Origin of the sequence: Halomonas alimentaria (assembly GCF_009902005.1) — a bacterium.
Lineage (GTDB): Bacteria > Pseudomonadota > Gammaproteobacteria > Pseudomonadales > Halomonadaceae > Halomonas > Halomonas alimentaria.
The window spans coordinates 3,025,198-3,070,730 of the sequence record NZ_WUTT01000001.1; the positions used below are offsets into that span (position 1 = coordinate 3,025,198).

Consider the following 45,533-nt stretch of genomic DNA (forward strand, 5'->3'; position numbering starts at 1 on the left):
GACCGATCGCGCCATCGAGGCCGCTCATGCGGCCCTGCCTGCCTGGAAGGGGCTGAGCGCCCTGGAGCGTGCCGACATCCTGATGAAGTGGTACGAGCTGATGCTCGAGCATCAGGATGACCTGGCGATGATCATGACCTTCGAGCAGGGCAAGCCGCTCAAGGAAGCCGCCGGGGAGATCGCCTACGCGGCGAGTTTCCTGCGCTGGTTCGCCGAGGAGGCACGGCGTGTCTACGGTGATACCGTTCCCGCCGCCAAGGCCAATCAGCGCATCGTGGTGACCAAGCAGCCGGTGGGCGTGGTCGGGGCCATCACCCCCTGGAACTTCCCTGCTGCCATGATCACCCGCAAGGCCGGGGCGGCCCTGGCCGCTGGCTGTACCATCGTCTGCAAGCCGGCCAGCCAGACGCCGTTCTCGGCCACCGCCCTGGCCCTGCTGGCCGAGCGCGCCGGCGTGCCACGCGGCGTGTTCAACGTGGTACCCGGGCGTGCCAGCGAGATCGCCGCGGCCATGACCGAGTCGCCGCTGGTGCGCAAGATCACCTTCACCGGCTCCACCGAGGTCGGGCGTGAGCTGATGGCCAACGCCGCGCAGCATATCCAGAAGATCTCTCTGGAGCTGGGCGGCAACGCGCCTTTCATCGTCTTCGAGGATGCCGACCTGGACGCCGCGGTGGAGGGTGCCATGGCGGCGAAGTTCCGCAATGCCGGGCAGACCTGTGTCTGCACCAACCGCTTCCTGGTGCAGTCCAGCGTGGTCAACGCCTTCTGCGAGAAGCTCGCCGTGGCCATGCACAGCGAGCTCAGGGTGGGCGACGGCACCCAGCCTGATATCAACATCGGCCCGCTGATCGATGACAAGGCGGTGGCCAAGGTGAGCGAGCACGTACAGGATGCCGTGGACAAGGGCGCCGAGCTGCTGCTTGGCGGCCACCCGCACCCGCTGGGCGGTAACTTCTTCACGCCGACCCTGATCAGCTTCGCCACCGACCAGATGAAGGTGGCCCGGGAGGAGACCTTCGGCCCGCTGGCCGCGGTGTTCCCCTTCGATGACGAGGAGAGCGCGGTGGCGATGGCCAACGATACCGAGTACGGCCTCGCCGCCTACTTCTACTCCCGTGACCTGGGCCGTGTGTGGCGCGTCGCCGATGCCCTGGAGTACGGCATGGTCGGCATCAACACCGGCCTGATCTCCAACGCCGCCGCCCCCTTCGGTGGGGTCAAGGCGTCCGGCCTGGGTCGCGAGGGCGGCCACCAGGGGCTGGAGGAGTTCCTGGAGACCAAGTACCTCTGCATCGATCTGGGGTGACCGGGCTTCGCCCGGAGCTGTAAGTCCCCGGCTCCGCCGGGAGCTGGAAGAACGCCCGCTTCGCGGGCTTAAGCTGGAAGAAAAATCGCCTCCATGGCCTGGCCATGGAGGCGATTCACATTAGGGTGCTTTCCAGCTTCCAGCTTCCAGCTTCCAGCTTCCAGCTCGCCGCAGGCGTCAGTGCCTGAAGTGGCGCATGCCGGTGAACACCATGGCGATGCCGGCCTCGTTGGCGGCGTCGATCACCTCCTGGTCGCGCATGGAGCCGCCGGGCTGGATCACCGCGGCGATGCCGGCGGCGGCGGCGGCGTCGATGCCATCGCGGAAGGGGAAGAAGGCGTCACTGGCCATCACCGAGCCCGGCACCGAGAGGCCCTCGTCGGCGGCCTTGATGCCGGCGATCTTGGCGGAGTAGACGCGGCTCATCTGACCGGCGCCCACGCCGATGGTCTGGCCATCCTTGGCGTAGACGATGGCGTTGGACTTGACGTACTTGGCCACCTTCCAGGCGAAGGCCAGGTCGCGCAGCTCCTGCTCGGTGGGCACGCGCTCGCTGACCACGGTGAGCTCGTCGCGGCCGACCATGCCCAGGTCGCGGTCCTGGACCAGCAACCCGCCGGTGACCCGCTTGAAGTCGTGGGCATGGCCACGGCTGCCGGGCCAGTGGGCACCGACGTCGAGCAGGCGCACGTTCTGCTTCTCGGCGACGATCTCGGCGGCCTCGGCTTCTACGCCGGGGGCGATGATCACCTCGACGAACTGGCGGTCGATGATGGCGCGGGCGGTGTCGGCATCCAGCGGCACGTTGAAGGCGATGATGCCGCCGAAGGCGCTGGTGGGGTCGGTGGCGAAGGCCTTGTCGTAGGCCTCCAGTGCGCTGGCGCCCACCGCCACGCCGCAGGGGTTGGCGTGCTTGACGATCACGCAGGCGGTATCGCTGAAGGCCTTGACGCACTCGAAGGCGGCATCAGTGTCGGCGACATTGTTGAAGGAGAGCGCCTTGCCGTTGAGCTGTACGGCGGTCGCCACGCTGGGCTCGCTGGCATCGGCCTCCACGTAGAAGGCGGCGTTCTGGTGCGGGTTCTCGCCGTAGCGCATGGCCTGCTTCTTCTCGAACTGCAGGTTGTAGGTGCGCGGGAAGCCGTCTTCGCCGCCGGGGACGCGCTGGCCGAGATAGTCGGCGATGGCGGCGTCGTAGCCGGCGGTGTGTTCGAAGGCCTTCACCGCCAGGTCGAAGCGAGTGGCGTCACTCACCGCGCCGTCCTGGGCGGCGATCTCGCCCAGCACCCGGGCATAGTCGCCGGCGTCCACCACGATGGTGGTGTGGGCGTGGTTCTTGGCGCAGGCGCGCACCATGGTGGGACCGCCGATATCGATATTCTCGATGGCGTCTCCCAGGGTGCAGTCCGGCTTCGCCACGGTCTGGGCGAAGGGGTAGAGGTTGACCACCACCATGTCGATAGGGGCGATATCGTGCTCCGCCATCACCGCATCGTCCTCGCCGCGGCGACCCAGGATACCGCCGTGGATCTTCGGATGCAGGGTCTTGACCCGGCCGTCCATGATCTCGGGGAAACCGGTGTGCTCGGAGACCTCGGTCACCGCTATGGCGTTCTCCTGGAGCAGACGGAAGGTGCCTCCGGTGGAGAGCAGCTCTACGCCTTGCTCGGACAGGCCGCGGGCGAAGTCGACGATGCCGGTCTTGTCGGAGACGCTGATCAGGGCGCGGCGAACCGGGGTGGGGGAGGCTTGGGCCATGGGGACACTCTCTTGACGTCTGGGGCGATGGATGGATAAGCAGAAAGTCGCGGTGGCGGGTCGTGAGTGACGCGCCGAAGGGAGCCGGGGACTCCCTTCGTCATATCAGGTCATACTGCTTGAGTTTCTTGCGCAGGGTGCCGCGATTGAGGCCGAGCATCTCGGCGGCGCGGGTCTGGTTGCCCTGGGTATGCTCGAGCACCGAGGCGAGCAGCGGGGCCTCGACCTCGGCCATTACCATGGCGTAGAGCCCGGTGACTTCACCGCCATCGAGATGGGCAAAGTAGCGGCGCATGGAGAGGTCCACCGCTTCGCGAAGCGGCTGCTGGCCACCTTCCTGCACTGAGAGATCAGGCGTGGCATCGTCCAGTTGGCGGCCTGTCGAAAGCTCTGGGTCGGATGGAAGGGCTTGGCTGTTCATGCGGCTCGTGTTCCTTTCGCGGTCGCACCCGACTCGTCAGGCGCGGTGGCCGACGAATGGGCATGACCAAAGAGGTCATCGATGAAACGGTGCTGGTCGGCAGTGCTCTCGAGGCGGTTGAAGCACCCCCTCAGCTCGCGCCGCTGGGCCTCATGGAAGCGATCGTCGGCGGCCAGGTACCAGCCGACGTGCTTGCGTGCGATACGCACGCCCATGAAGTCACCGTAGAAATCGTGGAGCGAGTCCAGGTGGTCGCGCAGCACGCCGGCACGCTCGCTGTCACTCGGCGGCAACAGGGGTTCGCCATGGCGCAGATAGTGGTTGATCTCGCGGAAGATCCAGGGATTGCCCTGGGCGCCACGCCCGACCATCACCGCATCCGCTCCAGTATAGTCGAGGACCTCGGCGGCCTTCTCGGGTGAGTCGATATCGCCGTTGGCGAACACCGGAATCTTCACCGCCGCCTTGATGGCGGCGATGGTGTCGTACTCGGCGTGTCCGGCGTAGCGCTGCTGGCGGTGACGACCGTGCACCGCCAGGGCCTGGATACCGGCGTCTTCGGCCAGGCGTGCCACGCGCAGGCCATTGTTGCTCTCGGCGCACCAGCCGGTGCGGATCTTCAGGGTCACCGGCACGTCGACTGCTGCCACCACCGCCTCGAGGATCTCGGCCACCAGCGCCTCGTCGCGCAGCAGCGCGGAGCCGGCCGCCTTGTTGCAGACCTTCTTGGCCGGGCAGCCCATGTTGATGTCGATGATCTCGGCGCCCTGGTCGGCGTTGAGGCGGGCGGCCTCGGCCAGCATTGCAGCGTCGCCCCCAGCAATCTGCACGCTGCGCGGCCCGGGCTCGCCGCGGTGGTCCATGCGCAGCCGCGACTTGCGGGTGTGCCACAGGTTGGGATCCGAGGTGACCATCTCGCCAACCACCAGCCCGGCACCCAGGCGGCGACACAGCTGCCGGAAGGGGCGATCGGTGACACCGGCCATCGGCGCCAGGATGGCCCGGTTGGGCAGGGTATGGTCACCGATGCGGGGCAGTGGCTGGCTGGAGTCGGACATGGCTCGGGGCAGTGGCGGCAAGAGGGGGCATATCATACGCCCCCCGCCGGACAGGGTGAAGTGGCAGTCGGGGCGTGGCTAGCTCGGGCGACGACCGGTGAGGCGGACCCAACCCTCGCGGGTGACCGGCTCGTCCATGCGCAGGCCCTGTTCGCGATAGGCCTGGAGTACCTCCTCGGCCTGGGCCGCGAGGATGCCGGAGAGCGCCAGGCGTCCGCCGGGGGCGATGTGTCCGGCGATCATCGGCGCCATCTCGACCAGCGGCCCGGCGAGAATGTTGGCCACCACGACCGGAAAGGCCTCGCCGTCGTCGAGCTGCTCGGGGTAGCTGAGGCGCAGTGCGTCCTCGGCCACCTCGTTGCGTTCGGCGTTGTCGCGGCTCGCGGTGAGTGCCTGGGGGTCGATATCGGTGCCCGTCGCGCTGGCGGCCCCGAGCTTGAGGGCGGCGATGGCGAGTATCCCCGAGCCGGTGCCTATGTCGAGGATCGCCTGGCCCTCGAGGGCCTCGCTTATCGCCAGGCCGTCGAGCCAGGCCAGGCAGAGTGCGGTGGTGGGGTGGGTGCCGGTACCGAAGGCCAGCCCAGGGTCGAGGTGCAGGTTGACTGCGCCCGGCTCCGGGGGCTCGTGCCAGCTGGGCACGATCCACAGGCGTTCACCCATCTGCAGCGGCGTGAAGTCATCCATCCACTCGCGCTCCCAGTCGCGGTCGGCGAGCAGCTCCACTTCGATCTCGGGGCAGGGCTCCTCGGGCTGCTCGGCAGCCCAGGCCTGATGCACCCGTTCGAGCATGGCATCGACCCCCTCGAGGTCGTCGTAGAGCCCGGTGAGCACCGTCTCATGCCACAGCGGAGTGCTACCGCGCTCGGGCTCGAATACAGGGTCATCATGGGCGTCCTGAAGGGTGATGGCGGTGGCCCCCTCGGCGAGCAGCAGCTCCTCGAGGGTCTCGGCCTGCTCCGGGGCGATATGGGCCTTGAGTTGCAGCCAGGGCATAAAGGTTCCCGTGGTGGCTCAGAAATGAAAAGGCCGCACTGCGGTGTCGATGCGGCCTGGAATAATGGCTTGGCTCGGCGGCGAGGGGCGCCGGGGGCAGGCTTGGAGGGGGTCCTACGCCAGGGATGGCGTCGGTAGCGCCCAGGGAGGGGTTCACAGCGCCCCCGAACAAGCCTGCCGCCGGATCAGCCCCGAGCCATGTGGCACTCGGGGCCGACGGGGCCGGGGATCAAGGAGTTACAGCCCCAGCTTCTTCTCCAGGTAGTGGATATTGACGCCACCTTGCCGGAAGTAGCCGTCGCGCACCAGATCCTTGTGCAGATCGGTGTTGGTCTTGATGCCCTCCACCAGCAACTCATCCAGCGCGACCCGCATGCGGGTCAGGGCCGTTTCACGGTCGGCACCCCAGGTGATCAGCTTGCCGATCAGCGAGTCGTAGTGGGGCGGCACGGTGTAGCCGGTGTAGAGGTGGGAGTCCATGCGCACGCCCAGGCCGCCCGGCGGGTGATAGAGGCTGACCTTGCCCGGAGAGGGCATGAAGGTGCGCGGGTCCTCGGCATTGATGCGGCACTCGAAGGCGTGGCCGCTGAGCTCCACATCCTCCTGGCGGATGGAGAGCGGCAGACCGGAGGCGATGCGCAGCTGCTCCCGGACGATATCCACGCCGGTGACCATCTCGGTGACCGGGTGCTCCACCTGCACGCGGGTGTTCATCTCGATGAAGAAGAACTGGCCATCCTCGTAGAGGAACTCGAAGGTGCCGGCGCCGCGATAGCCGATGGTGATGCAGGCCTGGCGACACGCCTCGAGCACTTCGGCGCGGGCCTCGGGATCGAGCATCGGCGCGGGGGCCTCCTCGATCACCTTCTGATGGCGGCGCTGTAGCGAGCAGTCGCGGTCATAGAGGTGGATGGCATTGCCTTGGCCATCGGCGAGTACCTGCACCTCCACGTGACGCGGATTCTCGAGGAACTTCTCCATGTAGACGGTGCCGTCGCCGAATGAGGTGTGGGCCTCGGTGCGGGTCACATTCACGGCGGAGAGCAGGTGCGCCTCGGTGTGTACCACGCGCATGCCGCGTCCGCCACCACCGGCGGCGGCCTTGATGATCACCGGATAGCCGATGCGGCGTGCGGTGGCCAGGATCTCGGCTTCCTCACCTTCACCTTCGGGCAGCGGGCCGTCGGAGCCCGGCACCGTGGGTACGCCGGCCTTCTTCATCGACTCGATGGCACTGACCTTGTCGCCCATCAGGCGGATGGTCTCGGCCTTGGGCCCGATGAAGGTAAACCCGGAGCGCTCCACCTGCTCGGCGAAGTTGGCGTTCTCGGAGAGGAAGCCGTAGCCGGGGTGGATGGCGCTGCTGTCGGTGACCTCGGCGGCACTGATCAGCGCCGGGATGTTGAGGTAGGACTGGGCCGAGGGGGCCGGCCCGATGCATACGGCCTCGTCGGCCAGGCGCACGTGCATCAGCTCGCGGTCGGCCTTGGAGTGGACCGCCACTGTCCTGATGCCCAGCTCCTTGCAGGCGCGCAGGATGCGCAGGGCGATCTCGCCGCGGTTGGCGATAAGAACCTTGTCCAGCATGATGGGTCCGCCAGTGTCGGGTGAATGAAGAGGTAAGCGATGCTCAGGCGATGACGACCAGGGGCTGGTCGTATTCCACCGGCTCGCCATCCTCGACCAGGATCGCCTCGACTACACCGTCACGGTCGGCCTCGATCTGGTTCATCATCTTCATCGCCTCGACGATGCACACCGTCTCGCCCTTCTTGACGTGGGAGCCGATCTCGACAAAGGCCTTGGCGCCGGGGGCCGGTGAGCGATAGAAGGTGCCCACCATGGGGGAGGTGATGGCCTGTCCCTGGAAGCTGGGGCCCTCTGCGGTGGCCGGCTCGGCGCTCTCGGCGGGTGCCGGAGCCGCGGCGGGAGCCGGCTGAGCCACTGGAGCGTAACCCTGGGGCATGCTGGGCTGCCAGTTCACGCCGTTGGGGTGGCGGCTGATGCGAACCGACTCTTCGCCTTCCTGGATCTCGATTTCGCTGATGTTCGACTCTTCGAGCAACTCGATCAGCTTCTTGACCTTGCGGATATCCATGACGTTCGTCCCGATCGGTTGGGTGCGGTGAATGGCCGTTGGCCCGGTGCTGTCAACCATGGCCAAGTTTCATTAGATCGCGGCAAGATGGCGACTCTTCCGCCTCTATAGGCCGTTAAAAGAGGGTAGCGCAGGAGTTTGCCGAAAAACCGGGATGATGTCCAGCGCAGACGAAAACGCCGTTCACGCTCCGCTGAGCGGCGCGTGAACGGCGTCATGATGCGTGTTTCAGACGTTGCCGGCGGTGCGTTCCTCGAGCCAGCCGAGCACGCCTTTCAGGTGCTCCGCCAGTGGCTCGGCGCGGGTCTCGCCCTGGATGCGAGCCGAGCGAATCTCCTCGCCGGCGTGGAAGAACAGCAGGCTGGGTGGCCCGAACAGCTCGTAGCGGTCGAGCAGTTCGCGACTGGCGGCATCGGTGTCGGTCACATCGACGTTGATGCGGGCGAAGGCGGCCAGCGGCTCGGCGACCCTCGGGTCGGGGTAGACCTGGCGCTCGAGCTGCTTGCAGGAGATGCACCAGTCGGCGGTGAAGTGGACGAAGGCGGCCTGACCTTCGGGTACCGAGGCAAGCGCCTGATGCAGTCCGTCGAGCTCGTCAACGGTGGTCACCTCGGCAGCGGGCTGGGTGCCACCTGACGCCGGCCCAGCGCCGGCAGTCAGCGGTGCCAGCGGACGCAGGGGGTCGCTGGCACCACTGGCCGCGCCGAGCACCAGAGCCACCCCCCAGGCCAGCAGCAGCAGCCCGAGCGCCTGGCGGGCCCGCGCCCATCCCTGGGGCAGGTTGGTGGACATGGCGCCGAGTGCCAGGGCGGTACCGACTGCTAGTGCGGCCCACAGCAGCAGCACGGCGGTCGCGGGCAGCAGGCGTTCGATCAGCCAGATTGCCACCCCCAGCAGCAGGATGCCGAAGGCGATCTTGACACCGTTCATCCAGGCACCACTGCGCGGCAGCAGGGTGGTACCGAAGGTGCCGACCAGCAGCAGTGGCACCCCCATGCCCAGGCCCAGGGCGAGCAGGGCGGCGCCCCCCATCACGGCGTCGCCGGTGGTGGAGATGAATACCAGGGCACCGGCCAACGGCGCCGAGACGCAGGGCGAGACGACCAGCACCGACAGTGCGCCAGCCAGGGCCAGACCGGCGGGGCCGCTCTGCTGGGCGCGCGCCTGCCAGCCGTCGATGCGGCCGGCCAGTCGGGGGGAGAGACGCATCTCGAAGGCGCCGAACATGGCCAGGGCGAAGAGGGTGAAGAGCACTGCGAAGGTGATCAACACCGGCGCCGACTGCAGGCGCGCCTGGAGGTTGAGTCCGGCCCCGAACAGGCCCATCAGCACGCCGACCAGGGCGTAGGTGAGCGCCATGCCGGCCACGTAGCTGGCGGAGAGGGCGAAGGCGCGTGGCCGGCTGGGGTTCTGGCCGACGATGATCGACGACAGGATCGGCACCATGGGCAGTACGCAGGGGGTGAAGGTCAGCCCCAGGCCGGCGAGGAAGAAGAGCCCCAGCGCCAGCGGCAGGCTGGCCTCGGCCATCAGCGACTGGAAGCGGCCGTCCTCGCTCTGTGGTGCCGCGAAGTCTCCGGCAGAGCCAGTCGCACCGGCCTGCTCCCCGTCGCCCCCCACTACGGAATCGCTGTCGCCATCAGATGGCTGCCAGCCAGCGAAGGCCGCCGGTGCCTGCTGCTCGGCGGCCTCCAGGTCGACACGCTCGGGGGGGTAGCAGAGGCCGGCGTCGGCGCAGCCCTGGAAGGTGACGGTGATCGGTATCACGCCGCTGGCCGTTTCCTCGAAAGGTACCTCGAAGACCAGGGTGTCGCGGAAGGTATAGACGTCGCCGAGGAACTCGTCGCTGGTAAAGGTGCCCTGGGGGAGCTCCGGTTCCCCCAGCGGCTGGTCGGCCGACTCCACCGCAAATTGGTGGCGATAGAGGTAGTAGCCTTCGGCGGCTTCCATGCCAATGTAGAGGGTCTCGCCGTCATGCCAGGCACTGGGCTGGAAGGCCTCAAGTACCGGCAGGAACTCCTTGTCGTCGCTTGCGAACCACTGGGCCTGGGCGGCGAGCGGCAGCAGCAACAGCAGCAGGGTCGTCAGGGCGGTTCGTCGCAGGCTGATCACGGAAATCCTGTCCTTGTTTGGGGTGTAGCTGGCGATCAGACCCCATCCGATCCGCGGGGTTCCAGCCCGGCATCGCGCGGGGAGCGGGACCCTGGCATGAGGGCGAGGATGGACTGAACGCTTGCGCTGGTCGGGTGCTAGGATAACGCAGGAGAGGGCGTGGCTTCATCGAGGGGCGTGGCGAAAGGTGTGCCACGTTGTCGCACGCTCCCATGTCTCGTATAGGAAAGGAACCTTCACATGGCTTGGATGGGCAAGGGCGGCGCCAGGCGTCGCGAGAGGATCGAAGCGCTGGAGCGCCCCGAGTACGGCTGGATCTGGAAGCCGTTGCTGGCGCTGCTGGTGATCTATCTGGTGGTGACGCTGGCCCTCGGGATCTGGTGGAGCCGCACGCCGGCGCCGCATAGCGTCGAGCAGGTGCCGATGGAGCGGCGTGGAGATGCCGGTGGCGAGCCCGCCGCCCGAGGTGCGGTGACCGTGGCCACCCTGGCCTCCATCGTCGAGACCCTCTATGACAAGCCCGGTGGCTACCTGCGCAATGACCGCCTGCCTCCGGGCCTGTGGCTGGACAACATGCCGAGCTGGGAGCGTGGGGTGCTGGATCAGGCCAGGGATCTGGCGCGAGCCCTGCCCTCGATGCATCCACACGAGGTCGAACTTCTGGAGGAAGTGGTGCGCGGCCTGGCCGGAGACGGCCTCGACTGGTACCGGCCCGCCACCGAGTCACATCTGGTATCGGCGGTGGCCGCTCTGGATAGCCAGCTGACGGCGCTGGGCGGCATGCAGGCCGAGGGCTTCGTCCCCGGGGCGGGGCTGCGCCGCTGGCTGGCCGATGTCGGGGTGCGTCTCGACGAACTCTCTCTACGCCTGGCTTCGGGTGCCGGAGGGCACCAGATGCTGCGTGAGCTGGCCATCGACAGCGAGGCACTGCCCGAGGGCACTCCCTGGTATCGGGTCGACAATGTCTTCTTCGAGGCGCGTGGCACCGGCTGGGCGTTGGTCCAGATGCTGGAGGGGGTGCAGCGCGACCAGGCCGATGTCCTGGAGAGCGCCGGAGTGACTGAGCGTTGGGAGCGCCTGCGGGCGGAATTGGCCATGACCCAGCGACGCCTGTGGAGTCCGGTGGTGATGAGCGGCTCCGGATTCGGTCCCTTCGCCAACCATACGCTGGTGATGGCGCTTCACGTCAGCCGTGCCCGGGACCTGGTCGAGGAGATCACTACGGTGCTTGCCGAGAGTGCCGCCCTCGAGGCTGGCGGCGATGGCGTGACCCAGGTGCCGGCCAGCGAGCCCGAGGTGGTTGAGGTGACGCGTGACGCCCAGGCCGCGCCGGAAGCAGCTGATCAGCAGGAGGCCGAGCAGTCAGAGGCCAATGAGGAAGAGGCCAATCAGGAAGAGGCGGGTCAGGAAGAGGCGGGTCAGGAAGAGACAGGTCAGGAAGAGGCGGGTCAGGAAGAGACAGGTCAGGAAGAGGCGGGGCAGGAGGAGGCAGGTCAGGACGAGGCGGGTCAGGAAGAGCCCGCACCCCAGGCCAGCGAATAGCCGCCCATCGACCGGCCCAGTGTTCGGCTGGCCGGGTTTGGCAGGCAACAAATGAAGCGGGCCGCCCCTTGGGGCGGCCCGCTTTACGTCTGGCTCGAGTTCCAGGGGCCGAAGACCGCCGTGGGAACTGGGTTCAGGCCTTCTCGTAGGCGGAGACCGCCTTTTCGATGGCCTTGCGGGCGGCCTCGACACCTTCCCAGGACTCTACCTTGACCCACTTGCCCTTCTCGAGATCCTTGTAATTCTCGAAGAAGTGGGCGATCTGCTGGCGCAGCAGCTCAGGCAGGTCGGTCACTTCCTGTACATCATCGTAGAGGCTGGAGAGCTTGTGGTGCGGTACGCAGACCAGCTTGGCGTCTTCGCCGGCCTCGTCGGTCATGTTGAGGATGCCCACCGGACGGGCGCGGATGACGCTGCCGGGCTGCACCGGGTAGGGGGTGACCACCAGAGCGTCCAGCGCATCACCGTCGTCGGCCAGGGTGTGCGGGATGAAGCCGTAGTTGGCCGGATAGAACATCGGGGTGGCCATGAAACGGTCGACCAGCAGTGCCCCCATGTCCTTGTCGATCTCGTACTTGATCGGGGTGTGGTTGGCCGGGATCTCGATCGCCACGTAGACGTCGTTCGGGAGGTCCTTGCCGGCGGGGATATTGTCGAAGTTCATCGTCGCTTCCTTGGGGTTGGAAATGGCGGTTGGAAATGGCGGTTGGCAGAAGTTCTAGGCGAATCGTCTGGATGAAAAAATTTGCCGAATTATACGGGGCCGTCGAAGCGAATACCAATTCGACCATCGATGCCGTCGACGCTGCGGAGCAGGGCGGCACCTTCGGAGGGGCGCCGCCATGCCGCGCTCCCGTGTATGATAGGCGCCGCCACGGAGCCGAGCTTCGGGCAGGCAACCAACGGGCAAGGAGGGGCGAGTGACTCCCGCGCAGCTGTCATTGAGTTTTGGCCAGGCCTTTGTGGCGCCGGATCGTCGGCGGCATCGCAGCTCCATGTCCGTCCGCCTGCCCGAGGCGCCCCAGCTCAACGCCAAGGGGGCCTGTGCGCTGATCAGCGATTCCACCTTGCGCAACAGCATGGCCAAGCAGGCCGGGGACCTTAGCGTGCGCAGCTTCCTCGCTGACTACTACTCCACCCCCGACCACTGGGACGTCAAGACATCGGCGACCCGGGTGCTGCGCGCCCTCAATGCCTGGACCTACAGCCAGAGCCGCCAGGTGGCAGAGGGCAGTTACGTCACTTCGCTGTCGGCGCTGGTGCTGCGCGGTACCGAGGGCCACCTCTTCCATATGGGCGACACCCTGGTGTTTCGACTGCGTGGGGCGGAATTCGAGCAGCTGACACGCGACCACGTCACCGACCTCGGGGGCTATCGCTACCCCTCCCGGGCCCTGGGCATGGATAACAGCATCGACATCGATTATGCCCGCTTTCCGGCCAAGCAGGGGGATCTGTTCCTGTTTACCACCCAGGCGGTGCTGGGCACCCTGATGCCGTCGGAATACGTGCAGCTGATTCGCCAGGATGCCAGCGACCTCGATGCCGCCTGTGATCGCCTGGCCGAGGCGGCGGTACAGCGTGCGCAGTCTCGCGGCTACGGGGCGGAACAGTTCTGCTTCCAGTTGGTGCGCATCGATGAGCTGCCCGATGCCCAGTCCGACAATCCGGCCAAGGTGTACGGCGAACTGCCGATCCCGCCTGAGCTCTCCCCGGGGGATCGCCTCGACGGGCTGGAGGTGCTGGCCGTGCTGTCACGCACCGCCCAGTCGCGGGTCTACCGGGTGCGTGACCTTCAGAGCGAGCGCGAGATGGTGATGAAGGCCCCGAGCCCCGAGCTCTCTCACCGCAATATCTACCTGGAGCACTTTCTGCTTCAGCAGTGGGTGGTGGAGCGGGTCAAGTCGCCCTTCGTGGTGCGCGTCATGGAGCCGTCACGGCCACGCCGCTACCTCTACTACCTGATGGCCCATGTCGAGGGTGAGACCCTGGTCGACTGGGCGCGGCGCCACCCCCAGGCGAGCCTGGCCCAGCGCCTGGATATCGCCAACCAACTGGGCAAGGCGGTGCAGGCCCTTCACCACCGCGAGTTGCTGCATCAGCAGATCCACCCCGGCAATGTGCTGATCGACAGCCATGGGCAGGTCGTGCTGACCGACTTCAGTGCCTGTCGGATGCGCGACGGAGGAGGGCTCACGGATGCTCGCGAGCTGCTGCGCCAGGTAGGTCTTACCGAACACAGCGCACCGGAATACGCCCTGGATGACGGGATCGGTCGGCGCAGCGACCAGTACTCCTATGCCTCAACGGTCTACTGGCTGCTGACCGGCGAGCTGCCCTACGCAGTGCCCCCCAACCGCCTGCGTAGCCATACCGACCTCGAGCAGCTTGTCTATCGCAGCGCGCGACAGCGCAACCCCGAGGTGCCCCAGGCACTGGACGAGGCGCTGCGCCGGGCGCTGGATCCCCAGCGAGCGCTGCGCTACCGGCGCATGTCGGAGTTCCTGCGCGAGCTGCGCCAGCCACTGGCAATCTCGCGCCAGTCGACGGCGTCGCGCCTCAGCCCGCGCCGATTCCGTGATTCCGGCCACTTCTGGCAGGGCATCGCGGCGATCCTGCTGTTGCTGCTGGTGCTTTCCTGGTTGCTGCGATAGGGCCTTCGGCCAGGATCAAGGAGCAAGGGAGGTAATGTGCCCCTTGTTCCTTGATTCCTTGTGGCTTAAAGCTTGAACTCCGGTAGCTTGCGTTCGACCCGGTGCTTGGCCAGCTTCGCCACGCGGGGCAGGCCGTTGTCGAACGGGGGGAAGTCCTCGCCCTGGATCAGCGGCGAGAGGTAGGTGCGGCACGCTTCGGTAATGCCGAAGCCATCCTCGCTGATGAAGTCCCGAGGCATGAACTTCTCGCGGTTAGCGATCTCGGCCAGCGGAGCGGCCTCGATGCGCCAGGCGTAGGGCGCGTCGGAGATACGCTTGATTGCCGGCATCATCGCGTTCTTGCCCTCGATGGCCAGCTCCACGGCCTTCGCGCCTACCGCATAGGCCTGTTCGACGTCGGTCCTGGAGGCCAGGTGACGAGCGGCGCGCTGCAGGTAGTCGGCCACTGCCCAGTGGTACTTGTAACCCAGGTCCTGCTTGACCATGCCGGCCAGGGTCGGTGCCACGCCGCCCAGTTGGCGATGGCCGAAGGCATCGGTGTTGCCGGCGTCGGCGAGGAAGGTGCCATCCTCGTAGCGTGCACCCTCGGAGACCACGATCACGCAGTAGCCGTACTTCTTCACCGCCTCGTCGACGCGGGCCATGACGGCCTCGCGGTCGAAGGCGATTTCGGGGAAGATCACCAGGTGGGGCGGCTCGCCCTCGCCCTGGCCGGCGAGTGCCCCGGAGGCGGCAATCCAGCCAGCATGGCGGCCCATTACCTCGAGCACGAACACCTTGGTGGATGTGGCGCACATGGAGGCGATGTCCAGCGAGGCCTCCAGGGTAGAGGTGGCGATGTACTTGGCCACGCTGCCGAAGCCGGGTGAGTTGTCGGTGATCGGCAGGTCGTTGTCCACGGTCTTGGGCACGTGGATGGCGGTCAGCGGGTAGCCGAGCTTCTCGGAGAGCTGGGAGACCTTCAGGCAGGTGTCGGCGCTGTCGCCGCCACCGTTGTAGAAGAAGTAGCGAATATCGTGGGCACGGAACACCTCGATCAGCCGCTCGTACTGGGCGCGGTGGCTCTCGATGTCCTTCAGCTTGTAGCGGCAGGAGCCGAAGGCACCCCCCGGGGTATGGCGCAGGGCGGCGATCGCCTCGTCCGATTCCTGGCTGACATCGATCAGCTCCTCGGTGAGGGCTCCGATGATGCCATTGTGGCCGGCATAGACCTTGCCGATACGGTCGGGGTGGCGGCGGCAGGCCTCGATCACGCCGCAGGCGCTGGCGTTGATCACGGCGGTGACGCCGCCGGACTGGGCGTAGAAGGCATTGTGGGCCATGGGGCTTGTCTGCTCCTGGTCGTCGCTGCTGTTCGGGTTGAATGGGGCGAAAGTCGAAGGATTCTAGCCGAAAGCCCTTCCCGCTGCACCCGGGCGAGCTGGAGGGGCTCGTTGGGGCCATGCTAGTCTCCCCCCTCTGCGTGCCGCGCCGATGCGGCCACCGACCCCATGCTGGAGCGAGCCCCATGCACCTTCACATCCTCGGAATCTGCGGCACCTTCATGGGCAGCCTGGCGCTGCTGGCCCGGGAGCTGGGCCATACGGTCAGCGGCTCGGATGCGGGCGTCTATCCGCCCATGAGTACCCAGCTCGAGGAGGCCGGCATCGCCCTGTGTGAAGGATATTCACCCACCAATCTCGAGCCGCGCCCCGACCTGGTGGTGATCGGCAACGCATTGTCGCGGGGCAATCCCGAGGTGGAGGCGGTGCTCGATGCGCGCCTCCCCTACGTCTCCGGCCCCCAGTGGCTGGCCGAGCACGTACTTCCGGGCCGGCGGGTGATCGCCGTGGCCGGCACTCACGGCAAGACCACCACGGCGAGTCTGGTTGCCTGGCTGCTGGAGTCGGCAGGAGTGGCGCCGGGCTTCCTGATCGGCGGCGTGCCGCGCAACTTCGGCGTTTCGGCACGCCTCGGCGCTGCGGATGCGCCCTTCGTGGTGGAGGCCGACGAGTACGACACCGCCTTCTTCGACAAGCGCTCCAAGTTCGTTCATTACCGCCCCGAGATCGCCGTGCTGGGCAACCTGGAGTTCGACCACGCCGATATCTTCGAGGACCTGGCCGCCATCGAGCGCCAGTTCCACCATCTGGTGCGCACCGTGCCGGGCAAGGGGCTGCTGCTGGTGGCCGACGATGAACCGGCGCTGGAGCGCGTGTTGGCCATGGGGGCCTGGACTCCGGTGGTGCGCTTCGGCGAGGCCGCCGAGAGCCCCTGGAGGTTCGAGCTGGAGCGCGACGACGCCTCACGCTTCCGGGTGATCCATCAGGAGGGCCAGGGCAAGGAAAGCGTCAACGAGGATGCGGTGGTCGACTGGCCGCTGACCGGTCGCTACAACGCCCGCAACGCCCTGGCGGCGCTGGCCGCCGCCCACGCCTGTGGAGTGGATCCGGCCCGCGGTGCCGCGGCCCTGGCGCGTTTCGAGTCGCCTCGGCGGCGCCAGGAGCTGCGCGGGGAGGTGGCCAATATCCAGGTGATCGACGACTTCGCCCACCACCCCACGGCCATCGCCGCCACCCTCCAGGGACTACGGGCCGCCACTGCCCGGGGCCGGCTGTTGGCAGTGGTCGAGCCACGCTCCAATACCATGCGTCTGGGCACTTTGCGTGAGCGCCTGGCGGAAAGCGTGGCTGCCGCCGATGTCGCCTTCTGGTATCGCCCCGAGGGACTGGACTGGCCGCTGGAGCCGATCATCGCGGCGAGCCCGGTGCCGGCACATCTGGAGCAGGACCTGGACGCCCTGGTGGCGGCCCTGGTCGCCGAGGCCAGGCCCTATGACCGTATCGTGGTGATGTCCAATGGCGGCTTCGGTGGCATCCACGAGAAGCTGCTGGTGGCATTGGAGGTGGCCCATGGCTGAGGGTTTTGCATCCCCGGTCACGGTGGCGCTGACCGGTGCCTCCGGTGCCCAGTACGGGCTGCGCCTGATCGAGGCGCTGGTGGCGGCGGACCATGAAGTGTGGGTGATGATCTCCAAGGCGGCCCATCTGGTGATCGCCACAGAGACCGACGGCGAACTGCCCGCCCGGCCCGAGCGACTGGCCGCGGCTCTCACGGAACGCAGTGGGGCCCGGCCAGGCCAGATCCGCTGCTTCGGCCGTGAGGAGTGGATGGCACCGGTGGCCTCCGGCTCCGGGGCGCCATCCGCCATGGTGGTTTGCCCTTGTTCTACCGGGACCCTCTCGGCGGTGGCGACGGGAGCCAGCAACAACCTGATCGAGCGTGCAGCCGACGTGGCCCTCAAGGAGCGGCGTCGCTTGATTCTGGTGCCCCGCGAAACGCCACTTTCGGCGATCCACCTCGAGCACATGCTCAACCTGACGCGCCTGGGGGCGGTGATCCTGCCCGCTGCGCCGGGGTTCTATCACAAGCCCGCATCGATAGACGACCTGATCGACTTTATCGTGGCGCGAATCCTCAATCAGCTCGGCATCGAGCACCGCCTGATGCCGCGCTGGGGCGAGGGCGCGTAAGCGAAGCGTCACCCATCCCTGCCACCCTGGACTCCTGCCGCTACACCAAGGAACTGGCATGCTGAACCTCTCACTGCTCTCGGTCTTCGTGCCGACATTCTTCCTCGTCTCCCTTACCCCCGGAATGTGTATGACCCTGGCCATGGTGCTGGGCATGACCCAGGATGTTCGCCGCAGCCTGTGGATGATGGCCGGGGAGCTGGTCGGGGTGGGACTGGTGGCTGCGGCGGCAGGCGCCGGGGTGGCGGCCCTGATGCTCCGCCAGCCGGAGCTCTTCGCGCTGTTCAAGTGGCTGGGCGGTGCCTACCTGGCCTATCTGGGCATCATGATGTGGCACTCCCGGGGGCGCATGGCGATCCCCGAGGAGGGGCTTGCGGTGGCGCCCGCCGGGCGCGTGCAGCTGGCCACCCAGGGCTTCGTCACCGCGGTAGCCAATCCCAAGGGGTGGGCCTTCTTCGTGGCACTGCTGCCCCCCTTCCTCGATGCCGAGCGGGCCCTGGCCGGCCAGCTCGTCGTGTTGGTGGCGCTGATCCTGACCATCGAGTTCATCTGCCTGCTGCTCTACGCCACCGGCGGCAGCCGCCTGCGCCGCCTGCTGTCGCGAGGCGGAAGCGTGCGCCTGCTCAACCGCATCGCCGGCACTCTGATGGTGGGCGTTGGCCTGTGGCTGGCCCTGGGATAGGCAGCCACAAGCCTCGAGGAGCGAGTGACAAGCAAATCCTCTTTGGATTTGGCATAAGTAGCCGGATCCTTGCCTTGCAGCTTGCAGCTTGCAGCTTGCAGCTTGCAGCTTGCAGCTTGCAGCTTGCAGCTTGCAGCTTGCAGCTTATACCGGTGGCAGCCAGGCGATGCGTGCGGTTGCCAGGGTAAGCGATGCAGTGACCAGCCAAGGCCAGGGGCAGGGAGCGAGAGGGGGCCGTTCCCGCGTCTGCCAGGAGAGCTGTACCAGGGCGCAGGCCACCAGCCCCAGCAGGGCGCCACCGATCAAGTCGCTGAACCAGTGCACGCCGATCACCAGACGCGACAGCGCCATCAGGGTGGAAGCCAGGATTGCGCCCCAGTAGACCCAGTGACGCCAGGCCGGGGCCAGCTCCCGGGCGGCGAAGGCGGCGGCCAGACCGAACAGGACCACCGCACTGGAGGCGTGGGCGCTCGGGTAGGAGAAGGAGTCCGCCAGGTGGCTGGGGGCATCGGGCCGCGGCCGCGTGAACAGTGCCTTGCCCAGGGTGTTGAGCAGGGCGATACCTACCAGCCCTCCGGTGATGTGCCAGAAGGCATCCAGGCGCCGCCGCCACACCAGCCACACGCCCCAGGGCAGGCTCAGTGCCACCACGCCGAGCAGGTCGCCGATGCGTGCCAGTCCCTCGCTGACGAGAGTCAGGGCGGGGAAGGCGAGTCCTTCGAAAAGGGCCTTGGCCTGGAGATCCATGGGTAACGGGCCATGCAAGTCATCCTGCATCACCAGCAGGGTCCAACCCGATACCCCGCCCAGGGCCAGTATCAGCAGCATCAGGCTGGCCAGGGGGACCTCGCCGCTGCCGCTCTGGCGCAGCCACAGGGTGCGCAGCAGGGGGTGACGCCGGGCCAGACCGGCGGTCAAGCGGTAGACACGTCCGCGCCTGCCGGCGTGGTGGCGCAGCCAGGAGAAGGTCACCGCCAGCACCAGCAGCATCACGACCATCACCGCCAGCGGCTTCTTGAGCGCCGGCGGCACCTCGAGCAGCTGCTCCCAGGTGCGTCCCAGCAGGTAGCCTGGCAGCACATAGGCGGGGGCCCATAGCGCTGCGGAGGCGAGGTTGGCCCAGGTGAAGGTGCGCGGCGACATGCGCAGCATGCCGGCGATCAGCGGCACCATGGGCCTAACCGGCCCTACGAAGCGTCCCAGAAACACCGACAGCACGCCGTAGCGCTGGAAGAAGCGTGCCCCTCTGGCCAGGAACTCCGGATGGCGAGATAGCGGCCAGCGCCGTGTAACGCGCTCGCGCTGAGTGTAGCCGAGCACGAAGCTGGCGCCGTCGCCCACGATTGCGCCCAGGAAGGCGGCGAACAGGGTCGCCGGCAGGGCCAGCTCCTGGTGGCCGGCCATGGAGGCGGCAGCGGTGATCAGTAGTACGCCAGGTACCAGGACGCCCACCAGCGCCAGGGATTCCAGCATGGCGATACCGGCGATGATCAGCAGCAGCAGCCCCGGCGACGGAGTGAGCTGGTAGAGCAGCTGGGCAAGGTTCATGACAGGCCTCCCGGGGCCGGAGCGAGCAGGGGCTCAGCCATCGGCGAGGCGTCGTGTGGTGGCATCCAGGCGGTGCTTGAGTGCCATGATGGTCTGTCCGGGGGAGTGGGCGCAGGTGGCGCCGCGTACCTCCAGGCCCCCGGTGTCGTTCAGCATGGCGCCGGCCGCCGCTTCCTCGATGCGCTGGCGCACCAGCAGGGCCCCGCTCTCGGTGGTGTCGGGAAGCACCAGCCAGAAGTCGGCTCCGCCGATGCGGCCCAGCAGGTCGTGGTCTCGACTGTACTCCGCCACCGTCCTGCAGAAGGCGTCCAGCAGGGCCAGTCGGGCGGGGGTTCCGAACTGTTCATCGGCCACCTCCAGCTGTGGGAGGTGCATCACCACCACGGCGAGTCGCTGGTCCAGCAGCCCGGCACGCTCCACCTCGCTCTCCAGTCGTTCGAGCAGTGGCGCCGACCTCAGGGCGGTGCACTCCTCGTCGCGGGGGTCGGTGGCCATCAGCAGGGCCCGTTGGTGGCGTATTCCCCAGGGGGCGAGCCCGGCGGCGAACACCAGCGTCAGGTAGGCGAGTGACAGCGGTAATGACAGGCCGCCGTCGGCCAGCAGCAGCCAGATCGGCGCCAGGGTCAGGTTGAGCAGCGTGGCCGGTCCAAGCGGCAGGAGGAGGAAGGTCAGCACTGCCGGGAGTCCCAGCCACAGCAGTGCCAGATGGCCTTCTCCCGGCAGGGTGGTGGCGACTATCAGGTAGCCGCAGATCAGCACCAGGTAGGCCGAGAGGCGTGCCGTCTCCTGCTGACCCAGGCGCATCAGCGCGGCGGTCAGCAGCAGGGGTGCGAGCAGGGCCGGCAGCAGGATCTGCGTGTAGTCGCCGACCAGGTAGTGCCATAGCGCCTGGCCGAGCAACAGCACGGCTCCCAGCGCATAAAGCCCTGCCAGCAGGCGTGGGGTATCAGGTATCGGCATCGGGCGTCGCTCCTTGCGTCGCGCTACGAGTGGTGGCCTGCTTCTCCAGGGCGCGGAACTCCTCGGTCAGCGAGTGGGTGCTTGTCAGCGGCACTGCCCTCACGCGCTCCACCTCGCCCAGGCGCTGCAGCAGAGTCGCGCGCCTGCTGGCCGCCTGGGCGGCGTCGCGACAGACCAGCAGGGCCGCCAGGGTACGGCCATCGAGTCGATAGCAATGCTCGAACCGTCGGGTCATCTCGCACAGTTGCCTGGCCACCTGCCAGAGGTGACGCCGCCGGGTGCGCACCAGCAGCAGTTCGGCATAGGTCCCGTCGCGCTCGGCGCGGCCGCGTTCCCGGGCCAGGTCACGGGCCAGGCTGGCGCCAGGCCAAAGGCGCAGCCCCGGCTCCAGGCTGACACGTCCCCTGGCCTGGCCATGCAGAGGTATCAGCCGGCGTGCCCGGGCGAGGCCGAGTGCCAGCAGCAGGGCGAGCACCAGGCCGGCGGCCAGTGCCTGTTCGACGGGCAGCAGGCGTGCCACCCAAGCCCAGGAGAGGGTGGCCAGCAGCACGTTGAGGGCGGCCATCCAGGCGGGCTGGGGCAGCATCACCAGGGCGGCCCATCCCCATAGCCAGAAGGGATAGTGTTCGGCGGATGTCCACAGCAGGGCACCGAGGAGCAGGCTGGGCAGCAACTGCCAGGGCACCAGGGGAGGGCGGCGATGGCTGAACTCGACCAGACCGGCACTGATGGCGAGCCAAGCCGCCGCCAGGCCGAGCAGCATGCCTTCGGAGAAATCGCGGGCGGTCGGCACCATCAGCGCCGGAAGCAGGGCCGCCAGCAGCAGGTTGAGGCGCAACAGGCTGACTTTGTACTTGCTCTGCATGGTGGCTTACTATGACTCCCTTTCCGCGATGTGCCCACTCGGCGCCAGTATAGCGCCGTTCCGGCACGTTCAGGCCACGCCCACAGGAGATACCCTCTGGCATGACAGCTCAAGTCCAGCGCGACGGCGCCGCCGCGGCAGGCGCCGAGGAGATCCGCGATATCGAAGCCTACATGACCGGCCTGGGGCAGGCGGCGCGGCAAGCCGCCGCGGTCCTGCGTCGCACGCCCACCGGGCCCAAGAACGCCGCGCTGCTGGCCATGGCCGAGGCGCTTCAGGCCTCACGGAGCGAGGTGCTGGCGGCCAATGCCAGGGACCTTGAGTGTGGGCGAGAGAGCGGCCTGGACGCCGCCCTGCTCGACCGTCTGGCCCTGGATGAGGGCCGCATCGACGCGATGATCGAGGGGCTCACCCAGGTGGCGGGCCTGCCCGATCCGGTGGGCGAGGTCGATGGCCTGCGCGCTCGGCCCAGCGGCATCCAGGTCGGCCAGATGCGTGTGCCCCTGGGGGTGATCGGCATCATCTACGAGTCGCGCCCCAACGTCACCCTCGAGGCGGCCAGCCTGTGCCTCAAGTCAGGCAATGCCGCCATCCTGCGCGGCGGCTCCGAGGCGCGCGACTCCAATGCCGCCATCGCCGCCTGCATCCGCCAGGGGCTGGCTGCCGCGGGACTCCCCGAGGGGGCCGTGCAGGTGGTGGCCACTACCGATCGTGCCGCCGTGGGCCGCCTGATCGCCATGCCCGAGTTTGTCGACGTGATCATCCCGCGTGGCGGCAAGTCGCTGATCGAGCGCATTTCCCGCGAGGCCCGGGTCCCGGTGATCAAGCACCTCGATGGTGTCTGCCACGTGTACCTGGACGCCACCGCCGATCCCGACAAGGCGCTGGCCATCGCGGTGAATGCCAAGACCCATCGCTACGGTACCTGCAACACCATGGAGACCTTGCTGGTGGATGCGCCGCTGGCCGAGTCGCTGCTGCCGAAGCTGGCCGCGGCCTACGCCGAGCATGGCGTCGAGTTGCGTGGCTGCGAGCGCACCCGGGAAGTCCTCCCGGATGTGGTGGCGGCCGGCGAGGAGGACTGGCACGCCGAGTACCTGGCCCCGGTGCTGGCGATCCGCGTGGTCGACGGTATCGAGGCCGCCATGGCGCATATCGAGCGCTACGGTTCCCATCACACCGATGCCATCGTCACCGAGTCCTGGACCCTGGCCCGGCGCTTCATGGCCGAGGTGGACTCCAGTTCGGTGATGGTCAACGCCTCGACCCGTTTCGCCGACGGTTTCGAGTACGGACTGGGCGCCGAGATCGGCATCTCCACCGACAAGCTGCACGCCCGCGGCCCGGTGGGGCTCGAGGGTCTCACCACCCGCAAGTACGTGGTGCTGGGCGACGGCCAGGTTCGCCAGTGAGCGAGCCGTATCCGCCTGCGCAGGACGGCGGTCCGGCCCGTATTGCCATGCTTGGCGGCACCTTCGATCCGGTGCACCTGGGCCATCTGCGCAGCGCCGTGGAGCTTCGCGAGGCACTGGCCCTCGACCGAGTCCATCTGATTCCCGCCAAGGCCCCGCCGCTGCGCGGGGAGCCTCGGGTGGCGCCGGAGGAGCGCCTGGCGCTGCTGCGCCTGGGGATCGGCGATACCCCGGGGCTGGTTGCCGACGAACGTGAGCTTGCCCGCGAGGGCCCCTCGTTCAGCGCCGATACCCTGGCCTCCCTGCGCGAGGAACTGGGGCCCGATGGGCGGCTGGTGATGGCGCTGGGTCATGATGCCTTCCTGCGCCTGGCCGAGTGGCACCAGCCTCAGCGGCTGTTCGCGCTGGCCCACCTGGTGGTGGTAGACCGCCCCGATTACGAGGCACCGCTGCCGGTAGCGCTGCGCGAGCTGATTGCCGGGCGCGAGTGCGAGGATGCCGAGGAGCTGATGGCGCGCCCCGCCGGAGGCCTGCTGCGCGTGCGGCTGCCTTCGCGGATGGCGATCTCGGCGACTGAGCTGCGTCGGCGCCTGTCCACCGGCCGCAGTGTGCGCTACCTGCTGCCCGAGGCAGTGGAACGGCATATTCTGGCCCACGGTCTCTATCGTCAGGACTGAAGACCGTTCAGGGCCGAATGGGCCCTGTCAGATGGCGGTCAAGGCGTTACAATGCCCATTCAACGACAGCCTGACAGAAGATCCTATGCATAACGACGCTCTCAAGACTCTGGCGGTGGACGCGCTGGAAGAACTCAAGGCCAAGGATATCGTCCAGTTGGACGTCGCACGGCTGACCAGCGTGACCGACCTGATGATCATCGCCAGCGGCACTTCGACCCGTCACGTTGCCGCTCTGGCCGAGCGGGTGGTCGAGCGTGCCAAGGAGGCAGGCCTGCAGCCACGCGGCGTCGAGGGTGGGGTCGGTGCGGACTGGGTGCTGGTCGACCTGGGCAGCGTAGTGGTCCATGTGATGCTGCCCGAGACCCGCCAGCTCTATGACCTGGAGCGGCTCTGGGCCGATCTGCCCAGCGACCTGGAGCCTGAAAACGAGCTGTCCGGCGCATGAAAGTGCGCCTGCTGGCGGTGGGCACGCGCATGCCCGCCTGGGTCACCGAAGGCGTCGAGGAGTACCGCAAGCGCCTGCCCCGTGACTTCGCCCTGCAGGTGGAGGAGATCGCCCCGGGACAGCGTGGCAAGAATGCCGACCTGTCGCGGGCCATGGCCAGCGAGGCCGAGCGGATACGCGCCAGGCTGCGCGGCGATGAGCACGTGGTCGCCCTGGAAGTGGGTGGCAAGGCCTGGAGCACCGAGCGGCTCGCCGAGCAGGCCGAGGGCTGGCGGCTGGCCGGCCGTGATGTGGTGCTGCTGGTCGGCGGCCCCGACGGCCTGGCGCCGGAGCTCTCCGCCGCCGCCGACCAGCGCTGGTCGCTGTCGCCACTGACGCTGCCCCACCCGCTGGTGCGAATACTGCTTGCCGAACAGCTCTATCGCGCCTGGACGCTGATGGTCGGCCACCCCTACCACCGCTGAGTCGACGCCTCGCCGCTCTCTCGCCGCGCTCTCGCCGCGATCTCGCCAACCCCGGGAACCCGATGCGCAAGTCACGTCATAACCTCAAGAGCCCCGAGCAGGAGCTGCGCATCTTCCGGGTGCGTGCGCTGCTTGCGCTGGTGGTGGTGTTCAGCCTCACCGGCCTGCTGATGGGGCGGCTGGCCTACCTTCAGGTGGTTCAGCACGAGGTCTACACCACTCGCTCGGAGAAGAACCGGGTGCGTGTCGAGCCGCTGCCACCTACCCGCGGCCTGATCTACGATCGCAACGGTGAGTTGCTGGCCGAGAATCGACCGACCTATAACCTCACCCTGGTGCGTGAGCGGGTCGAGGACCTCGACGCCACCCTGACGCGACTGGTGGAGATCCTCGAGCTCTCTCCTGAAGAGGCAGAGGCCTTCCGGGTGCGCTCGCGCCAGCGCCAGCGCCCCTTCCAGCCGGCGCTGCTGATGAGCGATCTCGACGAGGGGCAGATAGCGCGGCTGGCGGTCAATCGTCACTTGCTGCCAGGCGTCGAGGTGGAGGCCCAGCTGCTACGCTATTACCCCGATGCCGAGGTGATGGCTCACGCCCTGGGTTACGTGGGGCGCATCAATGCCGAGGAACTCGAACGCCTGGATGCCGGCCGCTATGCCGGGACCCACTTCATCGGCAAGACCGGCGTCGAGCGCTTCTACGAGGACGCACTGCATGGCGAGGCCGGACTGCGTAAGGTAGAGACGAATGCGCGTGGGCGGGTGCTGCGTGAGCTGGGCCGCACCGATCCATTGCCCGGCAAGGACCTGACCCTGACCCTGGACAAGGAGCTCCAGCACCTGGCCTTCGAGCTGCTCGACGGCCGGCGCGGCGCCATCGTCGCCATCGAACCCGCCACCGGCGGTATCCTGGCGATGGTCTCGGCCCCTGGCTACGACACCAACCAGTTCGTCACCGGTATCGATGTGGCCTCCTATCGCGGACTCCAGGAGGATCTCGATCTGCCGCTCTACAACCGGGCGATTCGTGGCCACTATCCTCCCGGCTCGACCATCAAGCCCTTCCTGGCGCTTGCCGGGCTGGCCGAGGGCGTGATCACCCCCGACAAGACCATCTACGACCCCGGGTACTTCCAGCTCCCCAACGATGATCGCCGCTATCGCAACTGGCTGCGCTGGGGACACGGGCGCGTCGATATGGAGCGCTCCATCGCCGTCTCCAACAACACCTACTACTATTCCCTGGCCCACGACCTGGGCATCGACCGTATCCATGCGAACATGACCGACTTCGGCTTCGGTACGCGTGTTGGCCACGATATCTTCGGCGAGAGCGCCGCCCTGATGCCATCACGGGACTGGAAGCGGGAGCGCTACAACCAGCCGTGGTATCCCGGCGAGACGCTCTCGGTGGGCATCGGCCAGGGCTACTGGCAGCTCACACCGTTGCAGCTGGCCACCGCCACCGCGGTGCTGGCCAATCGGGGGCAATGGGTCAAGCCGCGCCTGGCCCGGACCCTCGGTGATGAGCCGCTGTCGGAGCCCCTGCCCGATACTCCTGATGATATCGAGCTGGCCAACGAGGGCTGGTGGAACCGGGTCTTCTCCGGCATGGAGAAGGTGATCTCAGGCCACGAAGGCACCGCGCGCCGCACCGGGGTAGGGCTCGAGTACCGCATGGGCGGCAAGTCGGGCACCGCCCAGGTCTTCTCGCTGGGACAGGACCAGAAGTACAACGCCGACGAACTGGCCGAGCGCCTGCGCGACCACGCCCTGTTCATGGCCTTCGCGCCGATCGAGGAGCCGCAGATTGCCGTGTCGGTGATCGTCGAGAACGCCGGCGGGGGCAGTACCCATGCCGCCCATCTGGCGCGGGCGATGACGGATGCCTGGCTGCTGGATGACGATGAGCCCGATGTCGAGGAGATTCGCGAAGAGATGGGTGAAGACGATGAACGCCTGGCGGGGAACTGATCCATGGCGCTGAGTGACCTCTCGCGCCGCTGGCGACCGTATCCGGTCAAGGCGCCGGCCAGCGGCATGTCGCGTCGCCGCGGGTTCTGGGAGCGCGTCCACCTGGATCCCTGGCTGCTGGGCCTGCTGCTGCTGCTGATGGGCGCCGGTCTGGTGGTGATGTACAGCGCCAGCGGCCAGCGCCTCGATATCGTCATCGCCCAGGGCATCCGCTTTGGTGTAGCGCTGGGGGTGATGGTGGTGATCGCCCAGTTTGCGCCGGCCACCCTGATACGCTGGGCACTGCCGGCCTACCTGCTCGGCGTGATGATGCTGGTGGCGGTAGAGCTGGTGGGCGACATGGGCATGGGGGCCCGGCGCTGGCTGGTGATCCCCGGTGTGATCCGTTTCCAGCCCTCGGAGCTGATGAAGCTGGCGATGCCGCTGATGGTGGCCGCCTACCTCAGCCGTCGGGAGCTGCCTCCCCGGGCTCGGGATCTCGTCGTGTGTGCACTGATCGTCGGAGTGCCGGTAGTGCTGATCGCCAAGCAGCCGGACCTCGGCACCTCGCTGCTGGTGGGTGCCTCGGCGGTCTTCGTGGTGCTGCTGGCGGGACTCTCCTGGCGCATCATCGGCCTGCTTGGTGCCCTGGCCGCGGCGGCGCTACCGCTGCTGTGGATGAACATGCACGACTACCAGCGCCGCCGTGTGCTGACTTTCCTCGATCCCAATAGTGACCCGCTGGGGGCGGGCTGGAACATCATCCAGTCCACCACCGCCATCGGCAGCGGCGGGGTGCTGGGCAAGGGCTGGATGGAAGGTACCCAGTCGCAGCTCGAGTTCCTGCCCGAGCGGCATACCGATTTCATCGTCGCGGTGCTCGGCGAGGAGTTCGGCCTGGTGGGGATGCTGGTCTTCCTGCTGCTCTACCTGCTGATCGTCTGCCGCGGGCTGTGGCTCGCCGCCGAGGCTCAGGAGACCTTCGGGCGTCTGCTGGCCGGCAGTATCATCCTGACCTTCTTCATCTACGTGTTCGTCAACGTCGGCATGGTCAGCGGCATCCTGCCGGTGGTCGGCGTGCCGCTGCCACTGGTCAGCTACGGGGGCACCTCCAGCGTGACCTTGATGGCCGGTTTCGGTATTCTCATGGCCATTCATGCCCACCGCAGGCTGCTGCCACGCTAGCCACGCGACAAGGGCCGGGCACCGACAGGAGAGGCCGCACATGACGCCGTCATGCATTCAGGGAAGGAAGGGGCGCCTGGTCACACTGGCCTGTGCCGCCCTGCTGGCCAGCTCGCCGCTGGCCGCTCAGGAGTTTGCCCCGGAGCACCACGCCGGGGCGAGTGCCCTGGTCAATGAGCTGACCGATGCGGGGATCGAGCGCGCCTGGTTGGAGAGCGCCATGCAGCAGGCGCGCTATCGTCAGGAGGTGCTCGATGCCATGTCCGGCGCCGCCGAACGCCGCCTGCGCTGGGACGAGTATCGGGCGATCTTCCTGGATGACGAGCGTATTTACGCCGGGGTGGCCTTTCTGGAGGCCCACGCCGATGCCTTTGCCCGCGCCGAGGCGGAGTACGGCGTGCCCGAGGAGATCATCGCTGCCATCCTCGGTGTTGAGACGCGCTACGGGCGCATCACCGGCAAGCATCGGGTGATCGATTCGCTGGCGACGCTGGCCTTCCATCATCCCCGCCGTGGCGACTTCTTCCGCGGCGAGTTGGCCGCCTTCCTGGAGATCGCCTATGAACAGCAGGTCGCGCCGGATGAGCCGCTGGGCTCCTACGCCGGCGCCATGGGCTACCCGCAGTTTATCCCCACCAGCTATCGTGCCTATGCCGTGGACTTCGACGATGATGGTCTGCGCGACCTCTGGACCAACCCGGTGGATGCCATCGGCAGCGTGGCGAACTACTTCGCCGAGCACGGCTGGCGTGGCGGTGAACCGATCCTGCATGAAATCGAGGGACCCGCGACGCCCCCCGACACCATCGACTTCAACCGCGCGGCGCGAAAGCCCGCGGTGAGCGCCGGCTCCCTGCGCGACGCCGGGTTCGAGGTGCCCGCCGCGCTGGCCGACGAGCGCCGCCTGCTGCCGGTGGCACTCGAGGATGGCGAGGACAACTGGCGCTACGTGCTGGGCGACTTCAACTTCTATGTGATCACCCGCTACAACCACAGTCATCTCTACGCCATGGCGGCGGTCGAACTGGCCGAGGCGATCGCCACGGCGCGCAATCTCGATGCCCACTGGTTGCAGGCGGTGGATGCCGATGACGAGGAGGCGCGTCCATGATGCTGCGCTGGCTGCCCATTGTCCTTGCGGTCACCCTGGCCGGCTGCGCCGGTAGCGGCGGGCCCGCACCATCCGATTCCGGCCAGGCCGCCACGGTCTCTTCCGGCGGGCGCTATGCCATGTCCGGCGACGCCTACCCCGAGGAGCCGCCGGACGTCAGCCGGGTGCCCGACGCGATTCCTCGCCATGAACCGCACTCGCGGGGCGGCAACCGCTCCAGCTACGAGGTGTGGGGCAAGACCTATCATGTGCTGCCGGACGCCAGCGGCTACGCCAAGCAGGGTACGGCCTCCTGGTATGGCGAGAAGTTCCACGGCTACGCCACCTCCAACGGCGAGATCTACGACATGTACAAGATGTCGGCCGCCCACCGCTCGCTGCCGTTGCCGACCTTTGCCCGGGTCACCAGCCTGGATAACGGTCGCTCGGTGATCGTACGGGTCAACGATCGTGGCCCCTTCCACAGCGACCGCGAGATCGACCTCTCCTACGCCGCGGCGGCGCGCCTGGATATCCTCGACAACGGCACCGGACGGGTGCGGGTCGAGGCCATCGATGTCGACCGTTGGCTCGCCGAGAACGGCGGGTCGAAAGCCGCTGCCGGCGCCGGGCGTCAGGTCGCGAGTCAGCCGGCTGCTGCCGCGACGACGTCCGTGGCCCGCGAGGCTCCTTCCGCTGCGGCCCGCCCGGCGGAGGGCCGTGCAGTCGAGCGCCGCCCGGCGGAAGGCCGCCCCGCGGATCGCCGCCCGCTCTACCTACAGGTGGCGGCGCTGGGGTCCGCCGACAGCGCCCGTGCCCTGCGAACTCGCCTGGAGAACGAGCTTTCGCGGCCAGTGCGGGTGGCCGAGGCCTCGGGGGCACATCGCGTGCAGGTGGGCCCCATCTCCGGCGCCGACCAGGTCGAGCCCCTGCGCGAAGCGCTGCAGCGTGCCGGCTTCGCCGAAAGTTTCATCGTCAAGGAGGCCGAGTGATCGGCCTCGATTTCCCCTTTCCAGAAAGACCTGACGAGAGTCGCCCCATGAAAGAGCTGTTTTCCCTGCGTTGTGGCCGTCTGCTGCCGGTGCTGCTGGCCTGTCTGGCACTGTTCGTTGCGGCACCTGCCGTGGCTCAGGAGGTCCCGGTTCCACAGCCCCAGACCCTGATTCCCTCGCCGCCTCAGCTGGCGGCGAGCGGCTGGATCCTGATGGACGCCGACAGCGGCCGCGTGCTGGCCGAGCACAATGCCGACGAGCGCCTGCCGCCGGCTAGCCTCACCAAGCTGATGACCGCCTACCTGGTCGAGCGTGAGCTCGACCGCGGTAATATTGCCATGGACGACATGGTCCCGGTCAGCGAGAACGCCTGGCGCACCGGAGGTTCGAAGATGTTCATCGAGGTGGGGACCCAGGTCTCCATTCGAGACCTGCTCTACGGCATCATCATCCAGTCCGGCAACGATGCCAGCGTGGCAGTGGCCGAGCACCTGGCTGGCGGCGAGGCGCCCTTCGCCGATCTGATGAACCAGCACGCCGATCGCCTGGGGCTGACCAACACCAACTTCCTCAACGCCACCGGCCTGCCGGCAGAGAATCATTACTCCACGGCCCGTGACATGGCACAACTCTCGCGCCATATCATCCAGGATTACCCGGAGCACTATAAGATCTACGCCGAGAAGTACTTCACCTACAGCGACATCCGCCAACCCAACCGCAACCGCCTGCTGTGGCGCGACCCCAGCGTTGACGGCCTCAAGACAGGTCATACCGAGGCGGCGGGCTACTGCCTGGTGGCCTCGGCCAAGCGTGACGACATGCGCTTGATCACGGTGGTGATGGGTACCAACTCCGAGGAGGCTCGTGCCCAGGAGACCCAGAAGCTGCTCAGCTACGGCTTCCGCTACTTCGAGACCCTCAAGCTCTATGACCGTGGCTCGGTGCTCAATACCCCCCGGGTGTGGGGCGGCGAGATCAACGAGCTGCGCGTCGGTGTCGACGCCGACGTGGTGATGACTGTGCCGCGCGCGCGCAACGGGGAGCTCACCGCACAGCTGGATATCCAGGGCGATCTCGAGGCACCGATCCAGCAGGGCGACCGCGTCGGCACCCTGCAGGTGAGTCTTGGTGAGGAGCTCGTCGGCGAGCAGCCCCTGGTGGCCCTTGAGACGGTCGAGGAGGGCGGTTTCATCAAGAAGCTGATCGACCAGGTGCAGCGCTTCTTCTCCAACCTGATCGGCGGCTGGTTCGACTGATCGCCATCGGCCAGGTGTAACCACGAGGAGCAAGCCGCTTGGGCTTGCTCCTCTTCGTTCGGGGGGCGCATTGGTCACCAGGCCTGACCTTGAGTAAAATAGTCGCCTATTCACGAATATCTGGAACCAGCATGAACGACAAGTCGCTGCGCGACCTGCGGCGTCCCAGCCGTCCGGTCTCCGGCAAGCCGCCGAAGATCACCTTCCCGTGCCGCTACCCGCTCAAGGTGGTGGGGGACGCCGCCGATGACTTCGCCGCGGAGGTGTGCCAGATCGTCAGCCGCCACGACCCCGAGTTCGATGCCGCCGCCATGCAGGTGGTCGACAGCCGCAATGGCCGCTTCCAGTCGGTTCGGCTCACCATCCTCGCCACCGGCGAGGCCCAGCTACAGGCGCTGTTCGTCGAGCTCAAGGCCACCGGCCGTGTGCATATGGTGGTGTGATGGCTGCTAGCCCCACTCTTGCACCCATCGAACTGCATCGCCTCGGCCGCCGGCCCTACGAGCCCGTCTGGCAGGCGATGCGTTCGCTCACCGATGAGCGCGATGCCGATACCCCCGACCAGTTCTGGCTGGTCGAGCATGACCCGGTCTTCACCCAGGGGCAGGCGGGCAAGCCCGAGCACCTGCTGATGCCCGGCGATATCCCGGTGGTGCAGACCGACCGCGGCGGGCAGGTTACCTACCACGGCCCCGGCCAGGTGGTGCTCTATCCGCTGATCGATGTGCGTCGCGCCGGACTGGGCGTGCGCGAACTGGTCAGTGCCCTTGAGAACGCGGTGATCGCCATGCTCGCCGAGCACGGGGTCGCAGCGCGGGCGCGCCCCGATGCACCGGGCGTCTATGTGGAGCAGGCGGGTGGAGGAGAAGCCAAGATCGCCTCGCTGGGACTGCGTATCCGCCGCGGCGGCAGCTTCCACGGCGTGGCGCTCAACATCGACGGTGACCTCTCACCTTTTCAGCGCATCAACCCTTGCGGCTATGCGGGCATGGCGATGACGCGCCTGGCTGACCTGGTCGATGACTGCCCCGATGTAGAGAGGGCAGGGGAGCGCCTGGCCGAGTGCCTGGCGCGGGAGTTGGGCAGGACCCTAGCTTCAAGCCACAAGCTACAAGGAAACCCCTTGTAGCTCAGTGGCTCGGTCAGATAATTCTGCAGCTTGCAGCTTGCAGCTTGCAGCTTGCAGCTTGCAGCTTGCAGCTTGCAACGTTATCCCACGTTAATGGCGTCGATGCGGTCGGGGTCGGGCTCCTGGCCGGGCACCTCGGCGGGGGCGGCCAGTCCCAGGTTGTTCTTCTCGAACACCCGGTCGGCGCGATAGCTCGAGCGCACCAGCGGACCCGCCGCGACCTCCATGAAGCCCTTCTCGAGTCCCAGACGACGGTAGCGGTCGAACTCCTCGGGGCTCACCCAGCGCTCCACCGGCAGGTGATTGCGGGTGGGGCGCAGGTACTGGCCCAGGGTGACGATATCCACGCCGATGGCGCGCAGATCGTCGAAGGTGGCCAGGATCTCCTCGTCGGTCTCGCCGAGGCCGAGCATCAGGCTGGTCTTGGTCAGCACCTTGGGGTTGTGGGCCTTGGCGTGGGCGAGTACATCGAGGGTCTTGCGGTAGCCAGCCCGGGGGTCGCGGACCCGATCGGTCAGGCGCTCGACGGTCTCGACGTTCTGGGCGAACACCTCGAGGCCGGAGTCGACGACCCGCTCGATGGCGGAGTGGACGCCGTCGAAGTCCGGGGTCAGCGCCTCGACCACTACCTCGGGGGTGTTGCTCTTGATGGCGCTGATGCACGCGGCGTAGTGGGCGGCGCCACCATCGTCGAGGTCGTCCCGGTCCACCGAGGTGAGTACCACGTAGCGCAGGCCCATCAGTTCCACCGACTTGGCGGTGTTGGCCGGCTCCTCGGCATCCAGCCAGCCGCCCGGGTTGCCGGTATCCACGGCGCAGAAGCGGCAGGCGCGGGTACACACCGATCCCATCAGCATGATGGTGGCGGTACCGTTGCTCCAGCACTCGCCCATGTTGGGGCAGTGTGACTCGGCGCAGACCGTGCTCAGGCGATGTTCGCTGACGTTGCGCTTGACGGCCTCGAAGCGCTCGCCACCAGGGATCTGGGCGCGCAGCCACTTCGGCTTGCGGCCCGAGACGCCGCCGCCCTCGTCCTGCTGGGAACGCTGCTTGATACCGTCCTTGATGGCGGCGAAGCCGTGCTCCGTGCGAAACTTCTTGCCGCTGGCGATGGTGGTTTTCGGGGTGCTGTCGCTCATTGGGTGTGAGCCCCTCCGCTCGGCGTCGTTCGGGCCGGCGTGGCCATATTGCCCGTTATGTAGGGCGTTGGCCTGGCCCGCCTTGGCGCTGTTGGGTTGCTGGTAACAGGCGCCAATTTACCATAGCTGCGCGCACTCGGCATGGTATCGGAGGGCGCCTGGATCTGTGCCGGAGGCGTCCCGGGGGATCCGGGAAGCGAGATCGGACTCGTCGTGGCCAGAAAAGTGCGTTATATTGCAATGCAGCAAAGACCGGATTGACGACCCGAGTTCCCTTTCCCCTGATCGCCAACGCCAGGAGGTCACCATGATGACCCTTCCGATGCCGACACCCCCGGCCGATGCGCTTTCCCTTGTCGATCCCTTTGGCTTCGGGCGCGCCGCGGGCCGCTACTGGCTCGACGCCGTAGAGCGCAGCGTGCTCTATCTGGACGTGATGCGCCTGCGTGGCAACCAGTACCTGGAGCATATCGAGCAGACCAAGCCCAGTGTACTGGGATTCGACGCCGAAGTGCTGATGGACGGCCGTGATCTGCCGCGCCCGGTCAACTATGAGCTGCTGCGCATCGTGCCGCCGGCCGGCCAGCCTACCGATCTGCAGATGCGTCCCTTCGTCGTGGTCGACCCTCGGGCCGGCCACGGCCCGGGCATCGGCGGCTTCAAGCCCGACAGCGAGATCGGCGTGGCACTGCGTGCCGGACACCCCTGCTATTTCATCGGCTTTCTTCCCTACCCGGTGCCCGGCCAGCAGGTCGAGGACGTGGTCGAGGCCGAGGTGGCCTTCCTGCGTCATGTCAACGAGCGCCACACCGAGCTCTCCGAGAAGCCCATGGTGGTGGGCAATTGCCAGGCGGGCTGGCAGGTGATGATGGCCGCTTCCCTGGAGCCTGACCTGTTCGGGCCGATCCTGATCGCCGGTGCGCCGCTCTCCTACTGGGCGGGCGAGCGCGGCAACGCGCCCATGCGCTACACCGGCGGGATGACCGGCGGCAGCTGGATGACCTCACTGTTCAGCGACCTGGGTGACGGAACCTTCGACGGCGCCTGGCTGGTGCAGAACTTCGAGAACCTCAACCCGGCCAACACCTTCTGGACCAAGCAGTACCGCCTCTACTCCAAGGTGGATACCGAGGCGGAGCGCTACCTCGAGTTCGAGCGCTGGTGGGGCGGCCATGTCGTGCTGGGTGGTGACGAGATCCAGTACATTGTCGACAACCTGTTCGTCGGCAACCGGCTATCCACCGCGCAGCTGGTGACCTCCGATGGGCGGCGCATCGACCTGCGCAACGTGCGCTCGCCGGTGGTGGTGTTCTGCTCCCAGGGCGACGACATTACTCCGCCCCCCCAGGCGCTGGGCTGGGTGCGCGACCTCTACGAAGGCAGTGACGACATCGTCGCCAACGAGCAGACCATCGTCTACTGCGTCCACGACACCACGGGCCACCTGGGTATCTTTGTCTCGGGCAGCGTGTCGCGCAAGGAGCACACCGAGTTCACCGCCAACATGGACTATATCGATGTGCTACCGCCCGGCCTCTACGAGACCACGATCTCGGAGGCCGAAGAGCATGACGACAGTGAGCTGATCGAGCGCGATTACCTGCTGGAATTCACGCCGCGCAGCGTCGACGAACTCGACGAGGTAGTCCAGCACCGCGCTGACGACGATACCCGCTTCGCTACCGTGGCGCGTCTCTCCGAGATCAATCTGGGGCTCTATCGGCTCTTCGTGCAGCCCTGGGTGCGTGCCCTGGCCACCCCCGAGTCGGCCCACTGGATGCGCCGGATGCACCCCAATCGCCTGGGCTACCGGTTGCTCTCGGACCGCAACCCGCTGATGGCGTCGATCCCGGTGCTGGCCGAGCGCATCCGTGCCGATCGCCACCCGCTGGATGAGGACAACCTCTTCCGCGTGCTGGAGTCGATCGCCTCGGACCAGATCACCCGCAGCTTCAACGCCTGGCGCGATCTGCGTGACGGTGCCACGGAGCGTCTGTTCCTGGATGTCTACGGCCAGCCGTTGCTGCAGTCCCTGGTGGGGCTGGGTGGTGATGCCCACGTGCATCGTCGCCGTCCCGGTGCCGAACCCGAACATCGCCGCTTCATCGAGCGTCGCCGGGCCGAGCTTGGTGAGCGGGTCGCCGAGGGGGGCAGCCACGAGGCGGTCGTCCGCGCGCTGATCTTCGTTCTGGGTGGTGCCCCCTCCACCGACGAGCGTAACTTCAAGCGCCTGCGTGCCTCGCATGCCGAGCTCGAGCCGCAGCTCTCGCTGGCCGACTTCAAGTGCCTGATGCGCGAGCAGTTCTTTATCCTCAAGCTGGATCGCGAGGCGGCCGTCGAGGCACTGCCGGCGCTGCTCAAGGGGCAGACTGCCGAGCAGATCGCAGCACATCTTGAGCATATCGAGCATGTGCTGGCGGCCAGCGGCGAGCTCTTCGATAACTCCACCGAGCGTCTGGAAAGGGTGCGTGGGCTCTTCGAACGTGCCATCGACCATGCGCCGCGGATCGAGGCGGAGGCTCGCGCCGAGGCCGAGGAGTGGATCGGCAGCCAGGCCCAGGCGCAGCGCCAGGCCTACCACGAACTGGAGGGGCTGATGGAGGCCCGCGCGGCGTCTGGCGCCGATGTGAAGGCCGCGGCCGAGGATCGGCACCAGGAGACAGTCGAGCCAGTGGCTGAGCCCGAGCCTGCCAAGGCAGAGGCCGAGCCCGCCAAGGCAGAGGCCGAGCCCGCCAAGGCAGAGGCCGAGCCGAGCGCCAAGCCGGCGGCCAAGCCCACGCCAGCACGGCGTCGCGGCACCACTAACCGCCGCAAGCCGCGGGGCGGCAACAACTCGCGCTGATCGCTTACCCAGCGCTATCCGGCGCCCCCGTCGCTCCGTGCGGCGGGGGCGCTGTCGTATGTGATAGCCGCTTGCCCAGGCGGGATACGCGGTCTAGGGTCAGAAGGCCGGCCCGGGTGCGCCACTGGCGTGACGCCTGGCGCTGGGGTAGGGTAAGCGCATTTTTCACCCGCCCGAGCAGGGCGGCAGGAATTCGCCAGGCACGGCACCGGGCTCGTGTCACCGACACTTAGTGGAGCACTATGGGCAAGTCACTGGTCATCGTCGAGTCGCCGGCCAAGGCGAAGACAATCAACAAGTATCTCGGCAGCGACTTCATCGTGAAGTCCAGCGTGGGTCATATCCGCGACCTGCCGACCAGCGGCTCGGGCAAGGCAGCCTCCGATCCCAAGGAGCGTGCCCGGCAGGCCGCGGCAACGCGCAAGATGTCGCCGGAAGAGAAAGCCGAGCATCGCCGGCAGAAGGCCCAGGATCAGCTGATCCGCCGCATGGGGATCGACCCTGAGCACGGTTGGAAGGCCAACTACGAGATCCTGCCCGGCAAGGAGAAGGTCGTTGCCGAGCTCAAGAAGCTCGCCGAGAAGGCCGATGCCGTCTATCTCGCCACCGACCTTGACCGCGAGGGGGAGGCCATCGCCTGGCACCTGCGCGAGACCATCGGTGGTGACGAGGCCCGCTACAAGCGCGTGGTCTTCAACGAGATCACCAAGAATGCCATCCAGGAGGCCTTCCAGGATCCCGGCAGCCTCAATATCCCGCGTGTCGAGGCCCAGCAGGCGAGGCGTTTCCTCGACCGGGTAGTGGGCTTCATGCTCTCGCCGCTGCTGTGGGCCAAGGTGGCCCGTGGGCTCTCGGCAGGGCGCGTGCAGTCGGTGGCGATGCGGCTGATCGTCGAGCGTGAGCGCGAGATCCGCGCCTTCGTCCCCGAGGAGTTCTGGGACGTCCATGCCGACCTGGTTGCCGACAGCGGCGAGCCGGTGCGCTTCGAATTGGTGCGCCAGGACGGCAAGGCCTTCCGGCCCACCTCCGAGGCCGAGACCCTGGAGCGTATCGCCGCGCTGCGCAAGGCGAGCCTTGCGATCACCGCGCGGGAGGACAAGCCGACCCGCTCCAAGCCCAATGCCCCCTTCATCACGTCGACCCTGCAGCAGGCCGCCAGCGGCCGGCTGGGCTTCTCGGTGAAGAAGACCATGACCCTGGCTCAGCGCCTCTATGAGGCCGGCTATATCACCTACATGCGTACCGACTCCACCAACCTCTCGAAGGATGCGGTGGAGAGCGTGCGTGACTTCATCGGCGAGGAATTCGGCCCGCGCTATCTGCCCGAATCGCCCCTGCGCTACTCCAGCAAGGAGGGCGCCCAGGAGGCCCACGAGGCGATCCGACCCTCCGAGGTGGGGCGGCGAGCCACCGACTTGGCGGGCATGGAGCGTGACGCCGAGCGCCTCTATGAGCTGATCTGGCGTCAGTTCGTGGCCTGCCAGATGACCCCGGCCGAGTATCTCTCTACCGTCCTGACCGTCGAGGCCGATGGCTATGAGCTGCGAGCCAAGGGTCGCGTGCTCAAGTTCGACGGCTATACCCGGGTGATGAAGCCCATGGGCCGCAAGGACGAGGACCAGTCGTTGCCGGACCTCGCCGAGGGCACCGCCATGAGCCTGGAGGTGTTGGATCCCAGGCAGCACTTTACCAAGCCGCCGGCGCGCTATACCGAGGCGAGCCTGGTCAAGGAACTGGAGAAGCGCGGTATCGGCCGCCCCTCCACCTATGCGGCAATCATCTCCACCATCCAGGACCGCGGCTACGTCAAGCTGGAGAACCGCCGCTTCTATGCCGAGAAGCTCGGCGATATCGTCACCGAGCGCCTCAAGGAGTCCTTCCCCGACCTGATGGACTACTCCTTCACGGCGCGCATGGAGGACGGCCTCGACGAGGTGGCCGACGGCGAGCGCAACTGGCAGGCGCTGCTCGATGCCTTCTATGCCGAATTCAAGAAGGAGCTCGACGCGGCCCAGAGCGAGGAGGGCATGCGCCCCAACCAGCCGGTACCCACCGACATCGACTGCCCCACCTGCGGGCGCAAGATGCAGATCCGTACCGCCTCCACCGGAGTCTTCCTGGGCTGTTCCGGCTACAACCTGCCGCCCAAGGAGCGCTGCAAGACCACCATCGACCTGCTTCCCGGCGAAGAGGCCGTGGCCGCCGACGCCGATGAGGAGGCCGAGACCGATGCGCTGCGCGCCAAGCACCGCTGTCCGAAATGCGGCACCGCCATGGACAGCTACCTGATCGATGAGACGCGCAAGCTGCATATCTGCGGCAACAGCCCTGACTGCGATGGCTATGAGGTGGAACACGGCAAGTTCCGCATCAAGGGCTACGACGGGCCGACCATCGAGTGCGACAAGTGCGGCAGCGAGATGCAGCTCAAGAGTGGGCGCTTCGGCAAGTACTTCGGTTGCACCAACAGCGAGTGCAAGAACACCCGCAAGCTGCTGCGCAGTGGCGAGGTGGCGCCACCCAAGATGGATCCCATCGACATGCCGGAGCTGGCCTGCCAGAAGGTCGACGACCACTACGTGCTGCGTGACGGTGCCAGCGGTCTGTTCCTGGCGGCCAGCAAGTTCCCCAAGAACCGCGAGACCCGTCCGCCTCTGGTCAAGGAGCTCAAGGCCCACGCCGAGGAGCTACCCGAGAAGTATCGCTACCTGCTCGACGCACCCAGCGAGGACCCGGATGGGCGTCCCGCTCAGATCCGCTTCTCGCGCAAGGCCAAGGAGCAGTTCGTGATGAGTGACGAGAATGGCAAGGCCACCGGCTGGAAGGCCACCTATGATGGCAAGAGGTGGCAGGTGGAGGACAAGCGCAAGTGACGCCACGCTCCCGGACCAACCAGTTGTTCTACCAGGCCGAGCTGCTGCTCGACATCTCACCGGGTGACGACGAGCACGTCGAGGCGCGGCGCATGGCGGCCGAGGAGGGCGCCCTGGCGCTCACCGAGCTGGCGCTCGAGTCGCTGTTGCGCGAGGTGACCGAGCATGCGCGCCTGCCCGGCCATGATTGGCGTGAGCTGCTGGGCCCCGAAGGGGCCGGCATCGCCGAACTGCACCGCCTGCGTGAGCTGGCTGCCCGGGAGGGCAGCTGGCTCCACTGGCTGATCGCCAGGCTCGAGGCGCTGCACGGCGACGATGGCGTCGCTCGACGGCGGGGTGGAGCCGCCGCCGGCCTGATCGCCGTGGGCGGCGGTGCCGAGCTGGGCAGTGAGCTTGGCGGCTGCCTGCGCCAGGCCAAAGCCGAGATCGCCGCCCTGCGCGAGACCAGTCAGGAGTGGTAGGCCACCTGCAGCGCCTTGCCATCTTCGTCGACGTCCAGAACGTCTACTACACCTCCCGCCAGGCCTTCGGCCGACATTTCGACTACCACGCCTTCTGGGCGCGCTTCGCGTCCGGCCGCGAAGTCGTGGTGGCCAATGCCTATGCCGTGGATCGAGGCGATCCTCGCCAGCGCCAATTTCAGGAGATCCTGCGTGGCATCGGCTTCAGCGTGAAGCTCAAGCCCTTCATCCAGCGCCGCGATGGCTCCGCCAAGGGCGACTGGGATGTCGGCATTACCCTGGACGCCATGGAGGCGGGCCCTCGGGTCGATCATGTGGTGCTGGTCTCCGGCGATGGTGATTTCGATCTGCTGGTGACCCGCCTTCGCGAGCGCTGCGGTGTCAAGGTCACCGTCGTCGGCGTGGAATCCCTTACCGCAGGCTCGCTGATCCGCGTGGCCAGCGATTTCGTTCCCATCGAGGGTTCGCTACTGCTCTAGCTCTATCGGCTCCGGCTGTATCGTCTTTGGTTGATACACATCAAGCGCTGGGCTGCCAGCTTGTCTACGCTGAAGGTAAAGGCGCGCCGTCGGTCAGGCGAGATGATTGCCAGTCAGTGATATCAGCGAGAAGGGGACACGCCATGCGGTTTCATCAGGTGAAGGAACTGGTCGACTGGGCGGCCGGTTATCATCGGCGTCTCGCCGAGCAGTATGCGGCGCTGGCCGGTGGCGAGGTGGGCGAGCGGGTACAGATGGCCCTCGAGTATCTGGCCGAGCACGAGCGGAAGATGGAGCAGGAGCTCACCGAGTATCGCCAGGACGGAAGCGACCACGGCGCGGTGCTCGAGGCGTGGTTCGATGACCCGGCCGATTTTCCGCACCCGCCGGTGCTCGAACGCCTGCCCGAGTGCATCGATTGCAGCAATGTGCAGTCCGTACTCTCCACGGCGTTGACGGCACATCGCACCTTGCAGGACCTCTACGACCATCGTGCCGAGCGTGCCGCCGGCAGTGACGAACGCGAATTCTTCGAGGCCCTCTCCCGCGGTCACGAGGGGGAGGTGCGGCGCATCGCCCGTGACATGCAACGACTCGAGGACTACTGAGGAGACCGCCATGAACGACCAGATACTCTCCCCCAAGATGCTGGGCTACTGGAGCGATGCGGATATTGCCCAGGCCACCGATGAGCCAGGGATCTACTGCATCTACCGTGCAGCCAATGATCCTGAAACCGGTGTCATGGAGGCCCAGGAGCTGCTTTATGTCGGGGAGAGCGGCAGCGCCCACTACGGTATCCAGCATGATGAGTCTCGCCCACGCTGGGAAGCGTGCCTGCAGCCCGGCGAGGCGCTGTGGTACTCCATCGGTCCCTGCGGCAAGGCCAACCGTGAACGCCTCAAGGCGGCCATGATTCATGCCCACAAGCCCCGCCTGAACCAGGACAGCCCCTACCTGGAGCGCTTCCCCTTCGACCGCACCACCGTCCATCTCTACGGGAGGAAGGACAAGCTGCAGGCCATCTTCACCGTGGAGCGCCAGGAGTGAATGCGCTCCTTGGTTGGCGATAGGGGGTTCTTTGGGAGGGCTGCTTTGCCGCGCTAAGGCGACGATAGCTGCCTTGAAGCAGGGTTATCGCAGTTAGTAGCCATGCGGCGATAGCCACAGGCGCCGGGGACAGGGCGAAGAGGGGGTCCTATGCCAGGGATGGCATCGGTAGCGCCCAGGGAGGGGTTCACAGCGCCCCCTCGAAGTCCTGTCGCCGGGAAAGCCTGGAGTGGTTCTGCCATCTGCAATAGCCCTGTGCCTTGAAGCAGGGACGGTGTGAAGGGCGTCCATAACCGGTACAATCGCGCCCCCTTCCATGTACCCACCGGACCCTCTCCTTGATCTCCACCGCCAACATCACCATGCAGTTCGGGGCCAGGCCCCTGTTCGAGAACGTCTCCATCAAGTTCGGCAACGGTCACCGCTACGGCCTGATCGGTGCCAACGGTTGCGGCAAGTCCACCTTCATGAAGATCCTCGGCGGTGACCTGGAGCCCTCCTCGGGTCAGGTGATGGTCGAGTCCGGTGCCCGCCTCGGCAAGTTGCGCCAGGACCAGTTCGCCTTCGAGGAGGAGCGGGTCATCGACACCGTGATCATGGGCAATACCGAACTGTGGCAGGTGGCCGCCGAGCGTGAGCGCATCTACTCGCTGCCCGAGATGAGCGAGGCGGACGGCATGGCCGTGGCCGACCTCGAGGTGCGCTTCGCCGAGCTCGACGGCTACACCGCCGAGTCCCGGGCCGGTGAACTGCTGCTGGGACTGGGTATCCCGCTGCACCAGCATGCGGGCCCCATGAGCGAGATCGCCCCGGGCTGGAAGCTGCGCGTGCTGCTCGCCCAGGCGCTGTTCGCCGACCCCGATGTGCTGCTCCTCGACGAGCCCACCAACCACCTGGATATCAACACCATCCGCTGGCTCGAGGGGATGCTCACGGCGCGCAACAGCACCATGATCATCATTTCCCACGACCGCCACTTCCTCAACAGCGTCTGCACGCACATGGCGGACCTGGACTATGGCGAGATCCGGCTCTTCCCGGGCAACTACGACGAGTACATGACCGCCGCCACCGCCGCCCGCGAACGCCAGCACGCCGACAACGCCAAGAAGAAGGCGCAGATCGCCGACCTGCAGGCCTTCGTCAGCCGCTTCTCGGCCAACGCCTCCAAGGCCAAGCAGGCCACCTCCCGGGCGCGCCAGATCGAGAAGATCAAGCTCGAGGAGATCAAGCCCTCGAGCCGGGTCAGCCCGTTCATCCGCTTCGAGCAGGCCAGGAAGATCCACCGCAACGCGGTCAACGTCGAGGGCCTCACACAGGGCTTCGGCAGCGAGCCCGCGCTGGTCGAAGGGTTTGGCATGACCGTGGAGGCCGGCGAGCGTATCGCCATCATCGGCCCCAACGGTATCGGCAAGACCACCCTGCTGCGTACCCTGGCCGGTGAGCTGGCGCCGCTTTCCGGCAGCGTGAAGTGGACCGATAGCGCCGATCTTGGGGTCTTCGCCCAGGATCACGCCGATGACTTCGCCAACGACGCCACCCTCTACGAGTGGATGGCCCAGTGGACCGACGGCGGCGAGCAGGAGGTGCGTGGCGCCCTGGGCAGGATGCTGTTCTCCAGCGACGATATCGGCAAGTCGGTCAGGGTGATCTCCGGCGGCGAGCAGGGCCGCATGCTGTTCGGCAAGCTGGCCCTGACCCGCCCCAATGTGCTGCTGATGGACGAGCCCACCAACCACCTGGACATGGAGTCCATCGAGGCACTCAACCTGGCCCTGGAGAACTACCCCGGGACCCTGATCTTCGTCAGCCACGACCGCGAGTTCGTCTCCTCGCTGGCGACCCGGATCCTCGACATGAGCGCAGAGGGGATCACCGACTTCAGCGGCGGCTATGACGACTACCTGCGCAGCCAGGGCCTGTTCGGCTGACCCTGCCGACAGCTCGGCTGTTGTGGGGCTGGCGACACTGCCCGTCTGACGGGCCTGACAGGTGGCCTGCCGATACGCTATAAATCCCCTAGCCGCGCCGTCGCGACGAATCGATGGCGCTCGATATCAGTGCTAAGAGTTCCCACACGATGCCTTCACTCTCACGCCGTCGCTTCAGTCGACTCGTCCTTGCCACCCCGCTGGCGCTGCTGGGCGTCGGCTCTGCCCGGGCCAACCTGGTCGAGACACAGCTCACCCGGGCGCACCTGCCGCGCCACGCCGACGAGGTCTGGGTGCTGGTGGATGACAGCGAGGCCACGCTCATCGTCTACCGCGGCAACCGCGAACTTGTGCGCTACGTGCCCATTTCGCTGGGGCGCGGCGGGGCTCGCCCCATGCGCCTGAAGGGCAGCGGGGCCACCCCCAAGGGGGAGTTTCGCGTCAATCGCTTCAACCACGAGAGCGACTGGCACCTGTTCGTCGGGCTCGACTACCCGACGCCGACCCATGCGCGTGTCGCACTGGATGAGGGCATCTTCACCCAGCAGGACTACGACGACTATTTCCGCTACTACCGGGCCAACGGGTATCCTCCCCAGGATACCGCCCTGGGTGGCTTCATCGGCCTGCACGGCGTGGGCAAGGGAGACCCCGATATTCATCGCCAGTTTCACTGGACCCAGGGGTGCGTAGCGGTGACCGATGAGCAGATCGAGCGGTTGGCGGCGTTGATCGATATTGGCACACGCGTCGTGATCCGCTAGGCTGGTACATGCGCAAGGGACGTTAAAGCGATGGACAAGCGCCGTTGCGTATAATAAAACAGCGTTTGACTCCCGTGCTTCGAGTACAAGTTGTTTCGAGCACAAGTCGCTGCAGACGCGCCTGCAGTCGCAGGCAAGACGCCTGACTTTCAGGCTTCTTTCAACGCAGTACCAAGGAAGACCCAAGGAGAACACCATGACTCTGAAGACCACCCTGAAGCTGACCGCCGCCGCTGCCTCTCTGGCCATCCTGGCTGGCTGTGCTTCCACCAGTGCCCTGGAAGAGGTTCGCATGACCGCTGAGTCTGCACAGGCCGACGCTGCAGAAGCTCGCAGCATCGCTGTTCAGGCGCAGAACACCGCCAACCAGGCCCAGCGTGATGCCCAGGCGGCTCTGCAGATGTCCGAGCAGAACCGCGACGAAATGAACCGCATGTTCAGCCGCTCCATGCAGAAGTAATTCTGCTGGAGTGCTGACATCGCCTCAGGGCGATGGCGGTTGTGCAGGAACAGAAGACCCCGCCTCGGCGGGGTCTTCTTGTTTCCGGATTGTGGTTCCGATGCTTAGCGCTCGGCGATGGCGATGGACTCATAGAGGTTGCGCGGTTCGGCCGGCTCCGGGGTCGGTTCTTCCTCGGCCGTCTTGAGCAGCGAGATGGCCTGGCCATCGGGGGACTCCACCAGCGCGCGCAGGCGCTTGTAGTCCACCGGAGGCTGCTCCTCGCCGAAGACCTGGGCCACCTTGTCCATGGCGAACATCAGCGGCTCGAAGCCTTCGCGATTCTCTTCCAGTGCCGGATAGGACTGGGCCAGCAGCTCGCCATCCGCCGTCCAGCCGGCCTTGAACGGCTGGTCGATGATGTTGACCCGGGTGCCGCTGGGAACGCGCTCGTAGAGCGATTCGATATCCTCGGGGAACATGCGGATGCAGCCGCGACTCACACGCATGCCGACCCCCTCGGGCTTGTTGGTACCGTGGATCAGATAGCTGGGGATGCCCAGCAGGATGGCGTGGCGGCCCAGCGGATTGTCGGGGCCAGCAGGGACCACCGACGGCGCCGGCTCGCCACGGGCGGCGGCCTCACGGCGCATCGAGGCGGGCGGTGACCACGCCGGGTCCTTGACCTTGATGGTGGTCTTGGTCACCCCGACCGGCGTGGAGAACTCCTCGCGGCCCACGCTGATCGGGTAGGTCTCCACCACGCCGGGCTCCGAGAAGTAGTAGAGGCGCAGTTCTGAAAGGTTGATCACGATGCCATCCCGCTTGGTATCGGGCAGCACCCGGCGAGCCGGAATGGTGACCTCGGTATCGGCGAAGGGAGCCCAGATACTGACATCCGGATTGGCCATCCGGATCTCTTCGTAGCCGACGTTGTGCTCGCGGGCGATGTCGATAAGGGTGTCTCCCTCCTCGACGGTGACCGTATAGCTTTCGCCTATCACGCTGCCTTCCTCGGGCAACGCGTAATGGCCACGCGGCAGCTCATGGACATCTTCATAGGCAGGAGTGGCAGCCTGCGCACCGGAGGCGAGCAGGGCACCGAATCCTATTGCCATGGCGCGGCAAAGGCCGCGAGGGGTCAGTGTCAGGATATTCATCAGGGTCGTTCAACTCCGGGAAGCTGTAGGGTCACCGGTTATTCCCTTGACCGGTGCCGGTGGTCGGTGCGATGAGACGTTTCTATAACCCTATAGAGTGCAGGGAAAGTCGGCGGTTCGCCAGTTCTGCTAGGCCTTCGGCCAGCCAGAAGCCACAAGCTACAAGGAGCAAGTTTCAAGGAAACCCTTGGGCCTTCGGCCAGCCACAAGCCACAAGGAGCAAGTTTCAAGGAAAACCTGTTGCTTCCAGCGATGTGAGCAATATCATCCTGGCTTGC

40 protein-coding genes (1 of these 40 running past the window's edge) are annotated in these 45,533 nt (G+C 66.9%); 26 read left to right on the forward strand and 14 right to left on the reverse strand.

Annotated features, from left to right (window positions below; all coding sequences use genetic code 11):
* On the forward strand, positions 1-1,309 hold the 3' portion of the coding sequence (locus GRB96_RS14290; protein WP_161432747.1) for an NAD-dependent succinate-semialdehyde dehydrogenase. Its footprint begins 149 nt before the window's first position; the window shows 1,309 of its 1,458 coding nt (coding positions 150-1,458); the start codon falls outside the window, past its left edge; its stop codon occupies positions 1,307-1,309.
* A 177-nt stretch (positions 1,310-1,486) separates the two neighbouring features.
* On the opposite strand, the gene purH is transcribed toward GRB96_RS14290, so the two are convergent.
* The 7 genes from purH to dsbD all read right to left on the reverse strand — a co-directional run bounded on the left by purH (position 1,487) and on the right by dsbD (position 9,749).
* Positions 1,487-3,067 (reverse strand): bifunctional phosphoribosylaminoimidazolecarboxamide formyltransferase/IMP cyclohydrolase, encoded by a 1,581-nt coding sequence (gene purH, locus GRB96_RS14295; protein ID WP_161432748.1) that lies wholly within the window; start codon positions 3,065-3,067, stop codon positions 1,487-1,489.
* A gap of 100 nt (positions 3,068-3,167) precedes the next feature.
* On the reverse strand, positions 3,168-3,488 hold the full coding sequence (gene fis, locus GRB96_RS14300; protein ID WP_161432749.1) for a DNA-binding transcriptional regulator Fis: 321 nt from the start codon (positions 3,486-3,488) through the stop codon (positions 3,168-3,170).
* On the reverse strand, positions 3,485-4,546 hold the full coding sequence (dusB, locus tag GRB96_RS14305; RefSeq protein ID WP_161433147.1) for a tRNA dihydrouridine synthase DusB: 1,062 nt from the start codon (positions 4,544-4,546) through the stop codon (positions 3,485-3,487). Before dusB ends, fis begins: the two co-directional genes overlap by 4 nt.
* 78 nt (positions 4,547-4,624) lie before the next feature.
* Positions 4,625-5,539, reverse strand: coding sequence for a 50S ribosomal protein L11 methyltransferase (prmA, locus tag GRB96_RS14310; protein ID WP_161432750.1), 915 nt, complete (start codon positions 5,537-5,539; stop codon positions 4,625-4,627).
* A 237-nt stretch (positions 5,540-5,776) separates the two neighbouring features.
* On the reverse strand, positions 5,777-7,126 hold the full coding sequence (accC, locus tag GRB96_RS14315; protein WP_161432751.1) for an acetyl-CoA carboxylase biotin carboxylase subunit: 1,350 nt from the start codon (positions 7,124-7,126) through the stop codon (positions 5,777-5,779).
* A 43-nt stretch (positions 7,127-7,169) separates the two neighbouring features.
* Positions 7,170-7,637 carry an acetyl-CoA carboxylase biotin carboxyl carrier protein gene (accB, locus tag GRB96_RS14320; RefSeq protein WP_161432752.1) on the reverse strand — a complete coding sequence of 156 codons (468 nt, stop codon included), beginning with the start codon at positions 7,635-7,637 and terminating at the stop codon, positions 7,170-7,172.
* A 228-nt stretch (positions 7,638-7,865) separates the two neighbouring features.
* Positions 7,866-9,749, reverse strand: coding sequence for a protein-disulfide reductase DsbD (gene dsbD, locus GRB96_RS14325; RefSeq protein WP_161432753.1), 1,884 nt, complete (start codon positions 9,747-9,749; stop codon positions 7,866-7,868).
* Between the two features lie 240 nt (positions 9,750-9,989).
* Here dsbD and GRB96_RS14330 point away from each other — a divergent pair, with 240 nt between their 5' ends.
* Positions 9,990-11,291: a DUF2333 family protein gene (locus tag GRB96_RS14330; RefSeq protein WP_161432754.1), complete on the forward strand. Its 1,302-nt coding sequence runs from the start codon at positions 9,990-9,992 to the stop codon at positions 11,289-11,291.
* Positions 11,292-11,424: 133 nt separating this feature from the next.
* On the opposite strand, the gene ppa is transcribed toward GRB96_RS14330, so the two are convergent.
* Positions 11,425-11,955 (reverse strand): inorganic diphosphatase, encoded by a 531-nt coding sequence (gene ppa, locus GRB96_RS14335; RefSeq protein WP_161432755.1) that lies wholly within the window; start codon positions 11,953-11,955, stop codon positions 11,425-11,427.
* 256 nt (positions 11,956-12,211) lie between these two features.
* Here ppa and GRB96_RS14340 point away from each other — a divergent pair, with 256 nt between their 5' ends.
* Positions 12,212-13,945, forward strand: coding sequence for a protein kinase domain-containing protein (locus tag GRB96_RS14340; RefSeq protein WP_161432756.1), 1,734 nt, complete (start codon positions 12,212-12,214; stop codon positions 13,943-13,945).
* Positions 13,946-14,010: 65 nt separating this feature from the next.
* On the opposite strand, the gene GRB96_RS14345 is transcribed toward GRB96_RS14340, so the two are convergent.
* Positions 14,011-15,267: a 6-phosphofructokinase gene (locus tag GRB96_RS14345; RefSeq protein WP_161432757.1), complete on the reverse strand. Its 1,257-nt coding sequence runs from the start codon at positions 15,265-15,267 to the stop codon at positions 14,011-14,013.
* A gap of 185 nt (positions 15,268-15,452) precedes the next feature.
* Between GRB96_RS14345 and mpl the strand changes: the two genes are divergently transcribed.
* From mpl to GRB96_RS14360, 3 genes are read left to right on the forward strand one after another with little or no spacing between them, the layout of a single operon-like run.
* Positions 15,453-16,844 carry a UDP-N-acetylmuramate:L-alanyl-gamma-D-glutamyl-meso-diaminopimelate ligase gene (mpl, locus tag GRB96_RS14350; protein ID WP_161432758.1) on the forward strand — a complete coding sequence of 464 codons (1,392 nt, stop codon included), beginning with the start codon at positions 15,453-15,455 and terminating at the stop codon, positions 16,842-16,844.
* Positions 16,837-17,457 carry a flavin prenyltransferase UbiX gene (locus GRB96_RS14355; RefSeq protein WP_161432759.1) on the forward strand — a complete coding sequence of 207 codons (621 nt, stop codon included), beginning with the start codon at positions 16,837-16,839 and terminating at the stop codon, positions 17,455-17,457. The genes mpl and GRB96_RS14355 overlap by 8 nt, the downstream gene beginning before the upstream one ends.
* A gap of 58 nt (positions 17,458-17,515) precedes the next feature.
* Complete coding sequence (locus GRB96_RS14360) at positions 17,516-18,139, forward strand: LysE family translocator (protein WP_205743549.1); 624 nt, start codon at positions 17,516-17,518, stop codon at positions 18,137-18,139.
* A 144-nt stretch (positions 18,140-18,283) separates the two neighbouring features.
* Here the strand turns inward: GRB96_RS14360 and GRB96_RS14365 are convergent, their stop codons facing one another.
* The 3 genes from GRB96_RS14365 to GRB96_RS14375 are packed head-to-tail and all read right to left on the reverse strand — an operon-like array spanning position 18,284 to position 21,512.
* Complete coding sequence (locus GRB96_RS14365; RefSeq protein ID WP_161432760.1) at positions 18,284-19,687, reverse strand: bifunctional DedA family/phosphatase PAP2 family protein; 1,404 nt, start codon at positions 19,685-19,687, stop codon at positions 18,284-18,286.
* Positions 19,688-19,720: 33 nt separating this feature from the next.
* Complete coding sequence (locus GRB96_RS14370) at positions 19,721-20,647, reverse strand: GGDEF domain-containing protein (RefSeq protein ID WP_161432761.1); 927 nt, start codon at positions 20,645-20,647, stop codon at positions 19,721-19,723.
* Positions 20,634-21,512, reverse strand: coding sequence for a hypothetical protein (locus tag GRB96_RS14375; protein WP_161432762.1), 879 nt, complete (start codon positions 21,510-21,512; stop codon positions 20,634-20,636). The genes GRB96_RS14370 and GRB96_RS14375 overlap by 14 nt, the downstream gene beginning before the upstream one ends.
* Before the next feature lie 101 nt (positions 21,513-21,613).
* Here GRB96_RS14375 and GRB96_RS14380 point away from each other — a divergent pair, with 101 nt between their 5' ends.
* The 11 genes from GRB96_RS14380 to lipB all read left to right on the forward strand — a co-directional run bounded on the left by GRB96_RS14380 (position 21,614) and on the right by lipB (position 32,117).
* A complete protein-coding gene (locus tag GRB96_RS14380) occupies positions 21,614-22,924 on the forward strand; it encodes a glutamate-5-semialdehyde dehydrogenase (protein ID WP_161432763.1) in 1,311 nt (436 codons plus the stop codon).
* A 47-nt stretch (positions 22,925-22,971) separates the two neighbouring features.
* The gene (nadD, locus tag GRB96_RS14385; RefSeq protein WP_161433149.1) at positions 22,972-23,601 is read left to right on the forward strand and encodes a nicotinate-nucleotide adenylyltransferase; all 630 of its coding nucleotides are present in this window, start codon (positions 22,972-22,974) and stop codon (positions 23,599-23,601) included.
* Between the two features lie 85 nt (positions 23,602-23,686).
* Positions 23,687-24,049, forward strand: coding sequence for a ribosome silencing factor (rsfS, locus tag GRB96_RS14390; protein ID WP_161432764.1), 363 nt, complete (start codon positions 23,687-23,689; stop codon positions 24,047-24,049).
* A complete protein-coding gene (gene rlmH / locus GRB96_RS14395) occupies positions 24,046-24,513 on the forward strand; it encodes a 23S rRNA (pseudouridine(1915)-N(3))-methyltransferase RlmH (RefSeq protein WP_161432765.1) in 468 nt (155 codons plus the stop codon). Before rsfS ends, rlmH begins: the two co-directional genes overlap by 4 nt.
* A 62-nt stretch (positions 24,514-24,575) precedes the next feature.
* A complete protein-coding gene (gene mrdA, locus GRB96_RS14400) occupies positions 24,576-26,483 on the forward strand; it encodes a penicillin-binding protein 2 (RefSeq protein ID WP_161432766.1) in 1,908 nt (635 codons plus the stop codon).
* Between the two features lie 3 nt (positions 26,484-26,486).
* On the forward strand, positions 26,487-27,647 hold the full coding sequence (gene rodA / locus GRB96_RS14405; RefSeq protein ID WP_161432767.1) for a rod shape-determining protein RodA: 1,161 nt from the start codon (positions 26,487-26,489) through the stop codon (positions 27,645-27,647).
* A 40-nt stretch (positions 27,648-27,687) separates the two neighbouring features.
* Entirely contained in the window at positions 27,688-28,758 is a 1,071-nt protein-coding gene (mltB, locus tag GRB96_RS14410) for a lytic murein transglycosylase B (RefSeq protein ID WP_161432768.1), read from the forward strand.
* Positions 28,755-29,729, forward strand: a complete 975-nt coding sequence (locus GRB96_RS14415; protein WP_420841757.1) for a septal ring lytic transglycosylase RlpA family protein — start codon at positions 28,755-28,757, stop codon at positions 29,727-29,729. The genes mltB and GRB96_RS14415 overlap by 4 nt, the downstream gene beginning before the upstream one ends.
* Before the next feature lie 47 nt (positions 29,730-29,776).
* Positions 29,777-30,988: a D-alanyl-D-alanine carboxypeptidase family protein gene (locus tag GRB96_RS14420; RefSeq protein WP_161432769.1), complete on the forward strand. Its 1,212-nt coding sequence runs from the start codon at positions 29,777-29,779 to the stop codon at positions 30,986-30,988.
* A gap of 131 nt (positions 30,989-31,119) precedes the next feature.
* The gene (locus GRB96_RS14425) at positions 31,120-31,431 is read left to right on the forward strand and encodes an HP0495 family protein (protein WP_161432770.1); all 312 of its coding nucleotides are present in this window, start codon (positions 31,120-31,122) and stop codon (positions 31,429-31,431) included.
* Positions 31,431-32,117 carry a lipoyl(octanoyl) transferase LipB gene (gene lipB, locus GRB96_RS14430; RefSeq protein ID WP_161432771.1) on the forward strand — a complete coding sequence of 229 codons (687 nt, stop codon included), beginning with the start codon at positions 31,431-31,433 and terminating at the stop codon, positions 32,115-32,117. Before GRB96_RS14425 ends, lipB begins: the two co-directional genes overlap by 1 nt.
* 80 nt (positions 32,118-32,197) lie before the next feature.
* On the opposite strand, the gene lipA is transcribed toward lipB, so the two are convergent.
* Complete coding sequence (gene lipA, locus GRB96_RS14435) at positions 32,198-33,256, reverse strand: lipoyl synthase (RefSeq protein ID WP_161432772.1); 1,059 nt, start codon at positions 33,254-33,256, stop codon at positions 32,198-32,200.
* A 307-nt stretch (positions 33,257-33,563) separates the two neighbouring features.
* Between lipA and GRB96_RS14440 the strand changes: the two genes are divergently transcribed.
* The 9 genes from GRB96_RS14440 to GRB96_RS14480 all read left to right on the forward strand — a co-directional run bounded on the left by GRB96_RS14440 (position 33,564) and on the right by GRB96_RS14480 (position 44,116).
* The gene (locus tag GRB96_RS14440; protein ID WP_420841758.1) at positions 33,564-36,098 is read left to right on the forward strand and encodes a DUF3141 domain-containing protein; all 2,535 of its coding nucleotides are present in this window, start codon (positions 33,564-33,566) and stop codon (positions 36,096-36,098) included.
* Positions 36,099-36,340: 242 nt separating this feature from the next.
* A complete protein-coding gene (topA, locus tag GRB96_RS14445; protein WP_161432773.1) occupies positions 36,341-38,971 on the forward strand; it encodes a type I DNA topoisomerase in 2,631 nt (876 codons plus the stop codon).
* Positions 38,968-39,432, forward strand: coding sequence for a DUF6586 family protein (locus tag GRB96_RS14450; protein WP_161432774.1), 465 nt, complete (start codon positions 38,968-38,970; stop codon positions 39,430-39,432). The genes topA and GRB96_RS14450 overlap by 4 nt, the downstream gene beginning before the upstream one ends.
* A gap of 5 nt (positions 39,433-39,437) precedes the next feature.
* Complete coding sequence (locus GRB96_RS14455; RefSeq protein WP_161433152.1) at positions 39,438-39,911, forward strand: NYN domain-containing protein; 474 nt, start codon at positions 39,438-39,440, stop codon at positions 39,909-39,911.
* Positions 39,912-40,054: 143 nt separating this feature from the next.
* Positions 40,055-40,519 carry a 2-hydroxyacyl-CoA dehydratase gene (locus tag GRB96_RS14460; protein WP_161432775.1) on the forward strand — a complete coding sequence of 155 codons (465 nt, stop codon included), beginning with the start codon at positions 40,055-40,057 and terminating at the stop codon, positions 40,517-40,519.
* A gap of 10 nt (positions 40,520-40,529) precedes the next feature.
* On the forward strand, positions 40,530-40,961 hold the full coding sequence (locus GRB96_RS14465; RefSeq protein WP_161432776.1) for a hypothetical protein: 432 nt from the start codon (positions 40,530-40,532) through the stop codon (positions 40,959-40,961).
* A gap of 338 nt (positions 40,962-41,299) precedes the next feature.
* Positions 41,300-42,892, forward strand: a complete 1,593-nt coding sequence (locus GRB96_RS14470; RefSeq protein WP_161432777.1) for an ABC-F family ATPase — start codon at positions 41,300-41,302, stop codon at positions 42,890-42,892.
* A 149-nt stretch (positions 42,893-43,041) separates the two neighbouring features.
* Positions 43,042-43,656, forward strand: a complete 615-nt coding sequence (locus GRB96_RS14475; protein ID WP_161432778.1) for a L,D-transpeptidase family protein — start codon at positions 43,042-43,044, stop codon at positions 43,654-43,656.
* A gap of 196 nt (positions 43,657-43,852) precedes the next feature.
* Entirely contained in the window at positions 43,853-44,116 is a 264-nt protein-coding gene (locus GRB96_RS14480; RefSeq protein ID WP_161432779.1) for an Lpp/OprI family alanine-zipper lipoprotein, read from the forward strand.
* A 104-nt stretch (positions 44,117-44,220) separates the two neighbouring features.
* Here the strand turns inward: GRB96_RS14480 and GRB96_RS14485 are convergent, their stop codons facing one another.
* Positions 44,221-45,255 carry a L,D-transpeptidase family protein gene (locus tag GRB96_RS14485; protein WP_161432780.1) on the reverse strand — a complete coding sequence of 345 codons (1,035 nt, stop codon included), beginning with the start codon at positions 45,253-45,255 and terminating at the stop codon, positions 44,221-44,223.
* Positions 45,256-45,533: the final 278 nt, after the last annotated feature.

Coding starts and splice junctions, on each gene's coding strand:
- purH (WP_161432748.1), bottom strand. CDS start 3,067: ATGGCCCAAGCCTCCCCCACCCCGGTTCGCCGCGCCCTGATCAGCGTC.
- fis (WP_161432749.1), bottom strand. CDS start 3,488: ATGAACAGCCAAGCCCTTCCATCCGACCCAGAGCTTTCGACAGGCCGC.
- dusB (WP_161433147.1), bottom strand. CDS start 4,546: ATGTCCGACTCCAGCCAGCCACTGCCCCGCATCGGTGACCATACCCTG.
- prmA (WP_161432750.1), bottom strand. CDS start 5,539: ATGCCCTGGCTGCAACTCAAGGCCCATATCGCCCCGGAGCAGGCCGAG.
- accC (WP_161432751.1), bottom strand. CDS start 7,126: ATGCTGGACAAGGTTCTTATCGCCAACCGCGGCGAGATCGCCCTGCGC.
- accB (WP_161432752.1), bottom strand. CDS start 7,637: ATGGATATCCGCAAGGTCAAGAAGCTGATCGAGTTGCTCGAAGAGTCG.
- GRB96_RS14330 (WP_161432754.1), top strand. CDS start 9,990: ATGGCTTGGATGGGCAAGGGCGGCGCCAGGCGTCGCGAGAGGATCGAA.
- ppa (WP_161432755.1), bottom strand. CDS start 11,955: ATGAACTTCGACAATATCCCCGCCGGCAAGGACCTCCCGAACGACGTC.
- GRB96_RS14345 (WP_161432757.1), bottom strand. CDS start 15,267: ATGGCCCACAATGCCTTCTACGCCCAGTCCGGCGGCGTCACCGCCGTG.
- mpl (WP_161432758.1), top strand. CDS start 15,453: ATGCACCTTCACATCCTCGGAATCTGCGGCACCTTCATGGGCAGCCTG.
- GRB96_RS14355 (WP_161432759.1), top strand. CDS start 16,837: ATGGCTGAGGGTTTTGCATCCCCGGTCACGGTGGCGCTGACCGGTGCC.
- GRB96_RS14360 (WP_205743549.1), top strand. CDS start 17,516: ATGCTGAACCTCTCACTGCTCTCGGTCTTCGTGCCGACATTCTTCCTC.
- GRB96_RS14365 (WP_161432760.1), bottom strand. CDS start 19,687: ATGAACCTTGCCCAGCTGCTCTACCAGCTCACTCCGTCGCCGGGGCTG.
- GRB96_RS14370 (WP_161432761.1), bottom strand. CDS start 20,647: ATGCCGATACCTGATACCCCACGCCTGCTGGCAGGGCTTTATGCGCTG.
- GRB96_RS14375 (WP_161432762.1), bottom strand. CDS start 21,512: ATGCAGAGCAAGTACAAAGTCAGCCTGTTGCGCCTCAACCTGCTGCTG.
- GRB96_RS14380 (WP_161432763.1), top strand. CDS start 21,614: ATGACAGCTCAAGTCCAGCGCGACGGCGCCGCCGCGGCAGGCGCCGAG.
- nadD (WP_161433149.1), top strand. CDS start 22,972: ATGCTTGGCGGCACCTTCGATCCGGTGCACCTGGGCCATCTGCGCAGC.
- rsfS (WP_161432764.1), top strand. CDS start 23,687: ATGCATAACGACGCTCTCAAGACTCTGGCGGTGGACGCGCTGGAAGAA.
- rlmH (WP_161432765.1), top strand. CDS start 24,046: ATGAAAGTGCGCCTGCTGGCGGTGGGCACGCGCATGCCCGCCTGGGTC.
- mrdA (WP_161432766.1), top strand. CDS start 24,576: ATGCGCAAGTCACGTCATAACCTCAAGAGCCCCGAGCAGGAGCTGCGC.
- rodA (WP_161432767.1), top strand. CDS start 26,487: ATGGCGCTGAGTGACCTCTCGCGCCGCTGGCGACCGTATCCGGTCAAG.
- mltB (WP_161432768.1), top strand. CDS start 27,688: ATGACGCCGTCATGCATTCAGGGAAGGAAGGGGCGCCTGGTCACACTG.
- GRB96_RS14415 (WP_420841757.1), top strand. CDS start 28,755: ATGATGCTGCGCTGGCTGCCCATTGTCCTTGCGGTCACCCTGGCCGGC.
- GRB96_RS14420 (WP_161432769.1), top strand. CDS start 29,777: ATGAAAGAGCTGTTTTCCCTGCGTTGTGGCCGTCTGCTGCCGGTGCTG.
- GRB96_RS14425 (WP_161432770.1), top strand. CDS start 31,120: ATGAACGACAAGTCGCTGCGCGACCTGCGGCGTCCCAGCCGTCCGGTC.
- lipB (WP_161432771.1), top strand. CDS start 31,431: ATGGCTGCTAGCCCCACTCTTGCACCCATCGAACTGCATCGCCTCGGC.
- lipA (WP_161432772.1), bottom strand. CDS start 33,256: ATGAGCGACAGCACCCCGAAAACCACCATCGCCAGCGGCAAGAAGTTT.
- GRB96_RS14440 (WP_420841758.1), top strand. CDS start 33,564: ATGATGACCCTTCCGATGCCGACACCCCCGGCCGATGCGCTTTCCCTT.
- topA (WP_161432773.1), top strand. CDS start 36,341: ATGGGCAAGTCACTGGTCATCGTCGAGTCGCCGGCCAAGGCGAAGACA.
- GRB96_RS14460 (WP_161432775.1), top strand. CDS start 40,055: ATGCGGTTTCATCAGGTGAAGGAACTGGTCGACTGGGCGGCCGGTTAT.
- GRB96_RS14465 (WP_161432776.1), top strand. CDS start 40,530: ATGAACGACCAGATACTCTCCCCCAAGATGCTGGGCTACTGGAGCGAT.
- GRB96_RS14475 (WP_161432778.1), top strand. CDS start 43,042: ATGCCTTCACTCTCACGCCGTCGCTTCAGTCGACTCGTCCTTGCCACC.
- GRB96_RS14480 (WP_161432779.1), top strand. CDS start 43,853: ATGACTCTGAAGACCACCCTGAAGCTGACCGCCGCCGCTGCCTCTCTG.
- GRB96_RS14485 (WP_161432780.1), bottom strand. CDS start 45,255: ATGAATATCCTGACACTGACCCCTCGCGGCCTTTGCCGCGCCATGGCA.